Annotated in this window: 62 protein-coding genes, 2 tRNA genes and 1 other RNA gene (1 of these 65 running past the window's edge); 40 read left to right on the top strand and 25 right to left on the bottom strand. The window is 47.2% G+C overall.

The genetic code is table 11. The features are described 5' to 3' along the window. The 3 genes from ABNS04_RS04260 to ffs form a co-directional block, all read left to right on the top strand. Positions 1 to 1,031: the 3' portion of a ketoacyl-ACP synthase III gene (locus tag ABNS04_RS04260; RefSeq protein WP_040488151.1), read on the top strand. It extends 58 nt beyond the left edge of the window; 1,031 of the gene's 1,089 nt are visible here — the last part of the coding sequence; its start codon lies beyond the left edge, outside the window; its stop codon occupies positions 1,029 to 1,031. Positions 1,032 to 1,121: 90 nt separating this feature from the next. Further along, positions 1,122 to 1,871, top strand: coding sequence for an enoyl-CoA hydratase-related protein (locus ABNS04_RS04255; protein WP_272978383.1), 750 nt, complete (start codon positions 1,122 to 1,124; stop codon positions 1,869 to 1,871). Between the two features lie 73 nt (positions 1,872 to 1,944). After that, an RNA gene (gene ffs / locus ABNS04_RS04250) (signal recognition particle sRNA small type) lies at positions 1,945 to 2,041 on the top strand. A gap of 22 nt (positions 2,042 to 2,063) precedes the next feature. On the opposite strand, the gene ABNS04_RS04245 is transcribed toward ffs, so the two are convergent. Further along, on the bottom strand, positions 2,064 to 2,972 hold the full coding sequence (locus ABNS04_RS04245) for a histone deacetylase (RefSeq protein WP_348671199.1): 909 nt from the start codon (positions 2,970 to 2,972) through the stop codon (positions 2,064 to 2,066). After that, the gene (priC, locus tag ABNS04_RS04240) at positions 2,972 to 3,484 is read right to left on the bottom strand and encodes a primosomal replication protein PriC (protein ID WP_272978198.1); all 513 of its coding nucleotides are present in this window, start codon (positions 3,482 to 3,484) and stop codon (positions 2,972 to 2,974) included. Before priC ends, ABNS04_RS04245 begins: the two co-directional genes overlap by 1 nt. Positions 3,485 to 3,954: 470 nt before the next feature. On the opposite strand from priC, the gene ABNS04_RS04235 reads away from it, so the two are divergent. The 16 genes from ABNS04_RS04235 (at position 3,955) to ABNS04_RS04160 (ending at position 18,496) form a co-directional block, all read left to right on the top strand. Further along, positions 3,955 to 4,743: a DUF3450 domain-containing protein gene (locus tag ABNS04_RS04235; protein ID WP_006956491.1), complete on the top strand. Its 789-nt coding sequence runs from the start codon at positions 3,955 to 3,957 to the stop codon at positions 4,741 to 4,743. After that, entirely contained in the window at positions 4,740 to 6,110 is a 1,371-nt protein-coding gene (locus ABNS04_RS04230; RefSeq protein WP_006956492.1) for a MotA/TolQ/ExbB proton channel family protein, read from the top strand. The genes ABNS04_RS04235 and ABNS04_RS04230 overlap by 4 nt, the downstream gene beginning before the upstream one ends. A gap of 4 nt (positions 6,111 to 6,114) precedes the next feature. Then, positions 6,115 to 6,639, top strand: coding sequence for a MotA/TolQ/ExbB proton channel family protein (locus tag ABNS04_RS04225; protein ID WP_006956493.1), 525 nt, complete (start codon positions 6,115 to 6,117; stop codon positions 6,637 to 6,639). Between the two features lie 12 nt (positions 6,640 to 6,651). Further along, positions 6,652 to 7,053 carry a biopolymer transporter ExbD gene (locus tag ABNS04_RS04220; protein WP_006956494.1) on the top strand — a complete coding sequence of 134 codons (402 nt, stop codon included), beginning with the start codon at positions 6,652 to 6,654 and terminating at the stop codon, positions 7,051 to 7,053. Between the two features lies 1 nt (position 7,054). Next, on the top strand, positions 7,055 to 7,669 hold the full coding sequence (locus ABNS04_RS04215) for an energy transducer TonB (RefSeq protein WP_006956495.1): 615 nt from the start codon (positions 7,055 to 7,057) through the stop codon (positions 7,667 to 7,669). A gap of 15 nt (positions 7,670 to 7,684) precedes the next feature. Then, positions 7,685 to 8,965, top strand: coding sequence for a hypothetical protein (locus ABNS04_RS04210; protein WP_006956496.1), 1,281 nt, complete (start codon positions 7,685 to 7,687; stop codon positions 8,963 to 8,965). A gap of 284 nt (positions 8,966 to 9,249) precedes the next feature. Beyond that, positions 9,250 to 9,627: a response regulator gene (locus tag ABNS04_RS04205; RefSeq protein ID WP_272978197.1), complete on the top strand. Its 378-nt coding sequence runs from the start codon at positions 9,250 to 9,252 to the stop codon at positions 9,625 to 9,627. Between the two features lie 8 nt (positions 9,628 to 9,635). Beyond that, positions 9,636 to 10,166, top strand: a complete 531-nt coding sequence (locus ABNS04_RS04200; protein WP_006956499.1) for an adenine phosphoribosyltransferase — start codon at positions 9,636 to 9,638, stop codon at positions 10,164 to 10,166. Positions 10,167 to 10,184: 18 nt separating this feature from the next. Continuing rightward, complete coding sequence (gene dnaX, locus ABNS04_RS04195; protein ID WP_272978196.1) at positions 10,185 to 12,107, top strand: DNA polymerase III subunit gamma/tau; 1,923 nt, start codon at positions 10,185 to 10,187, stop codon at positions 12,105 to 12,107. Positions 12,108 to 12,131: 24 nt separating this feature from the next. Then, positions 12,132 to 12,458, top strand: a complete 327-nt coding sequence (locus ABNS04_RS04190) for a YbaB/EbfC family nucleoid-associated protein (RefSeq protein ID WP_006956501.1) — start codon at positions 12,132 to 12,134, stop codon at positions 12,456 to 12,458. 9 nt (positions 12,459 to 12,467) lie between these two features. After that, entirely contained in the window at positions 12,468 to 13,076 is a 609-nt protein-coding gene (gene recR / locus ABNS04_RS04185; RefSeq protein WP_006956502.1) for a recombination mediator RecR, read from the top strand. Positions 13,077 to 13,144: 68 nt separating this feature from the next. Continuing rightward, positions 13,145 to 15,061 (top strand): molecular chaperone HtpG, encoded by a 1,917-nt coding sequence (gene htpG, locus ABNS04_RS04180; protein ID WP_348671198.1) that lies wholly within the window; start codon positions 13,145 to 13,147, stop codon positions 15,059 to 15,061. A 117-nt stretch (positions 15,062 to 15,178) separates the two neighbouring features. Further along, positions 15,179 to 15,823 carry an adenylate kinase gene (gene adk, locus ABNS04_RS04175; protein ID WP_006956504.1) on the top strand — a complete coding sequence of 215 codons (645 nt, stop codon included), beginning with the start codon at positions 15,179 to 15,181 and terminating at the stop codon, positions 15,821 to 15,823. Positions 15,824 to 15,910: 87 nt separating this feature from the next. Next, the gene (locus ABNS04_RS04170; protein ID WP_006956505.1) at positions 15,911 to 16,309 is read left to right on the top strand and encodes an MAPEG family protein; all 399 of its coding nucleotides are present in this window, start codon (positions 15,911 to 15,913) and stop codon (positions 16,307 to 16,309) included. Positions 16,310 to 16,320: 11 nt separating this feature from the next. Next, positions 16,321 to 17,103 carry an alpha/beta hydrolase gene (locus ABNS04_RS04165; RefSeq protein WP_272977459.1) on the top strand — a complete coding sequence of 261 codons (783 nt, stop codon included), beginning with the start codon at positions 16,321 to 16,323 and terminating at the stop codon, positions 17,101 to 17,103. Between the two features lie 13 nt (positions 17,104 to 17,116). Then, complete coding sequence (locus tag ABNS04_RS04160; RefSeq protein ID WP_272977458.1) at positions 17,117 to 18,496, top strand: MATE family efflux transporter; 1,380 nt, start codon at positions 17,117 to 17,119, stop codon at positions 18,494 to 18,496. Here ABNS04_RS04160 and hisIE read toward each other — a convergent pair. From hisIE to hisG, 8 genes are read right to left on the bottom strand one after another with little or no spacing between them, the layout of a single operon-like run. Further along, complete coding sequence (gene hisIE / locus ABNS04_RS04155; protein WP_272977457.1) at positions 18,493 to 19,101, bottom strand: bifunctional phosphoribosyl-AMP cyclohydrolase/phosphoribosyl-ATP diphosphatase HisIE; 609 nt, start codon at positions 19,099 to 19,101, stop codon at positions 18,493 to 18,495. The genes ABNS04_RS04160 and hisIE overlap by 4 nt on opposite strands. A 1-nt stretch (position 19,102) precedes the next feature. After that, on the bottom strand, positions 19,103 to 19,894 hold the full coding sequence (hisF, locus tag ABNS04_RS04150) for an imidazole glycerol phosphate synthase subunit HisF (protein ID WP_006956509.1): 792 nt from the start codon (positions 19,892 to 19,894) through the stop codon (positions 19,103 to 19,105). After that, positions 19,864 to 20,613: a 1-(5-phosphoribosyl)-5-[(5-phosphoribosylamino)methylideneamino]imidazole-4-carboxamide isomerase gene (hisA, locus tag ABNS04_RS04145; protein WP_272977456.1), complete on the bottom strand. Its 750-nt coding sequence runs from the start codon at positions 20,611 to 20,613 to the stop codon at positions 19,864 to 19,866. The genes hisF and hisA overlap by 31 nt, the downstream gene beginning before the upstream one ends. Continuing rightward, positions 20,610 to 21,200, bottom strand: a complete 591-nt coding sequence (hisH, locus tag ABNS04_RS04140) for an imidazole glycerol phosphate synthase subunit HisH (protein WP_006956511.1) — start codon at positions 21,198 to 21,200, stop codon at positions 20,610 to 20,612. The genes hisA and hisH overlap by 4 nt, the downstream gene beginning before the upstream one ends. Continuing rightward, a complete protein-coding gene (gene hisB, locus ABNS04_RS04135; RefSeq protein WP_272977455.1) occupies positions 21,197 to 22,273 on the bottom strand; it encodes a bifunctional histidinol-phosphatase/imidazoleglycerol-phosphate dehydratase HisB in 1,077 nt (358 codons plus the stop codon). The genes hisH and hisB overlap by 4 nt, the downstream gene beginning before the upstream one ends. Next, entirely contained in the window at positions 22,270 to 23,337 is a 1,068-nt protein-coding gene (gene hisC, locus ABNS04_RS04130; RefSeq protein WP_006956513.1) for a histidinol-phosphate transaminase, read from the bottom strand. The genes hisB and hisC overlap by 4 nt, the downstream gene beginning before the upstream one ends. Beyond that, positions 23,334 to 24,659 (bottom strand): histidinol dehydrogenase, encoded by a 1,326-nt coding sequence (gene hisD, locus ABNS04_RS04125; protein WP_272977315.1) that lies wholly within the window; start codon positions 24,657 to 24,659, stop codon positions 23,334 to 23,336. Before hisD ends, hisC begins: the two co-directional genes overlap by 4 nt. 5 nt (positions 24,660 to 24,664) lie before the next feature. Continuing rightward, complete coding sequence (gene hisG, locus ABNS04_RS04120) at positions 24,665 to 25,558, bottom strand: ATP phosphoribosyltransferase (RefSeq protein WP_006956515.1); 894 nt, start codon at positions 25,556 to 25,558, stop codon at positions 24,665 to 24,667. Positions 25,559 to 25,865: 307 nt separating this feature from the next. Here hisG and ABNS04_RS04115 point away from each other — a divergent pair, with 307 nt between their 5' ends. The 11 genes from ABNS04_RS04115 to ABNS04_RS04065 all read left to right on the top strand — a co-directional run bounded on the left by ABNS04_RS04115 (position 25,866) and on the right by ABNS04_RS04065 (position 35,364). Then, entirely contained in the window at positions 25,866 to 26,135 is a 270-nt protein-coding gene (locus ABNS04_RS04115) for a hypothetical protein (protein ID WP_006956516.1), read from the top strand. Between the two features lie 133 nt (positions 26,136 to 26,268). Further along, positions 26,269 to 28,206, top strand: a complete 1,938-nt coding sequence (locus ABNS04_RS04110; RefSeq protein WP_272977316.1) for an ATP-dependent DNA helicase — start codon at positions 26,269 to 26,271, stop codon at positions 28,204 to 28,206. Further along, positions 28,181 to 28,891, top strand: a complete 711-nt coding sequence (gene tsaB / locus ABNS04_RS04105; protein WP_272977317.1) for a tRNA (adenosine(37)-N6)-threonylcarbamoyltransferase complex dimerization subunit type 1 TsaB — start codon at positions 28,181 to 28,183, stop codon at positions 28,889 to 28,891. The genes ABNS04_RS04110 and tsaB overlap by 26 nt, the downstream gene beginning before the upstream one ends. A gap of 62 nt (positions 28,892 to 28,953) precedes the next feature. Beyond that, entirely contained in the window at positions 28,954 to 29,259 is a 306-nt protein-coding gene (locus ABNS04_RS04100; protein ID WP_006956519.1) for a hypothetical protein, read from the top strand. 9 nt (positions 29,260 to 29,268) lie between these two features. Then, positions 29,269 to 29,853 (top strand): Slp family lipoprotein, encoded by a 585-nt coding sequence (locus ABNS04_RS04095; protein ID WP_272977318.1) that lies wholly within the window; start codon positions 29,269 to 29,271, stop codon positions 29,851 to 29,853. A 1-nt stretch (position 29,854) separates the two neighbouring features. Further along, the gene (locus ABNS04_RS04090; protein ID WP_272977319.1) at positions 29,855 to 30,730 is read left to right on the top strand and encodes an alpha/beta hydrolase; all 876 of its coding nucleotides are present in this window, start codon (positions 29,855 to 29,857) and stop codon (positions 30,728 to 30,730) included. Between the two features lie 98 nt (positions 30,731 to 30,828). After that, positions 30,829 to 32,496: a long-chain-fatty-acid--CoA ligase FadD gene (fadD, locus tag ABNS04_RS04085; protein WP_006956522.1), complete on the top strand. Its 1,668-nt coding sequence runs from the start codon at positions 30,829 to 30,831 to the stop codon at positions 32,494 to 32,496. Next, positions 32,493 to 33,650 (top strand): ribonuclease D, encoded by a 1,158-nt coding sequence (gene rnd, locus ABNS04_RS04080; RefSeq protein WP_272977320.1) that lies wholly within the window; start codon positions 32,493 to 32,495, stop codon positions 33,648 to 33,650. The genes fadD and rnd overlap by 4 nt, the downstream gene beginning before the upstream one ends. Positions 33,651 to 33,665: 15 nt before the next feature. Further along, a complete protein-coding gene (locus ABNS04_RS04075; RefSeq protein ID WP_006956524.1) occupies positions 33,666 to 33,911 on the top strand; it encodes a YcgL domain-containing protein in 246 nt (81 codons plus the stop codon). Further along, on the top strand, positions 33,908 to 34,939 hold the full coding sequence (locus ABNS04_RS04070; protein ID WP_006956525.1) for a lytic murein transglycosylase: 1,032 nt from the start codon (positions 33,908 to 33,910) through the stop codon (positions 34,937 to 34,939). The genes ABNS04_RS04075 and ABNS04_RS04070 overlap by 4 nt, the downstream gene beginning before the upstream one ends. Next, positions 34,936 to 35,364 carry a YcgN family cysteine cluster protein gene (locus ABNS04_RS04065; protein ID WP_272977321.1) on the top strand — a complete coding sequence of 143 codons (429 nt, stop codon included), beginning with the start codon at positions 34,936 to 34,938 and terminating at the stop codon, positions 35,362 to 35,364. Before ABNS04_RS04070 ends, ABNS04_RS04065 begins: the two co-directional genes overlap by 4 nt. On the opposite strand, the gene dsbB is transcribed toward ABNS04_RS04065, so the two are convergent. Next, positions 35,361 to 35,876 (bottom strand): disulfide bond formation protein DsbB, encoded by a 516-nt coding sequence (gene dsbB / locus ABNS04_RS04060; RefSeq protein ID WP_272977335.1) that lies wholly within the window; start codon positions 35,874 to 35,876, stop codon positions 35,361 to 35,363. The two genes, ABNS04_RS04065 and dsbB, sit on opposite strands and share 4 nt — an antisense overlap. A gap of 137 nt (positions 35,877 to 36,013) precedes the next feature. Here dsbB and fadR point away from each other — a divergent pair, with 137 nt between their 5' ends. Next, positions 36,014 to 36,724 (top strand): fatty acid metabolism transcriptional regulator FadR, encoded by a 711-nt coding sequence (fadR, locus tag ABNS04_RS04055; RefSeq protein WP_272977322.1) that lies wholly within the window; start codon positions 36,014 to 36,016, stop codon positions 36,722 to 36,724. An 84-nt stretch (positions 36,725 to 36,808) separates the two neighbouring features. Here the strand turns inward: fadR and ABNS04_RS04050 are convergent, their stop codons facing one another. Then, positions 36,809 to 37,390 (bottom strand): Fe-Mn family superoxide dismutase, encoded by a 582-nt coding sequence (locus ABNS04_RS04050; RefSeq protein ID WP_272977323.1) that lies wholly within the window; start codon positions 37,388 to 37,390, stop codon positions 36,809 to 36,811. Between the two features lie 235 nt (positions 37,391 to 37,625). On the opposite strand from ABNS04_RS04050, the gene ABNS04_RS04045 reads away from it, so the two are divergent. Together ABNS04_RS04045 and ABNS04_RS04040 are read left to right on the top strand one after the other, a co-directional pair. After that, on the top strand, positions 37,626 to 37,970 hold the full coding sequence (locus ABNS04_RS04045) for a Grx4 family monothiol glutaredoxin (RefSeq protein ID WP_272977324.1): 345 nt from the start codon (positions 37,626 to 37,628) through the stop codon (positions 37,968 to 37,970). 106 nt (positions 37,971 to 38,076) lie between these two features. After that, positions 38,077 to 38,682 carry a peroxiredoxin C gene (locus ABNS04_RS04040; RefSeq protein WP_272977325.1) on the top strand — a complete coding sequence of 202 codons (606 nt, stop codon included), beginning with the start codon at positions 38,077 to 38,079 and terminating at the stop codon, positions 38,680 to 38,682. A 54-nt stretch (positions 38,683 to 38,736) separates the two neighbouring features. On the opposite strand, the gene rnt is transcribed toward ABNS04_RS04040, so the two are convergent. Beyond that, positions 38,737 to 39,369, bottom strand: a complete 633-nt coding sequence (gene rnt, locus ABNS04_RS04035) for a ribonuclease T (protein WP_040488155.1) — start codon at positions 39,367 to 39,369, stop codon at positions 38,737 to 38,739. A gap of 128 nt (positions 39,370 to 39,497) precedes the next feature. On the opposite strand from rnt, the gene ABNS04_RS04030 reads away from it, so the two are divergent. Beyond that, entirely contained in the window at positions 39,498 to 40,409 is a 912-nt protein-coding gene (locus tag ABNS04_RS04030) for an OmpA family protein (protein WP_272977326.1), read from the top strand. A 5-nt stretch (positions 40,410 to 40,414) separates the two neighbouring features. Here the strand turns inward: ABNS04_RS04030 and nth are convergent, their stop codons facing one another. From nth to rsxA, 7 genes are read right to left on the bottom strand one after another with little or no spacing between them, the layout of a single operon-like run. Further along, on the bottom strand, positions 40,415 to 41,050 hold the full coding sequence (gene nth / locus ABNS04_RS04025) for an endonuclease III (RefSeq protein WP_006956537.1): 636 nt from the start codon (positions 41,048 to 41,050) through the stop codon (positions 40,415 to 40,417). 5 nt (positions 41,051 to 41,055) lie between these two features. Continuing rightward, positions 41,056 to 41,745 carry an electron transport complex subunit E gene (locus tag ABNS04_RS04020; RefSeq protein WP_272977327.1) on the bottom strand — a complete coding sequence of 230 codons (690 nt, stop codon included), beginning with the start codon at positions 41,743 to 41,745 and terminating at the stop codon, positions 41,056 to 41,058. Beyond that, on the bottom strand, positions 41,738 to 42,391 hold the full coding sequence (rsxG, locus tag ABNS04_RS04015; protein WP_272977328.1) for an electron transport complex subunit RsxG: 654 nt from the start codon (positions 42,389 to 42,391) through the stop codon (positions 41,738 to 41,740). Before rsxG ends, ABNS04_RS04020 begins: the two co-directional genes overlap by 8 nt. Continuing rightward, positions 42,378 to 43,451: an electron transport complex subunit RsxD gene (gene rsxD / locus ABNS04_RS04010; RefSeq protein WP_272977329.1), complete on the bottom strand. Its 1,074-nt coding sequence runs from the start codon at positions 43,449 to 43,451 to the stop codon at positions 42,378 to 42,380. Before rsxD ends, rsxG begins: the two co-directional genes overlap by 14 nt. Then, a complete protein-coding gene (rsxC, locus tag ABNS04_RS04005) occupies positions 43,451 to 45,325 on the bottom strand; it encodes an electron transport complex subunit RsxC (protein WP_272977330.1) in 1,875 nt (624 codons plus the stop codon). The genes rsxD and rsxC overlap by 1 nt, the downstream gene beginning before the upstream one ends. A gap of 4 nt (positions 45,326 to 45,329) precedes the next feature. Then, positions 45,330 to 45,914 carry an electron transport complex subunit RsxB gene (rsxB, locus tag ABNS04_RS04000; RefSeq protein WP_006956532.1) on the bottom strand — a complete coding sequence of 195 codons (585 nt, stop codon included), beginning with the start codon at positions 45,912 to 45,914 and terminating at the stop codon, positions 45,330 to 45,332. Beyond that, positions 45,914 to 46,495, bottom strand: coding sequence for an electron transport complex subunit RsxA (rsxA, locus tag ABNS04_RS03995; protein WP_006956531.1), 582 nt, complete (start codon positions 46,493 to 46,495; stop codon positions 45,914 to 45,916). The genes rsxB and rsxA overlap by 1 nt, the downstream gene beginning before the upstream one ends. Before the next feature lie 189 nt (positions 46,496 to 46,684). Here rsxA and ABNS04_RS03990 point away from each other — a divergent pair, with 189 nt between their 5' ends. Further along, positions 46,685 to 47,221 carry a phosphatase PAP2 family protein gene (locus tag ABNS04_RS03990; protein ID WP_272977331.1) on the top strand — a complete coding sequence of 179 codons (537 nt, stop codon included), beginning with the start codon at positions 46,685 to 46,687 and terminating at the stop codon, positions 47,219 to 47,221. An 8-nt stretch (positions 47,222 to 47,229) separates the two neighbouring features. Next, positions 47,230 to 48,255, top strand: a complete 1,026-nt coding sequence (locus ABNS04_RS03985) for a glycosyltransferase family protein (protein WP_272977332.1) — start codon at positions 47,230 to 47,232, stop codon at positions 48,253 to 48,255. 20 nt (positions 48,256 to 48,275) lie between these two features. Here the strand turns inward: ABNS04_RS03985 and ABNS04_RS03980 are convergent. The 3 genes from ABNS04_RS03980 to ABNS04_RS03970 all read right to left on the bottom strand — a co-directional run bounded on the left by ABNS04_RS03980 (position 48,276) and on the right by ABNS04_RS03970 (position 50,371). Then, positions 48,276 to 48,352 (bottom strand) — tRNA-Asn (locus ABNS04_RS03980). Positions 48,353 to 48,376: 24 nt separating this feature from the next. Beyond that, positions 48,377 to 48,453: transfer RNA gene (locus tag ABNS04_RS03975), tRNA-Asn, on the bottom strand. A 727-nt stretch (positions 48,454 to 49,180) separates the two neighbouring features. After that, positions 49,181 to 50,371, bottom strand: a complete 1,191-nt coding sequence (locus ABNS04_RS03970) for a pyridoxal phosphate-dependent aminotransferase (protein ID WP_272977333.1) — start codon at positions 50,369 to 50,371, stop codon at positions 49,181 to 49,183. Positions 50,372 to 50,506: 135 nt separating this feature from the next. Between ABNS04_RS03970 and ABNS04_RS03965 the strand changes: the two genes are divergently transcribed. From ABNS04_RS03965 to ABNS04_RS03950, 4 genes are all read left to right on the top strand, one after another. Then, complete coding sequence (locus ABNS04_RS03965; RefSeq protein ID WP_006956543.1) at positions 50,507 to 51,865, top strand: MATE family efflux transporter; 1,359 nt, start codon at positions 50,507 to 50,509, stop codon at positions 51,863 to 51,865. Next, positions 51,858 to 53,888: an excinuclease ABC subunit UvrB gene (uvrB, locus tag ABNS04_RS03960; RefSeq protein ID WP_006956544.1), complete on the top strand. Its 2,031-nt coding sequence runs from the start codon at positions 51,858 to 51,860 to the stop codon at positions 53,886 to 53,888. The genes ABNS04_RS03965 and uvrB overlap by 8 nt, the downstream gene beginning before the upstream one ends. A 68-nt stretch (positions 53,889 to 53,956) precedes the next feature. Next, positions 53,957 to 54,151 carry a DUF2061 domain-containing protein gene (locus tag ABNS04_RS03955; protein WP_083404989.1) on the top strand — a complete coding sequence of 65 codons (195 nt, stop codon included), beginning with the start codon at positions 53,957 to 53,959 and terminating at the stop codon, positions 54,149 to 54,151. Beyond that, positions 54,096 to 54,626 (top strand): DUF2919 family protein, encoded by a 531-nt coding sequence (locus ABNS04_RS03950; protein ID WP_006956546.1) that lies wholly within the window; start codon positions 54,096 to 54,098, stop codon positions 54,624 to 54,626. Before ABNS04_RS03955 ends, ABNS04_RS03950 begins: the two co-directional genes overlap by 56 nt. Positions 54,627 to 54,637: 11 nt before the next feature. Here the strand turns inward: ABNS04_RS03950 and fghA are convergent, their stop codons facing one another. Continuing rightward, complete coding sequence (gene fghA / locus ABNS04_RS03945) at positions 54,638 to 55,465, bottom strand: S-formylglutathione hydrolase (RefSeq protein WP_272977334.1); 828 nt, start codon at positions 55,463 to 55,465, stop codon at positions 54,638 to 54,640. Positions 55,466 to 55,483: 18 nt separating this feature from the next. Then, positions 55,484 to 56,189: zinc-binding dehydrogenase (locus tag ABNS04_RS03940; protein ID WP_348671197.1), on the bottom strand; the 706-nt coding region annotated here is incomplete at its 5' end.

The following is a 56,189-nucleotide window of genomic DNA, read 5'->3' as shown; positions in this document are numbered from 1 at the left end:
CCAATGATGATTTGGCAACATTTCTAGATACCTCGGATGAATGGATTGTATCGCGAACCGGAATTTCAGAGCGACGAGTCAGTCATGTAGGGACGTCTAAACTTGCGACGGTTGCCGCACAGAATGCGCTCGCGGCCGCTGGATTGAACCCAGATGATATCGACCTGATTATTGTCGGTACCTGTACTGCCGATGAGATCATTCCTAATGTCGCTTCAGCAGTGCAACAAAACATTGGCGCACCGAATGCAGCAGCGTTTGACCTCAATGCGGCGTGTAGTAGCTTTCTTTACGCCATGCATGTTGCAACCCAAGCTATTCAAACAGGCGCTCATAAAAAAGTGTTGTTGATTGGTGCCGAGCGCCTGACGCGTATTCTCGACTGGACCAAACGTGAGAGTGCAGTGCTATTTGGCGATGGCGCAGGAGCAATGGTTTTGGAAGCGAGTGATGAAGAGGTAGGTCTACTTGCCAGTCATATTAGCTGTGATGCTGATGCGCGTGACGTGTTGAGTCTTGATTTTGGTTTGAGCTTCGACCGCTTTGGCTTTGATGGTATTATGCAGTTCGATTTCGTTGGACAAGAAATTTTTAAGCGTGCGGTCAAAGGCATGAACGCAGCGGTTGAGAAAGTATTTCAGCAAACCGGCTTAAGTACCGAAGATGTTGATGCGCTTATTCCGCATCAAGCGAATAAACGTTTAATCGATTATCTCGCGAAGTTATGTAAGGTGCCTTCTGAGAAAACCGTGATAAATATTCAGAATTACGGTAATACATCTTCTGCAACCTTACCGATCGCTTTTTGTGAAGCGGTAGAAAACGGCACTGTTAAGCCAGGAGATACCATTGTCTCGGCAGTGTTTGGCGGCGGACTAACCTGCGGCGCCGGCTTGATCCGTTGGGGTCAGCGCGTCACACCGGTTAACCCTCCGATCTATGAATTGGAACCCACCGACTTAACCGCTTTAGATATGATTGTGCCGATGCACGAGAAGACGGCCGCGGCTTGGGCAAAGCGAGATAAATAATTCGTCTTTAAAGTACAAATAGCACTGATATTGTGGTGAAAAGCTGATAATCTCGTGAGAGTGGTACAACCAGTTTCACGAGATTTTTTTATGACAGAACAACAGCACATTATTATTGATAAGAACGCCAGTGTAGTCACTATCCGACTTAATCGGCCTGCTAAGAAGAATGCTTTTACGCAACAAATGTATTCGGAAGCAACTGCCGCGCTGAAAGCCGCTGACGAGGACGAGACGATTAAAGTGGTCGTTTTCGAAGGGAGCGGTGATAGTTTTTCTGCGGGTAATGATCTTAACGACTTCCTATCCATCGAGTCACTGGATGAAACGGCTCCTCCTTTTAAGTTTCTTCATTTACTCAATAAAGTGAAAGTGACGTTGGTCGCGAAGGTCAATGGCTTAGCTATCGGCATTGGTACAACCTTGCTGTTGCATTGCGATCTTGTCTATGCGGCTGATAATGCAGTATTCGCTTTACCTTTTGTGCAGTTAGGGTTACTTCCAGAGGCGGGCTCAAGTTTATTGCTACCGCGCATCATGGGACACCAACGTGCATCCGAATTATTGCTACTAGGTGATTCGTTCTCTGCGAACAAGGCACAGCAGTATGGTTTGGTAAATGACGTGGTGGAGGCCGACAAACTTAATACCCGTGTTGATGAGGTAGTCGAACATCTGGTTAAACAGTCGCGCGGTGCTTTAAGAACCTCGAAGAAATTAATCAAAACAGAGTCGGATACTGTATCTGAACGTATTAGTCTAGAGGCTGGCTACTTTGCCAAAGCGCTCAGCTCTGATACTGCTAAGCAAGCAATAGCGGCCAAACTGAAGAAAAACTAGGCAGTCAGCGCACTGGGGCTTGTTTACCTTAGCTGAGTGCGCGATAATGCGCTTTCACGAGTTATGGTGACCCTGCGGGTCCCCTCGCGACACTAACTGGCAAACCCGGTCAGGCCCGGAAGGGAGCAGCCGTAGTCGGGGATGTGGGCGCCGAGGTGTGGCTGGTAGGGTCGCCACCCGTCTCTTTATATCCTAATCACTCCACACTTGATGACTTGCACGCAGTAATTGAGCGTGAGCAAGAATTAGGCGCGATAGGTTGCGTTGATAACCACCCCCGATTACCGCAGCTAAACTAATATTATTTTGCTTCGCGTAGTCCAGCACAAAATAGTCACGTGAAAAAATGCCCTCGATAGATACATCAAGATGTCCGAGATCGTCGCGACGATATATGTCCACCCCTGCGTCATATAAAATCAAGTCGGGTTTAAAGTTTTTGGTTACCTTCTGCAATGTATGTTTCACGGCATCGAGGTACGCGCCATCGGTGGTACCCTTGGGTAAGGCGACATCGAGGTCAGAGTCCACTTTAGTAAAAGGGAAGTTTCGTTCACCATGAATAGAGCAGGTGAAGATATTCTCGTGGTCTCTTAAAAGCGTCGCTGTACCGTCACCCTGGTGAACGTCGGTGTCGAATATCAGAATTTTTAAATTGGGTTGTGCTTTTGTGGCTAAAACCGCACTCATCGCGAGGTCATTGATCAAGCAGAAGCCGCTGCCCCAATCATGGTGTGCATGGTGGTAGCCACCCGAGAAATGAATAGCAATGCGCTTATCGAGTGCTGTCTTCACCGTCTCGAACGTACCTCCAGCTGATGTCAGGGTGCGGGTCAGTAGTTGCGTTGACCATGGAAAGCCCACTTTGCGCCATTCCTTTTTGTCAAACTGATTCGTGATGAGCTTATTGATGTAGTTTGAACTGTGAGCTAACGCTACTTGGGACCAGTTCATTGGTGTCGGTTGAATAAACTGATCGGGCTGCGCGCCGTGCGCTAATGCCCATTGATATAGCATCTTATATTTATGTATTGGATAACGGTGCCGCTCTGGTAGCTGTAGCTCGCTATAGATTGGATGGTAAATAAATGGAACCTTCATCAGCCTTCGTCCATTATTTGAATTTGCCGCTCAACCTGACTGATTGCCTGTTGGCATCGGTTGAGACGCTTTTGATAAGCCTGCGCCTGAACAAGATCTCCTGACTGCTGAAACAGTTCCGCCTTATTTCTGAGTCTTATTTCATATTGGCGATACTTGGCTAGCGTTCGATGAAGCTGCCCATGCTGCGCTTGGAGCTGGGCGCGCAGATCGAAATCAGCGTCGGGCGGACGACTGTTTTGCAGTAACGCGCTTAGAGAAAGAACTTGCTCGCTGATTTTTTCGGCAAGATATTGCTTTCTCTCGTTATCATCGCTTGTTATTAATTTATTAATAAGCTGCTCAGTTTCATTTACGTAAGCAACCGCAAATTGGGACCGCGTAATAAACAGATTTTCCGCAAACCATTGCTCGGCAAAGCGTTTATTGGCTTTTTGTTGGTCGAAAACCTGCGCTTTCTCACGTAACACTGCCAATGCTCGAGTAAATTGTTGTAAATATGTTGGGGTCATGGCTTGCCGTAAATTTGCGGATTTAGAGTATTCTACCTAAATTAAAAGCAGCTTGCCTTTTAACAATCGATAATAGTTAAGTTATCAGTTGTTTAAATAACGTTGAAATTTGTAACGGAGTGTTGTTCGTCGATCAAAAAGTGATACTATGCGAAATAGGGTTCAGCTATGCAAAACTGCTTGGCAGTTGAGTTAGAACTGGACACTTGATTGACAGGAAGTTACCGCGAATAGCGGTTGGAAATGAATTCCGTTGGTAACATGGATTGATGTCGCACGGCTATCATAACGCAGTTAACGCTGTTTCAGCAGGTTGACAGCGTATGGTCATCGTGGGACTATTCCTGTGAATGTGCGCACTTTTTAAGGCGCGTACGCGGATAGAATTTAATCTTTTCGTCACTCAATAAAACTGGTGTTTCACGTTGTAAAACGTTGGAGCGGAAGTTAATTCAAATTGGTTGGGAACTATGACCAAAGTAATCAAGAGAACCAAACTCGCCGCAGCCTTAATGGGCGCAATGGCGGTTGCTGGCACCAGCGTTGCTGCTGCACAGCAAGTTGATGTAGCTAAGCTACAGAAAGAAGAGCAGCAAATCTTGAATGCGCAAGAGCAATCTCAAAAGAAGATTGATTCTTTGTATGAGCAAAGCCAAGATTTGTTGATTGAGTATCGCTCTGTTGTTGCTGAATACGAGAACCTCAAGGTCTACAACGACCACGTGGCTCGTTTGGTTGCTGACCAGCAGTCCAACATCGATTCACTTCAGCGTCAGATCGACACCATCGAAGAAACCAAGCAAGGCGTGGTTCCATTGATGTATGAAATGATCGACGCGTTGGAAGAGTTCGTTAAACTCGACATTCCAATCCACAAAGAGAAGCGTTTAGAGCGTGTTGAACGTCTTCGCGATATCATGGGTAACGCGAACGTATCTACCTCTGAGCAATTCCGTCAAATCATTGAAGCGTACCAAGCGGAGATGGATTACGGTCAAATGCTTAACGCTTATCAGGGTAACCTGAACGTCGACGGCGAAGAAGTTGCTGTAGACTTTTTCCACATGGGTCGCGTTGTATTCGCTGCACAGTCATTAGACTTGAAAAATGCGTGGTTATACAACAAAGACACCAATGAGTGGACTAAGTTGGAAGACGAGTTCTTGAATCCTCTTACCACAGCGATTCGTATGTCACGTAAGCAAACTGCTTACGATCTGGTGAAACTTCCAGTATTCGCAGCGGAGAGTGCAGAATGAAAAAATTAGTTAGTTCGTTAATGATTGCAGCAGCAGTCAGCCTTTCTGCAGGTACGACGCTCGCTGCGCAAGCACAAGACAATCAGCCAGAAGCAAAGAGCTTAGACGAATTGCTTCAATTGGTTGAAAAAAATCGTATTTCTTCTCGTCAAATCAGCGAAGAGCGTGAGCAAGAGTTCATGTCAGCGCGTGCCGATAAGCAGGCGTTGTTGAACAAAGCTAAGCAGCAGCTGAAAGACGAACAGGCACGCGGTAAACGTTTACAAAACCAATTCTCAGAAAACGAAATCACTTTGGCGAACAAAGAGCAAGAGCTCGAAAATGCTAAAGGTACGTTGGGTGAGATGTTCGGTGTTGTACGTGGTGCGGCAACTGAAACTATCGGTCGTATCGCGACTTCAATCGTAAGCGCTCAATACCCAGGTCGTGAAGATGTTCTTCAAAGCCTTTCTGAAGCTAAAGAGCTTCCTACTTTGTCTGAACTTGAAGACCTTTGGACTGCATTGTTAACCGAAATGGTTCAATCAGGTAAAGTTGTTCAGTTTGACGCGGAAGTATTCAGCTTAGCGGGTGGTTCTGAGCAGCGCACGGTAACTCGTGTGGGTGTTTTCAACCTGATTTCTGATGACCAATACCTGACGTATAACGACACGACTGAACAAATTCAGCCGTTGGGTCGTCAGCCAGATGGTTATGTAACAAGCCAAGCTGATACCTTCACTAGCACTGACAGTGGCTATGCAGGTGTTTACTTGGATCCATCAAAAGGCCAAATCTTGGGTCTATTGACTCAGAAAGCGACGTTGATGGAACGCTATCACCAAGGTGGCACAGTAGGTTATGTAATCACCGTGGTATTAATCATCGGTTTGATTATCTCTTTGTTCAAGCTTGTGACGCTTACAGTCGTAGGTGGCAAGATGCGTTCGCAGCTTAAAAACATCGAGAATCCTTCAGACAAAAACCCATTGGGTCGCGTATTGAAGGTTTACCATGAGAACAAAAATGCTGATGCTGAGAACCTTGAGTTAAAACTTGACGAAGCAATCATGCGTGAAACGCCGAAGATCGAAAGCGGCATCAACGTAGTGAAAATCTTCGCAGCTATCGCACCATTACTTGGTCTCTTGGGTACCGTTGTGGGTATGATTGGTACGTTCCAATCAATCACATTGTTCGGTACAGGTGACCCGAAAATCATGGCGGGTGATATCTCTATGGCGTTGGTAACAACAGCTATGGGTCTTATCGCAGCGATTCCATTGATTTTGGCTCACAGTATTGTGGCATCACGTAGTAAATCAATTATTCACTTGTTGGATGAGCAAGCTGCGGGCATCGTAGCCGCTCACTCGGAGAAGGAGTAAGTTCATGCTTTACCTGATGGAACTATGGGAATCTATCAGGGATTTTATTGCGACCGGTGGCGACGTATTGTACGTCGTCATGGGGGTACTCTTTCTAATGTGGGTACTGATGATTGAGCGTTATTGGTACTTAACGAGTGCTTTCCCTAAATTGCGAAAAGATATCATCGCACGTTGGGATGCTCGTAAAGATACCACCTCATGGTACGCACATAGAATCCGCGAAGCATGGATTTCCGAAGCGAACGATAAATTGAATGCACGTATTCTGTTGATTAAAACTTGTGTTGCACTTTGTCCTTTAGTGGGGCTGCTCGGTACAGTAACCGGTATGATTACCGTATTCGAGATCATGGCAGTGCAAGGTACCGGTAACCCTCGTCTAATGGCGTCGGGTATCTCGATGGCAACTATCCCTACTATGGCGGGTATGGTTGCAGCGTTATCCGGTATGTTCTTTGCGACCCGACTCGAGAGTCGTGTTCGTCGCGCTAAGCAGAACTTGGTCGACAGTCTGCCACATCACTAAGAGAGTATTACTATGGCAAGAAATCGTATTCGTGAAGAGGAAGATGCAGCGATTGACATGACGCCGATGCTGGACATCGTATTCATCATGTTGATCTTCTTCATCGTAACAACCTCTTTCGTTAAAGAGGCTGGTATTCAGGTGAATAAACCTGAAGCAAACCAGGCCAACAAGGAGCCTTCAGCTAACATCTTTATCGCGATTCGCGACACAGGTGAAGTCTGGATGGATAAGCGTCAAGTTGACGTAGAACGCGTGGCAGCAAACCTTGAGCGTATGCTTGCTGAGCAACCTACTGACTTAGTGGTTATTCAGGCAGACAAGAAAGCTGAGCATGGTCGTGTTGTAGAAGTCATGGACCAGGTTAAGGAAGCGGGTATCGATAAGATATCCATAGCAGCGGAGACTAACTAATATGGTGCGCTTTTTAGTATCTTTAATACTAGGTGCGGCCGTTACGTTTGCTCTGTTTGCTTTTATGGCTTACTTAATCGGTGGGGGGGCTAAGAGTAATGAAGCTCCGCCTCCCACTCCGGTCATTGACATCGTAACGTCGCCGCCAGAGTCCGACGTTCAAGAGCGCCGGAGAACACCTCCGCCGCCACCACCGCCGCCTCAGGCTCCGCCTGAGACACCGCAGTCTGAACCAGATACTTCAGATTCGGGTGGTATGAACATGAGTATGGGCTTCGACGTCGATGTGGGTGGCGCTGACACTGGTTTGTCAGGCCCCGGCAACTTGTTGAACCAAGATGGTGATGCTACGCCAATCGTTCGAATTGAACCTCGTTATCCACCTTCTGCGGCGCGTAATGGCACCGAAGGTTGGGTACAGTTGAGATTCACTATCGACGAACAAGGTGGTGTTACCGACGTTGAAGTAATTGACTCAGAACCTCGTCGAGTGTTCGACCGAGAGGCACGCCGCGCGTTATTGCGTTGGAAGTACAAGCCTAAGGTCGTAGACGGTAAGCCTGTTCGTCAAGAAGGTATGACTGTTCAGCTCGACTTCAACATGGATGGGCAATAAGAAATGAAAACTGTAATGAAGACATTTGTTACTGCCCTTGCTTTTGGCTTGGTTGTGGCTACCGCTCCGGTAGCCGCTCAAGACCTCGGTCTTGATTTGCCAAGTAAAGAAACCGTTGAAGCGCAGAAGAAAGCTCGTAAAAACCAAGTCGCCTCACAGCGCGTTGGTCGGGCGATCATGGATGCGTTCGAGTTGTACGAGCAAGAGCAGTTACAAGCAGCTATCACTATGCTTGAGGAAGAATTGCCAGATACAGAGGGTTACGATCGAGCTTATCTAAGTCGTTTCTTAGGTACTCTCTATGCGCAAGCAGAGCGTACCGATGAAGCATTGCCAATGTTGAAAAACGCGGCTGACGAAGATGTACTCGGATGGAGTGACCAAGCGGCTGTTTTGAAGTTAGTGGGACAACTGAGTCTGCAAGAGGAAAAATTCGAGCAGTCAGTGACTTACTTACAGAAATGGTTCGAATTCACTGGTGAGATGGATCCTCAGTCCTTGTTCTATGTTGCTAATGCTTATTATCAACAAAAGGAATTCGCTAAGATCGTACCTTATGCAGAAGCGGCACTGAAGTATGCGGATGAGCCGAAGAAAGACTATTATACGCTACTGATGGCCTCTTACTTTGAACGTAAGATGTACGACAAAGCTATTTCGACGGTCGAGGAAGGCTTAAATGTGTTGCCTGAGACGATCTCGTGGTGGCCGCAACTTGCACAAATGTATATGCTCAAGGAAAACCTTGCAAAAGCATTGCAGACAATGGAAATTGCGTATTTAGCGGGTTATCTGAAAGAGGAAAACCAATTTAAGTTATTGGTTCAACTCTATGATAACGAGGGCGTCCCTTATAAAGCTGCGACGACGATGATAAAACACATCCAGTCAGGCGATATTGAGGGTACAGCTAAGAACTACTCTACCGCAGCGAATAGCTTTCACCGCGCTAAAGAGCTTGCACAAGCAGCAAAATGGTACGGTAAAGCCGCTGAGTTGGCAGATGACGGTGATAACAAAGGCGAGTATTTGCGTAAGCAGGGTAACCTGCTAGTGCAAAACGAGCAGTATGTAGCTGCGACGACTCCGCTCAAAAATGCATTAGATTATGCACAGGGTGATGATAAAGGTCGTATCTACATGTCACTAGCAGAAGCATTCTTCTATGGTGGCGATTATCGTCAGGCACTGACTTATGTGAACGAAGCGGCTAAGTTTAGCAATCAGCGTCGTAGTGCGCGCAGTTGGAAAGGTTATATCCAATCCACAGCGAAACGCAAAGGCGTCGATTTATAAAGCTTAAGTTGATAGAAACCCCGCATTCGCGGGGTTTTTTTTTGCCTATATTCACCTATGTCAGCCACTTTTATAACGATTAGATTTAGAGTATGATCAGCGCCGACTTTATTCGGAGGAATTTTCATGGGTAGTAACAATTATAAAGATCCTTCAAGCGGTAAATTTTTGTTGATTGCCGTCTTACTTTTCGTTTTCGCAGGATGTCTCCCACTAGTTTTGCGCTTTTTTCAATTGATCGGTGCGTAAAGACTACGTGCGTTCCTGAAAAGGACCTTAATGTTATGACGATTTCTACGCTCGTGGTCGACGATAACGCCAATACACGAGCTGATATTGGAAGCAGTTTGTCTAGCTTGGATATCAACCTGGTGTTTGCGAACGATGGTTTAGACGGATTAAAACAAGCCAAAGAGGGCTGTTTTGACCTCTTGATCATTGATCATAAAATGCCATTAATGGACGGCCTCACGTTACTTAAAAACTTACGTCAGCTTGGCCAATACCACCATACGCCGATTTTGTTTGTTACCACGCAAGACGTGACAGAGGCAGAGCCTTTAGCGCTTAAACATGGTGCTACGCGCTGTTTGAGTAAACCGTTACAGGCACAGTTTTTGTGTGATGTGGTGAGCTATTACACAAAACGTTCGGTTGCTTAAGGATAACTATGGATTTGATCAAGTCTATCCGGGATAGTATTCGAGCAATCCCAGATTACCCTAAGCCAGGAATTACCTTTAGGGACATTTCACCGTTGTTGCAGTCTAAAGATGCGTTCAAATCGACCATCGAGGCTTTTGCACAACGCTATCAAGAGCTAGGTATTGACCAAATTGCGGCGGTAGAAGCGCGAGGCTTTATTTTTGGTGCAGCACTTGCGCAACGGCTCGGTTGTGGGCTGACTTTGTTGCGTAAGCCAGGAAAGTTACCTGGGCCTGTGGTCAAAGAGACCTATGCGTTGGAGTATGGCGAGGATGCACTCGAGATACAAGAATGTGCATTTAAAGAGCCCCAACGAGTTCTTTTGATGGATGACTTACTCGCTACTGGCGGGACAGTCGCGGCCGCGGCAAAGCTTTTATCTCGGACTCAAGCGGAATTGTTAGAGGCTGCATTCGTCATAACATTAGATGATCTTCCAGGCGAACAAAAATTGCAGGATCTTGGCATATCGTGCTATACCTTGTGTCGATTCTAATTAATTAAGAGGCGGTTAATGGCTTATCAAGTGCTTGCTCGTAAATGGCGCCCGATGCAGTTTGATCAAGTAGTGGGTCAACAGCACGTGCTCGAGCCCTTATTCCATGCACTTGAACAGCAACGACTGCATCACGCCTATCTGTTCACCGGCACACGTGGTGTGGGTAAAACCACCATCGCGCGTATTTTAGCGAAGGCCCTGAATTGTGAACGTGGGGTGAGTGCTCGACCGTGTGGAGAATGCCCAAGTTGTGAAGAGATAGAGCAAGGTCGGTTTGTTGATCTTATCGAGGTCGATGCAGCTTCGCGTACTAAAGTTGAAGATACGCGAGAGTTGCTTGATAACGTACAATACCGTCCAACGCGTGGAAGGTATAAGGTCTATTTAATAGACGAAGTACATATGCTTTCTCGCCATAGTTTTAATGCACTCCTAAAAACCTTAGAAGAGCCTCCTGAGCACGTTAAGTTCCTTTTAGCTACGACGGACCCGCAAAAACTACCAGTGACGGTGGTGTCACGCTGTTTGCAATTTAATTTACGTGCGCTCGATCGTGAGCAAATTGTAGGGCAACTTGAATATGTTCTAGAAAATGAAAACGTACCTCATGATGCCCAAGCCTTAACCTTATTGGCGCAATCAGCCAAAGGTAGTATGCGTGATGCATTAAGCCTCACTGATCAAGCGATAGCGCAAGGGCAGGGTAAAGTTCAAGTTGAATCTGTGCAGCGTATGCTTGGACACCTCGCTGATGCGCATGTACATCCCCTTTTGGATGCGCTCGCGAGCGGTGATAGTGGTTCAGTGTTCGAAAAATTTGATGAATTAAAAAGTTTGGTACCTGATCCGTTAATGATTCTTAACGAATTACAGCGTGTTATACACCGGATCGCGTTAATACAACAAATTCCTGCCATGATGGGCGCTGAGGACAAAACCAACACGACTGAAGCATTACTGCGAAAGTTACCCGCAGAAGTACTGCAGTTATATTATCGGATCGTAATAGAGGGCAAAAAAGAGGCGCCTTATGCGGTGGACCCGCAGAGCGCTGTCGAAATGACATTGTTGCGACTGCTATCTTTTACGTTCGAGAATCCCGAATCAGGCGAGGAGGCTTTAACACGTCCGCCTGAATCGAATTTAGACACAATAACGCCGTTTGAGCAGACTGAAGAAGCAGCTCACGCAGGTCAGCACAGTGGCGATACTTCGATACAGAGCGAAGCTGATGATATGTCCGCACTGGAGGCTCAGCAGCGCGATATTGAAGCGCAAGCCGCTCAACATAGAATGTCGAGACCAGCAGAGGGTGTTGCTGAAGATAACTCGGTTGCGCCTGATGAAGGACTAGCATCACTGTTGAACATGCGACAGGACTTGTCTGGTCATCAAGAGCCGGAAAAAAAAAATTCTGAAATAGATATTGAAACGTCGCCCGAACAGCCTCATTTACCAAGTAGACAGCCCGACAAACAGCATGCTGAGCCTGTGCAAACGACTCCAGTTAGTCTGAGTCACATACAACAGCGGTTTGATTCGTCGACACGACGCGCAGCCGATGTAGACAGCTGGGCTGCACTGGTCGATGCGACAGCGGTACAAGGCTTGACTCGACAACTCTTGCTAAATTCGGTGTTGGAAAAAGTAGGTCATCAGCAGTGGTGTATTTGGGTGACTGAAGAACAGCAAAGTTTATTAAGTGAAAAAACGGTAGCCCTTGCCAGAGAGGCCTTATGCGAAGTGTTGTCGGCACAAGGGGAGTATCGCTTTTTGGTTGGCTCTCAACAAATGAGCACGCCGTTGCTGATTCAGCAGGCGATTGATCATTACCGGTTGGAGCAGGCGAAGTTATGGTTGCAGAATGACTCGGGATTTAATGAGTTATTGAATTCATTTGACGCGGTGACTGACGAAACGTCTATCAGCGCACGATAAAATTTAGCAATAGAGGATTTGACCATGTTTAAAGGTGGTATGGGAAATATGATGAAGCAGGCGCAGCAAATGCAAGAGCGCATGCAGCAAGCCCAGCAAGAGATCGCTGAAATGGAAGTGACCGGCGAGTCCGGTGCAGGTCTTGTTAAAGTAACCATGTTAGGCAACCACAACATCAAGCGCGTTGAAATTGATGAAAGCCTGATGGACGATGATAAAGAGATGCTTGAGGATCTGATTGCAGCGGCAACTAATGATGCAGTCCGTCGCGTAGAGGAGACGAGCAAAGAACGCATGTCGGAAATCACTGGTGGTATGGGTCTACCGCCTGGTTTTAAGATGCCGTTCTAGGTTCATTCTATGAGTGAAGGAATCAGTCCCGCGATTGATCGCTTGGTTGACGATTTAAAGCGTCTACCAGGTGTGGGTAAAAAAACGGCGCAACGTATGGCGTTCCATTTATTGGAACGTGACCGAGAGGGGGCGCAACGTTTGGCTGATTCCTTGCACAACGCAGTTGAGCGCGTAGGTCACTGCCAACAGTGCCGCACACTGACCGAAGAGCCTTTATGTCGTATTTGCGCGAACCCCGCGCGCAGTGAGCAAGGTACGTTATGTGTAGTAGAGACACCTGCTGACGTATTGGCTATTGAACAAACATCGCAATTTAAAGGTCGTTATTTTGTTTTGATGGGTCACCTATCTCCTCTTGATGGTATAGGCCCAGAGGATATTGGTCTTGATGAGCTCGAAGCACAGCTTAAGAGCGCTGTGATTGAAGAGATTATATTGGCGACTAATCCTACCGTAGAAGGCGATGCAACAGCTCACTATATCGCCGATATTGCCGAATCCTTGAATGTAAACACGTCTCGAATAGCTCATGGTGTGCCCGTTGGCGGCGAATTAGGCTATGTTGATCAGGCTACCCTTGGACATGCATTCACTGGACGTAAAAAATTTGGTTGACGCTTGAAATTGCCTATATCGCCCCCATTTCTGACATGAAAAGGTGGTTGAAGTAGGAGAACACAATTATGGCGGAAGCCGCTCAAACCGAAAAGCATGGATTTCAGACAGAAGTTAAGCAATTGCTTAACCTGATGATCCATTCTCTATATTCAAATAAAGAAATCTTCTTACGTGAACTGGTATCGAATGCGTCTGACGCGGCCGATAAGTTGCGTTTCAAAGCACTTAGCGATAACTCGCTGTATGGTGAAGATGGCGAGCTTCGTGTGCGAATCGCGATCGACAAAGACAACCGTACGCTAACAATAAGCGACAACGGTATTGGCATGACGCGTGACGAAGTGATGACTAACTTAGGCACCATTGCTAAGTCGGGTACGGCCGAGTTCTTCGGTCAGCTATCGGGTGATGAGGCGAAAGATAGTAAGTTAATCGGTCAGTTCGGTGTTGGTTTTTACTCAGCATTTATCGTCGCCGACGAAGTCACTGTGCGTACGCGTTCTGCCTATGAGTCACCGGAACATGGTGTCGAGTGGCACTCTAAGGGTGAAGGAGAATTTGAAGTCGCAGACACCCAAAAGTCGCAGCGCGGAACAGATATTATTTTGCATTTGAAAGAAGATGCAGATGAGTTTTTAGATGACTTCCGTATTCGTGGGGTGATTAACAAATACTCAGAACACTTGAGTATCCCCGTCCAAATGTGGAAAGAAGCGGTTGAAGAACAAAAAAATGATGACGGCGAAGTTATTACGCCTGCCCAAGAGGCTCAATGGGAAACTGTGAACTCGGGTCAAGCCTTATGGACGCGCGATAAAGCCGACATCAGCGACGAAGAATATAAAGAGTTTTATAAGACTGTAGCGCATGACTTTGACGATCCGCTGTTATGGAGCCATAACAAGGTTGAGGGTACACACGAATACACCAGCCTTCTTTATATTCCTAAACGAGCTCCTTGGGACCTTTGGAATCGTGAGCAACAGCAGGGGGTAAAACTCTATGTGAAGCGTGTCTTTATTATGGATGACGCTGAGCAATTAATGCCGACCTACTTACGCTTTGTTAAAGGTCTTATTGATACTAATGACCTCCCATTGAACGTATCCCGTGAAATCTTGCAAGATAACAAGATTACTCGCTCAATGCGTAATGGTAGTACTAAGAAAGTGTTGCAGATGCTCAAGAAATTGGCAAAAGACGACGCCGAGCAATACCAAGGCTTCTGGGATACTTTTGGTAATGTGTTAAAAGAGGGTCCTGCGGAAGACAGTGGTAATCGGGAACGCATCGCTGAGCTGTTGCGTTTTGCGTCGACACATACTGATGAGCAAACTCAAAATGTCAGTTTAGATGATTACGTTGAACGCATGAAAGAAGGCCAAGACAAGATTTTCTATATCGTCGCCGACAGTTTTGAGGCTGCGAAGAATAATCCTGCCCTTGAGATCTTCCGTAAGAAAGGCATCGAAGTACTATTGCTCTCTGAACGCATTGACGAGTGGTTGATGAGCCATTTAACTGAGTTTAAAGAGAAGTCGTTGCAGTCGGTAACGCGCGGCGATTTAGACTTAGGCGACTTAGATGATGAAAATGACAAGGCCGAGCAAGAAAAGTCAGAAGAAGCGTTTAAAGAACAGTTAGAACGCTTTGAGAAAGCACTCGGTGAGCGCGTTAAAAAAGTGCGTGTAACGCACCGTTTGACTAATTCGCCTGCGTGTATCATTACCGATGACAATGATATGAGCACGCAGATGGCTAAGCTGATGGAAGCTGCGGGTCAGAAAGTACCTGAAACAAAATACATTTTTGAGGTTAACCCGGATCATCCTTTAGTCGTAAAAATGCAAGGCAAGAACGATGAGGAATTTGCCGAGTGGGCTCAAGTACTGCTTGATCAAGCTACGCTCGCAGAGCGCGGAAACCTTAAGGATCCAGCGTCTTTCGTGGCTCGTCTTAATAAGTTAATGCTTAACGCATAATCACGCTATAGCGCACAGCAACAAACGCTTGCTGTGCGCCTCTTTTCTTGTAAAAACGCCCTCATCGGGGTAAAGTTCCCCTCAGACACTTGAATACAAATATAAACGAGGCTGTTTATGCGCATTATTTTGCTCGGCGCTCCGGGTGCGGGAAAGGGCACTCAAGCTCAATTTTTGATGAATACCTTTGGTATCCCACAGATTTCAACGGGTGATATGCTACGAGCCGCAATCAAGTCCGGCTCAGAGCTTGGTAAGAAAGCAAAGCAAGTGATGGATGCAGGACAACTGGTTTCTGATGAAATCATCATCGAACTAGTCAAAGAACGTATCGCCGAACCGGACTGCCAAAACGGTTTCTTGCTCGACGGCTTCCCGCGCACGATTCCACAAGCTGACGCCATGCGTGAAAACGGTATCGAAGTTGACTACGTACTTGAGTTTGCGGTACCTGACGACGTGATTGTTGAGCGTATGAGTGGACGTCGTGTACACCCAGGTTCAGGTCGTGTTTATCATATTAAACACAACCCACCTAAAGAAGAGGGCAAAGACGATGAGACCGGTGAAGAGCTGGTTATTCGTCCAGACGACCAAGAGCAGACCGTACGCAAACGCTTAGCGGTCTACCATGAACAAACAGAGCCTTTGGTTGAATATTATCAATCACTCGCAAAAGAAACGGACACCGAGTATCATCGTATTGATGGAACTCAGCCAGTCGAAGCTGTAAGTAAGGAACTCGGTGCACTGCTTAAGTAAAGAGTTGCACTGAAAGGTTTTGATAGAGGCTCACCCCACTGGTGAGCCTTTTTAATTTTATGTGTTACCACTTTATCGGAGAACATCATGGCCACCCTCACCATAACGAGTTTATTTGCAGGCATTCTGGCATTGATCTACGTTGTACTTTCGGTTCGCATTATTCAGCTCCGTTGGCGTCATCGTGTAGGTATTGGGACCAATAAAGTTGAAGAATTACAACGCGCTGTGCGCGCGCACGGTAACTTTATAGAATACGTTCCGTTGATGTTGTTGATGCTTGCTCTTATCGAGTTTAGTGGGGTTGGCAGTGCATGGATCTATAGCTTAGGTGGTGCGTTGACCATCGCCCGTATTGCTCACGCTGCGGGTCTATCCTCTAACGCAGGTGTGTCCTGGCCTCGTACGGTCGGTGTCCTCGGCACATTCAGCGTGTTGTTACTGCAAGCGGGCATTTTAATCGGCATCTTTGTTGGCCAGCTATAGGAGACATTGACGTGCAGGAGTTAGCACCCGGAATTTCTTATCTGCCCTCGCAGGGCGAAGTCAAAGGCACCTGTGTATTGCTTCACAGTTCGCAAAGTTCTAACGCGCAATGGAAAATACTGCAACAAACGTTAAGCAATGACTATAACGTTGTAGGGATCGATTTATTGGGCTACGGACGTGCGCCTGACGTAGAGTCTGCGCCGCATTTTCGCTTGCAGCAAGAAATTACGCGCATCGAAAGAGCACTCAAGCCAACCTTGGGTAATCAGTCGCTAATTTTGATTGGTCATTCTTACGGTGGGGCGGTTGCGCTAAAAATGGCGCAACAAAAACATTTTAATATTGAGCGTGTGGTTGTGTATGAGCCAGTCAGTTTTCATGTGTTGGAGGAAGATTCTCCTGGCATGCAAGAAATTCGGCAGGTGAGTGATGCGATGCACGGGAAAGATGAGGTAGAATGCACGCGCACCTTTATTGATTACTGGAACCAACCCGGTTATTTCGATGCTCTGCCAGAGCGTGTTCAACAAGGTATGGTTGCGCAAGCGGCAAAAGTTGCGCTGGATTTCGACGCACTATTAAATGATGAACTAACGCTTAAAGATTATCAGCAGGTTGAAGCGCCTGTATTGATTTTACAAGGTGAATACACACGTCGCAGTGCGCGAGCGGTGGTTAAAGCATTATCCACGGCGCTGACATCAGTGACTGTAAAACCCGTCCTAGCTGGACACATGGGACCTCTTACGCATCCGGCTGAGGTTAACCCACTTATTCTTGACTTTATTTAGGATGTTGTAAGTCATGGCCAAACACACGCACGAAATTAGAAAGCTCGCTAAACTGACCGGCCCTATATTAGTCGCGCAACTGACGCAGATGCTCATGAGCGTAGTCGATACAGTGATGGCAGGGCGTAAAGATGCGGTGGATTTGGCAGCCGTTTCGGTGGGTGGCAGTATTTTTGTACCGGTCACTTTGTTGATGTTTGGTATTGCACTCGCGTTGGCGCCTATCGTTTCGCACTTTGACGGCTCAAAGAAGTATCGCCGCATGGCGAACATGCTACAGCAAGGGTTGTATGCGTGTGCTATTTTTGGCGTGTTAGCTTTGGTGGTCTTGCAGTTTTCGCCCTACATTCTTGACTGGATGGAGGTGGAGGATCGCTTCCGGCAAGTGACGCTAGATTACGTTAATTACATTGCGTGGGGTGTACCCGGTTTTGTTATTTATGTGATTTTAAGAAACTTCTGTGAGGGATTATCCAATACCATGCCATCCTTAGTGATTGGCTTTATTGGGTTACTCATTAATATTCCGGCAAACTATATCTTTATTTACGGTCACTTTGGCGCGCCCGAACTCGGTGGTGCAGGGTGTGGTTTAGCATCGGCTTTGGTGTTTTGGGGCATGGCTATTTCGATGGCGATCTATGTATTCACCAGTCGTCGTTATAAGAAGCTTCACCTACTCAGACGCTGGTATCCACCTAAGTTCGATGACGTGGCGTATATTATAAAAATAGGCTTTCCTATAGCGATGTCACTGTTTTTTGAGGTCAGCCTATTTGCCGCAGTGGCGTTACTGATTGCACCATTAGGTCCAACAGTGGTATCTGCTCACCAAATTGCATTGAACATCAGCTCGTTGGTATATATGGTGCCATTGAGCATTTCGATGGCCGTGACACTTCGAGTGGGTTTTGCTTTAGGCGCTGGTGAGCCCAAAAATGCCATGCTGAGTTTTAAAATTGCGATGGTATTCGGCATGGTATTCGCCGCGGTTAACGGTATCATCATGTATTTAGGTGGTGCTTGGCTGGCAAGCTTGTATACGCCTGATACCGCGATTATTAATCTTGCCGCAACGCTGATGGGATTGGCGGCGATTTTTACGATGTCGGATACGTTTCAAGCCGTTGCTATGGGAACCTTACGGGGATACAAAGACACCAAATGGCCGATGATCATGGCGTTTATCTCGTATTGGCCATTCGGCTTAACAGTCGGCTACATTCTTGGACGCACTGACTGGTGGGTGCCTCGCATGGGGGCCGCGGGCTTTTGGATTGGCTTTATTAGTGGCTTAACAGTCGCCGCGGTGATGCTCACCATCCGCTTGCGCTACGTATCTAAGCATTACGAGCGCAAGCAGTTCGAGCAAACAGTCAACAACGCCACTTAACGGTGGCGTTGGTGTAGTACCTCAAGCACTTGTTCGAGGCTCAAATCACTCGCTTCTAAAGTCACCAGTAGGTGATAAAGTAAATCGGCACTTTCATTAAGTAATTCATCTTCATCCTGCACAGTGGCGGCAAGCGCAACCTCAACACCTTCCTCACCCACCTTCTGAGCGATACGCTTAATGGGTTGGCTTAATAGTTTTGCGGTGTAGCTTTCGTCAGGTGAGGCGCTGCGACGCGCTTTAATGATGTTGTTTAACTGCACTAAAAAGGGTGCAGGCGCTTCGGCAAAACATGAACGCGTACCTAAGTGGCAAGTCGGTCCTTGCGGTATTGCTTGGACAAGAATCGAATCATTGTCACAGTCGCGGTAAGCGCCAGTGAACTGTAAAACATGACCCGACTGCTCACCTTTTTGCCAAAGTCGCTGCTTGCTACGACTGTAAAAGGTCACCGCTTTGGTCTGCAAGGTTTGTAGCAATGCATCGCGGTTCATGTAACCTTGCATAAGTACTTCGCCGGTTAGGACATGCTGTACAATACAGGGAACAAGCTGATTCATTTTCTCCCAAGCAAGTTGGTCTACCGTGCTTTCAGTAATTAGCATGTTACAAAACTCCTTGTTCGATTGGACGAATAGCGATGCCTTCGTCAATCAGTTGTTGCTTCAGCTCCGCCATGGCGATGATATTCTTATGAAACACCGAAGCGGCTAAGGCACCATCAACATCGGCTTGTTTAAATACATTGGTAAAATGGTTAATGGCACCTGCACCACCAGACGCGATCAGCGGCACTGAACAGTGACGGCGTATTGATGCCAGTTGTTCGACATCATAGCCTTTTCTTACACCATCTTGATTCATACAGTTGAGAACGATCTCACCGGCACCTCGCGCGATGACCTCGTTGACCCAATCTTTGGTCTGCCACTGCGAGCGACGTGATTTGCTCTCGTCACCGGTAAACTGATGCACCTCGTATTCACCGCTGTCTGCATTAAAATAGCTATCAATACCGATGACGACACATTGCTGACCGAACTCATCCACCATCTCATTGATCAGCTCAGGATTCATCAGCGCAGGCGAGTTAATTGATAACTTATCGGCGCCCATGGAAAGGAGCTCACGACCATGAGCCAGGGTACGAATACCACCTGCGACGGTAAACGGAATATCGATTTCGCGCGCGACGCGTTCAACCCAACTCTTGTCTACCGTGCGGCCATCAGAGGATGCCGTAATATCGTAGAAAACCAATTCATCAGCGCCTATTTCCGCATAGCGTTTTGCTAGGGGCAAGATGTCGCCGATCAGTTCGTGATTACGAAATTGAACGCCCTTGACGACTTGACCGTCACGAACATCTAAGCAGGGGATGATGCGTTTTGCCAGCATTGGATCGCCTCCTCTAAACTAAATGCACCGGTCAGTAATGACTTACCTAAGATAACGTGGTCACAGTTCGCTGCTTTCAAGCGTTGTATATCTTCAAGACTATTAACACCGCCCGACGCCTGCCATTGAATGGCTGGGAAACGCTTTTTATACGCTTCGTACAATGCCACATTACTACCTTGCATAGTGCCGTCACGGCTGATGTCGGTACACAATACATGGGCGCAACCCAATGCGGAGAAACGTTTGAGTATGTCGTCTAACGTCACGTCACTGGATGACTGCCAACCATGAGTCGCAACACGCGCAATGCCATCCGCGTCAATGTTGACATCAAGTGCGAGCACGATTTTTTCAGCGCCAAATTGTTTAAACCAAGTCTCGACCTGTTCCGGATCGGTAACGGCTTTTGAGCCAATGACGACTCGTTTAATACCACAGGCAAGAATTTCTTCGATATCCTCAGTGCTACGAATACCACCGCCGGCCTGACAGTTTAAATTGGTCGCCGCGCAAATTGTGCGCAGTGTTTCGAGTTGGCGATTTTGCGGATTCTTCGCACCATCTAAATCGACCAAGTGCAGCCATTGTGCCCCCGCGGCTTGGTAGCTTTGCGCTTGCTCAACAGCATCAATGTCGAACGTTGTTTGTTGACTAAAGTCACCTTGATAGAGGCGCACAACCCGGCCTTCAATCAAGTCTAATGCAGGAATCATCATAACGCGTTCTCCAAGAAACGTTTAAGCATGGCACGGCCGACCGCACCCGAGCGCTCAGGATGAAATTGAGCACCGATAAAATTATCTTTGCGGATCATGGCCGCGAACGTATCACCGTAATCACAGGTGGCGATGGTGTAGTCATCTTTTGCAACGGCATAACTGTGCACAAAATAACAGTAAGGATCGGTGTCATTATCGAGCAATGGATTGGCGTTGGTCGCACGGACGTTGTTCCAGCCCATATGTGGCAAAGGTCTGTCACCGACCTGCATACGTTTGGTTTGCGCAGGGATTAAGCCTAAGCATTCCACGTCACCTTCCTCAGAGTGCGCTGTCATCAGTTGCATACCAAGACAAATCCCCAATGTGGGTTGGGTGAGCGCTTTAATAGGTTCAATTAACTGTTTACGGTGCAGATTGCGCATCGCTGCAGCTGCTGTTCCCACACCCGGCAAGATGACGCGATCAGCGGCGCCGATGATCGCCTCATCGTCAGTAATTACAGGCTGATAGCCTAAGCGCTCAATGGCAAACTTTACCGAGGTGAGATTCGCACACTCGGTATCGACAATTACAATTTTCACGCGAGCATTCCTTTACTTGAAGGTAACTGTTGGTCGCCCGTTTTTGCCACGGCTTGACGCAGCGCGCGACCAAAGACTTTAAACAAGCTTTCAACCTGGTGGTGCGTGTTGCCCTCAGTCGTTGACAAGTGCAAGCTAATCGCCATTGCATCGGTGAGCGAGCGGAAGAAGTGCTCAACCATTTCGGTTGATAATTCGCCCACTTTGTCGCGCGTGAAATCCGCCTGCCACTTGAGGTAAGGTCGACCTGAGAGATCGATAAGACACTCAGCACGACACTCATCCATCGGCAATGCAAAACCAAAACGGCCAATACCGCGTTTGTCACCTAAGGCTTGGCGTAGTGCCTGACCTAGTGCCAGCGCCGTATCTTCAATGGTGTGGTGGTCGTCAATGTGTAAATCACCTGTCACATTGGCGGTTAAGCTGATGCCAGCGTGTGTGGCAATTTGCTCTAGCATGTGATCAAAGAAGCCAATACCCGTCGAAAATGAGCGCGGTGTTGCATTATCGAGGTCAACTGCAATACGAATATCGGTCTCATGGGTGGTACGGATCACCTTAGCAGAACGTGAGCGTTGGGTCAGGTCGCGCACGATAGCGTTCCAATCTAGGTTGGCACGGTCATATCGAATACCGCGTATACCCATACTCTCTGCAAGTTTAATGTCCGTTTCGCGATCGCCAATCACATAACTATCGGTGAAGTCGATAAGGCCTTTTTGTAGGTAATCCTGCACCAAGCCGAGTTTTGGCTTCCGGCAACTACAGTTGTCTTCCTCAGAATGTGGGCAAATCAGTACGTCGTCAAAGCGCACGCCTTGACTTGCAAAGACAGCCATCATTAACTCATGGGGCGCGTGGAAGTCGGCTTGTGGAAAACTGTCTGTTCCCAGTCCGTCTTGGTTGGACACCATGACGAGGCGATAACCCGCCTGCTGTAACTTAAGCAGGGCAGGGATCACATTCGGCTCAAATTCGAGCTTACTGACGCTGTCTAATTGTTTGTCGACAGGCGGCTCGAGCACCAGTGTGCCGTCACGATCGATAAATAGCCAACGTTGCTGATTCATTGAGTATCTCCAAAAAAGCATTTCAGTGCATCAATAACAAGTGTGTTTTCTCGTTCATTACCGACGCTGATGCGTACTGTGTTGTCGAGTCCAACCTGTGCTGATTGATTACGTATTAATATACCGTTCTGCTGCATGGTCTGCATGAGGCTATCGGCATCGGCAACACGATACAGTAAAAAGTTCGTTTCACTCTCGGCAACCAACGCCATTGGCAGTTCCGCTAATTCATCGCGGATGCGCTGGCGCTGTTTGACGGTGCGTGTTACGTCGGCTTGAACGCGTTCGATGCCCACAGGCGATAACGCCTGGCTAGCAATTTGAATGGTCAAGTCTGGCAGCGGATAAGGCGCCAGTACTTTCTGCAATACGGTAATGACGTCCTCGTTGGCGAGCGCAAAACCACAGCGTGCGCCGGCGAGCGCAAACGCTTTTGATAAAGTACGCAACACCACCAAGTTAGGATATTTCGCTAACCAATCGACGACACTCGCCTCGGCACAAAACTCGATGTAAGCCTCGTCAACGACCACGAGACTGGTCGTCGCGAACTTAAGCACTGCCTCGATATCTTCTTGTGCAAGCCGATTACCGACAGGGTTGGAAGGAGAACACAAGAAAATGAGACGAGCGTCTGCGCTACGCGCCTTGATAGCGTCTAAATCGAGTTGATAAGACGAAGTTAAGGGTACCGAGACCACGTCAGCTCCATGCGTCTGCGCAGAAATTGCATACATACCGTAGGTCGGTGGGCAGATAAGCACACGGTCTTGTTTAGGTTCGCAAAACGCTTTGATAAGCAGTTCGATTGCTTCGTCAGACCCGCGGCAACTTAATACCTGTTCAAGGCGAACATTAGCGTAGTCCGCGTAAGCTTGATTGAGGCGCTGCGACTGAAACGCTGGGTACCGGTTCAACTGTGAGCAATCCAGCGCGTAATCGTATGCGTAGGGTGACTCGTTGGCGTTTAGCCATACTGAACCGCCACTCATCGAACGTCGCGCTGATGCGTAGGGCACCAAAGTTTTCAAGTGTGGGCGCTGTAACTGTTCGGCTAAGCTCATACGTTGTCCTCCTGCGCCTCTAAGCGAATGGTCACGGCGCGTTTATGCGCATCTAAGCCTTCGATTTCGGCGAGCGTGGTAATGCTGTCAGCGAGATCAGCTAAACCATCGCGAGTCACTTCTTGCAACGTGTAGCGGCGATAAAAGTCTAATAGCCCTAAACTGCTGTAGTTTTTAGCGTAGCCATAGGTCGGTAAGACGTGGTTTGTACCAGTTGCATAGTCGCCACCCGATTCAGGGGTATAGTGACCCACAAAAATCGATCCTGCTGTAGTTAGTTGCTCACTCAATGCTGCTGCCGCATCGGTTTGTATAGCAAGGTGCTCGGGTGCGTAACTTTGTGTAACGGCAACCGCCTCGGCTAAGTTTTTAGTGACAATTAACCGGCTTGAAGCAAGTGCTTGCCGCGCGATGTCGACGCGAGGTAATGCATTACATTGCGCAACAAGCTCAGCCTGCACCGCTTGGGCAAGCGCAGCTGATGGTGTGACTAGAATAACCTGTGAGTCTGGACCGTGCTCTGCTTGAGATAATAAATCAGCGGCGACAAAACGCGCATTGGCGGTGTCATCAGCGAGCACTAACAGCTCTGAAGGACCGGCCGGCATATCAATGCTAATGCCGCTATCGTTTTGACTTAATTGTTGCTTTGCTTCTGTCACAAACGCATTGCCCGGGCCAAATACTTTATCAACTTTAGGTATGGACTCGGTTCCGTACGCCAACGCTGCGATGGCCTGCGCACCGCCACACATAACTAAGGTATCGATACCACATTTTTCTGCAGCGTAGACGACTTCCGGTGACATCTGACCTTGTTTATTAGGAGGCGTCACGAGTACACGAGTTTTGCAGCCTGCAATCTGTGCGGGTACGCCTAACATGAGTGCGGTAGAAGGTAAGGTCGCCGACCCCCCAGGGATATAAAGACCGACCGATTCAAGGGCCGTGTATTTTAGTGTGCAGCGCACACCTGGTGAGGTGTTCAGCGTAATATCTTCAGGTGTTTGCGCGAGGTGAAAGGCACGAATATTGTCATAAGCTTTATCAATCGCCGCTTTAGCTCGCTCGGAAACATGTGCCAGTAACGCTTGCTTCTGTTCACCGTTTAACACCAATTGCGAGATGTCTGCACAATCAAATTGACGGGTGTAGTCAAGTAACGCTGCGTCACCTTCAGTTTTCATGCGCTCAATGATTGAGCGCACGGTTTCTTTCAGCTCACGTGAGCGGCTCTGTTCAGGGCGAGCAAGCGTGGCTTGTCGCTCTGAATTGCTAAGCTGTGACCATTGTGTGATGGCAATGCTTTGTCGCGTTAACATACCGATTATCCCATCATTTTTTCAATTGGTAATACGAGTATTGAGCTGCAGCCAAGGTCTTTTAAATCTTCCATTGTTTCCCAGAACAGCTTTTCTGTACTCACGACGTGCACAGCCACTTGCTCATCAGTGTGACTCAGTGGCAGTACGGTAGGCGTTTCGGCGCCAGGAAGTAATGCGTTGACTTCATCTAGGCGGTTTTTGGGTGCGTGCAGCATAATGTATTTGCTTTCTTTCGCCATTTGCACACCGTCAATTCGCGGTAGTAGCTGGTCCATCATAGCCTGCTTTTCAGCGGATAATGGATTGGCGTTTTGAATCAACTGCGCCTGTGAACGAAAGATGACTTCTTTCTCAACGAGACCGTTAGCTTCTAATGTGGCGCCGGTCGAGACTAAATCACAAATGGCATCGGCAAGCCCAGCGCGTGGCGCGACTTCGACTGACCCGGTTAGAACGACATTCTTTGCGCTAATGCCGTTATTTTTTAGGTAGCGTTGCAGTAGGTACGGGTAAGTACTTGCGATACGCTTACCTTGCAGATCGTCGATAGAGTTGTAGTCGCTTTCGCGTGGCACCGCAATGGACAGGCGGCAACCGCCAAAGTCAAGGCTACGTAGAGCCTTATACTCTGCATTTTCATTGACCGCGGAGCGCTCAAGCGCGACCTCTTCTAATACGTTTTCACCCACTAAACCGAGGTCGACGACGCCATCCATAACTAGGCCTGGAATGTCATCGTCGCGTACTCTGAGTAAATCAATAGGGTGGCTGGTACTGTGGGCGATAAGGCGTGCTTCATTAATGCTGAATTTGACACCGCATGCATTAAGCAAAGATAAAGACTCCTTGCTTAAACGGCCTGACTTTTGAATCGCAATAGTAAGTCGTTCACTCATTGATTTACTCCTGATAATAAAAAAACCCTTCGAAAGCTGCCTTTCGAAGGGTTGTATAGTCATGCGAAAGGCTAGTCAAAATATGGACTAGCCTGAATAATAAACGTAGCTAGCCCAGTAATTTCCAATGGTGATGATGGTGGTGCTGGCTAAGGTTCATTTGTTCGCTTCCTTAAAAAAATGGATGTAACTGCTAAGTTGTATAGTACTATAAATAAAAAAAGCACTGAACGCAACTCTATTGACGTATAAAAATTGGTCGACAATAGTCTAAACTCATGATGAACAACCACTGGAGACCGCCACAATGGTCAATTTCGACGCAATGATCCCTTTAATACCAAAAGATTCGCGTATCCCTGTAACTCACAATGAAGAACAATTGAAAGTTGAACAGGTAGAAAAAGCACAGAAACTGGCTGAGGTCGAGGAGGAACAGGAAAATAGTGTCGGCGATCGCGACGCCGAGCATGGACAGCAACAGGCGGCACAGCATCATGAGGGTGAACAGAGTAGCGCGCAAGACAATGACGATGATGAGCAAAGTAGCGATGGTCATATCGACACGTACGCTTAGCGCATGATCGGGACGCAATAATTGAGCGGGAACCTACGCTACTACAGAGGATTTATGATTAACAGCGAGCTGGCAACTATGTCATACTATAGCGCTTTAATCGGTCGATATTAGAATTAGGTGTGGGCATTTAATGAGCAAAGTGGCAGCTGTTTTTACGCCCGAGGGTCAACTGGCAAAGGCGATAGAAGGCTTTCAGCCGCGCGATGCTCAGCTTACCATGGCCCAGGCTATTGAAAAATCCATTCGTAAAAAAGGTACTTTGGTTGTCGAAGCCGAGACCGGTACCGGTAAAACCTTTGCATACTTAGCGCCTGTGCTTCAAGCCAAAGGTAAGGCGATCATCTCCACGGGTACCAAAGCACTACAGGAACAGCTTTATCATCGAGATTTGCCCACTTTACGGGCCGCGCTGGCGCCAGAAAAGGTCATCGCTTTATTAAAAGGGCGTTCAAATTATCTGTGCACCCATCGTCTTGAGCAGGCACAATTGCAAGCTGGTCAGTTTAACAGTGAAACACAAACCAAGCTGGTTAAAGTGAAACGTTGGTCAACTCAGACCCGGGATGGCGATATTGGTGAGTTGGTGGTACTGCAGGATGATCCTCAGTTGACTGCCTTAGTGACTAGCACCAAAGACAATTGTTTAGGTCGCGAGTGCCCGAATTACGATGACTGCTACTTAGTGAAAGCGCGTGATGAAGCCAAACAAGCTGATGTCGTGGTGGTCAATCATCATTTATTTTTTGCGGACCTGGCGATCAAAGATACGGGGTTCGGCGAAATCATACCCGAGTCAGACACGGTGGTGTTTGACGAAGCACACCAAGTACCAGATATCGCAAGTCAATATTTTGGTGACTCATTGTCTTCACGACAACTGATAGAAATTGCTGACGAGGTTCAGCGGTTGTGTTTAACAGAGCTAAAAGACCTCTCTCAAGCGGCACAAATGGCCCGTATTCTGACACAGGTAGTGCGGGATTGGCGGTTACAGTTTCCATCCGATCCGAGCCGAGGCAATTGGCGTGATAAACGCGATGACTCTGCCATGATTGAGGTGTGTAGCCGTGTCGCAGAGAAGCTCACTTTATTTATCGATGTCATCAAAACAGCGCGTGGGCGTCATAAAGAAATGGATAGCCTCATTGAGCGTACAGAGGAAGCCTATGATTTGTGGCAACAGTTGATGCAAACGGATCAGACAGGTTATAGCTTCTGGTATGAAACAACGGTGCGTCATATTGTTCTGCACCAAACGCCACTGAGCGTCGCCAAGCGTTTTGGCAATTTGGTCAAGCACAGTGATCGGGGTTGGGTGTTTACTTCGGCAACGCTCTCAGTCAACGAGAAGTTTGACTACTTTGTTAATCGGCTCGGGCTGTGGGATGCCAAAACGCTCGTATTAGCGAGTCCGTTTGACTTCGAGAACCAAGCGATGCTGTGTCTGCCGCGCTATCTGCCACCTGCGAACCAATTTAATCGCGATCAGCGACTCGCGCAGCTGGCGCAACAGTGTATTGAGGCCAACCAAGGCGGCACGTTCTTATTATTTACCAGTCACAGCATGTTAAAGCGCGTCGCCAGTTTATTGGACGAAAAACTAGATAGGCCCGTACTGGTTCAAGGTGAGGGTAGTAAACGCAGTATTTTGCAGAAATTTACTGATGCAGGTAATGCCGTTTTACTAGGCACTTCGTCGTTCTGGGAGGGCGTCGATGTGCGTGGCGCTGCGTTGCGTTGTGTCATTATTGATAAGTTACCGTTTGCTTCGCCCGACGACCCGTTGCTAAATGCACGGGTAGAGGACGCTAAGTTACGGGGCGTGGATGCCTTCCATACTATTCAGCTACCCGAAGCCATTATCGCGCTGAAGCAAGGAGCAGGGCGTTTGATACGCGATCAGCGCGACTCAGGGGTATTGATTGTCTGTGATGACCGACTTGTCACGCGCCAGTATGGTGCACGCTTTATCAAAAGTTTACCGCCTATGGCTCGCACACGTGATCTGAGCCGGGCAATGCTGTTTTTAAAGGATACATATAATGAAACCAACCTTGCTAGCCATTGATACATCGACGGAGAACTGCTCGGTCGCACTTCAGGTTGATAATACGGTCATTAGCCGCGAAATGGAGAGTCCACGCGAGCACTCACAGCGTTTGTTACCTTTTGTTCAAGCTGTGTTAGAAGAAGCCGATACTAAGTTGTCTGATGTTGATGGGCTGATCGTTGGCATCGGTCCAGGTAGTTTTACAGGCGTTAGAATCGGTGTTTCGATTGCACAAGGTTTGGCATTTGGTGCAAGCTTAAAAGTAAATGGTGTCAGTAGTCTTGATGCTATGGCTCTTGAGGGCTCGCAAAATAGAGTAACAGACTGGATTATTAGTGCTATTGATGCGCGAATGGGCGAAGTCTATTGGCGTGTGTATCAGCACCGTGATGGGCATCTTCAGGCGTGTGCTACCGCAAAAGTGGACAAGCCGGAGCAGTTGAATTTGGCAGCTGAGTTAGAGCGCCATGGATATCAAGCGTCGGAGTCAATTGGTTATGTGGGGACGGGATGGGAGACCTATCGTGAGCAATTAGCTGCGACAGTCTCGGTAACCCCGCAGTCGCTTAATTGTGTGCTTCCGACCGCCGAAGCGATGTTACGTTGGGCACAGCTCTATAATGAGCCGGCTGTTGCTGCAGATGAACTGGAGCCACTTTACGTCCGTAATGAGGTAACTTGGAAAAAGTTGCCAGGTCGTTAACTTGTAGATTATTTTGGAACTCGCCATAATAACTCAGGTCAAACTAATGAAAGGAGCAAGCGTTGAATCCTGTTTCGTCAAGTCATGTTAATGGTGTGCAAGGTAATTTGTCACCGGCACGTCGGGTCGTGCCTGATCCGAGAGATCGCGTGGCTGGAGAGAGTGAACCGCAATCGGCTCGCGCTTCGATTGAAATTCCGAGTCGACAGCAAAGCTCTGATCAGGCGCAACGTTGGAAGGATTTGAACATTGTGTATGACCAACCATCGCAGTCTGCACAAAAAGCACTATCGGCCTATCAAACTGTCGCGCTTAACGAGAAACGAGAGCAAGTTGAGTCAATGTTCAGTTTGGATCTGTATGCCTGAGGAGGCGCTATGTTACGTATCGCGAGTTTAGCACTTGGTGCGCTATTGTTAGCGGGCTGTAGTACATTCCCAGATGCTATCGCAACGCAAGATGAAGATGCCTTAGTATCCTATTCACAAGTGAAAAACAATACCGAAGCAACCGTTGGACAAGCGGCGCGCTGGGGTGGAATTATTGCCGATGTTCGCAATGATGAAGGCTACACGATTATCGAGATGGTTCATTTCCCATTGAAAAGTTGGGGGCGTCCGTTGGTGAGTGATGACACAGAAGGGCGTTTTCTCGCTGTTATTAATGGCTTCGTCGACCCTCAAGTCTATCAACAAGGCCGTAGTCTGACTGTGTTAGGGAAGGTCGGTGAAGCACAAGAAGGTAAGATAGGCGACTATAACTACATATACCCCGTTATTGAGACATCGGGCTATTATTTGTGGCCGAAAGAAGTCGACCGTGCTGACTCGGGGATTGACTATTCACCGTTGTGGTTTAGACACAATTTTTATGCCCCTTACCCTTATCGCCCTTACTATTATCGGTACCCGACGCGCGTAAGGGTTCAGGAAGAAAAACCTAACGCGACTAGCAATCAGTAGCGTGTTGTATCAATCACTAATTGAGCGTGCTCAGCCTCTTGAGTACGCTCTTGACTGGGGCTGCCTCAGAGGTCTCGGTTGGGGCAATGTCGATAAACCTCGCTATATCCTGTTGCATGGTTGGCTGGATAATTGTCACTCATTTCTTCCGCTGATTGAGCAACTACATGAACCTGATGACGGAATCATTGCGCTTGATTGGGCCGGTCATGGCTACTCGGATCACCGCCCCACGGGTAACTACTATCATTTTACTGATTATGCTTATGATATTTGGCAATTGATTAAGATACAGGAGTGGTCTGGCGTTACCATTATTGGACATTCGATGGGCGGCTTCGTCGGCAATATGGTTACGACGCTGTTACCAAAGCATGTATCCCACTTGGTGTTGATTGAGGCCTTTGGTTTGCTCACCAGTGACGAGGAGAACGCTCACCAGCAGCTGTTAGCAGGCTTTCAGTCGCGAAAGAAGTCGCAGATGGCACAGTGGCGTCCATACACCGATAAGTCACAAGCAGTCGCGGCACGTGCCAAGACAGCCGATTTTAGTGACGCGTTAGTCGAAATTATCGTTGAGCGTGGCATTAAGTTAATGGCTGATGGACACTGGTATTGGCGCGCCGATCCCAAAGTTCGGTCTACATCGCCCTATCGGTTGTCCTCACAAGCCGTTGAACAAATTTTGAACCAGTTACGCGTGCCCGTGGTATTAGTAAAAGGGCGTGATGGTTACGCTCAACTGGATAACGCCTTGGCACGATGGCAAGACTGTGTTCCGCAATTACGCGTGCTTGAGTTGGGTGGTGGGCATCATGTTCATATGCAAAGTCCGAGTGATATTGCGGGCATTGTCCGTGAAGTGTCATCATCTTAGATTGTGCCGAAGGGCGAGATTGAGATAAACTGGTCGGATAAGCTCACGTTGACGTGAACGATACATAATAATTAAAGCAATAAATTTTGGAGCCTAGTATGGAAAAGATTTGGCTTAAACATTACCCAGCGGGAGTGCCAGATACGATTGATCCCGACCACTATACGTCTTTGCTCGAGATTCTCGAAGAGAGTATTGAGAGGTATGGTGATAAAACCGCATTCGTTAATATGGATTGCGAAATGTCGTTTGCCGAGCTGGGTGAAAAGGCAAAGCAATTTGCTGCCTATTTGCAGAGTATTGGGCTACAAAAAGGGGATGCAGTTGCGATTATGATGCCAAATCTTTTGCAGTATCCGGTTGCGCTGTTCGGGGTATTAGCGGCGGGTATGACCGTCGTTAACGTCAACCCCTTGTACACACCGCGAGAATTAAAACACCAACTGACCGATTCGCAATCGAAAGCGCTCGTGATTCTGGAAAACTTTGCCAATACTTATGAGAAGATTGCAAAAGATGTACAACTAGAAAAAGTCATTACGACACAAATTGGTGATTTACTGCCCGCTCCTAAACGTTGGTTGGTAAATTTCGTGGTTAAGTACGTGAAACGTATGGTACCAAGCCATTCAATCAGTCAACGTATCGATTTTAATGTGGCGCTCAATAAAGGTAAGCAAAAAGCATATCAGCGACCTGGTTTAACGGGCGACGACATCGCATTCTTGCAATATACAGGCGGCACAACGGGCGTTGCGAAAGGTGCCATGTTATCTCATCGCAACATGGTCGCCAATTTAGAGCAGGTTTCATCGGTCATTACACCCATCATGTCTGATGGTGAAGAAATCATTATTACCGCCTTACCGCTGTATCATATTTTCGCTCTAACAGCGAACTGCTTGACGTTCATTAAGCACGGTGGGCGCAATATTTTAATCACCAATCCGCGTGATATGCCTGGATTTGTAAAAGAGCTTGGTAAAGTTAAGTTTTCAATGATCTCGGGTGTTAATACGTTGTTTAATGGACTATTGAATACCAAGGGCTTCAAAGATCTCGATTTCTCTAACCTAAAGGTGTCTCTTGGTGGCGGGATGGCGGTGCAAAAATCAGTCGCGGAACATTGGGAACGTGTCACGAAATCTCGCTTGCTAGAAGGCTACGGTTTAACCGAGTGTGCACCTGTGGTTACAGTCAACCCTTACGATATCGAGCATTATACGGGCAGTATCGGCTTACCTGTACCAAGTACCGACGTTAAAATTTGTGACCCGGAAAGTGGCGAGGAAGTTGCCCTAGGGGATGCGGGTGAACTTTACGTGAAAGGCCCACAAGTGATGGTTGGTTATCTAAATCGTCCTGACGCCACGGCTGAATCGATTAAAGAGGGCTGGTTTGCGACTGGCGACATGGCAACCTGTGATGAACGCGGGTACTTTAAGATTGTTGATCGTAAGAAAGACATGATCCTGGTGTCTGGTTTTAATGTCTACCCTAATGAGATTGAAGATGTCCTAGCCGATCATCCAAAAGTGCTTGAAGTGGCCGCAGTTGGAGTGCCACATGAGTCTTCCGGTGAGGTTGTTAAGGTCTTTATTGTCAAAAAAGATAAATCCTTAACGGAACGTGAGATTATTGATTTCTCTAGAGAAAATCTAACGGGGTATAAAGTACCTAAGTTAGTCGAGTTTCGTGATGAACTCCCCAAATCAAACGTAGGTAAAATCTTGCGTAAAGAGCTAAGAGACGAGAAAAAAGATTGACTAAGTTAATGCAGCCACAGAGTGGATATCGTTATATCAGTAGCCTTGAGATGCTGACTGAATTTTGTCAAAGAGCCCGCTTAGCGGGCTCATTTGCTATTGATACTGAATTTGTTAGAAGAAAGACTTACTTTGCCAATTTGGGGCTCGTGCAGCTGAATGTCGATGGTGAGACATTTATTATCGATCCACTCATTGATATTGATTTAACAGCACTTTGGCAATTGATAGCCGATCCCGACGTCGTTACGGTTTTGCATGCTGGTGGCGAAGACATTGAGTTGTTTTACCATCAGTCAAATGGACAGAAACCGCGTGCCGTATTTGATACGCAAATTGCGGCGGGATTTATTGGCATGGGGTCGTCGCTTGGCTACGCCAGCCTAGTTGAGCAATTATTTGATGGTGTAACCCTAGATAAAAGCCAGTCACGTACGGATTGGTTAAAGCGTCCGCTCAGCGAAGAGCAACTGACTTACGCAGCTGCCGATGTGAGCTATCTAAATAGCATGTATCCTTGGTTAGTTGAACAGGTCGCACAAGCTCATGTGGCAGATATTGTCGTTGAGGAAAGTCAACTGCAGGTCAGTAAACGCACGCAAGTTATTCCAAGACATTTACTTTATTTGTTCGTTGGGAACGCTTGGCAACTTAACCAAAAGCAATTACAAGTGATGAAAGCACTCGCTGCTTGGCGTCTGGATAAGGCTATGAGTGAAAATATGCCTCTGGGCTTTATTTTTAAGGACGGCGTGTTATTGGAGTTAGCGAGAAAAATGCCGCAGTCTAAGTCTGACCTGTACAAGATTAAAGATTTAGCTCCGATGACGCGCAAATATTCGGGCGAAGCAATAATTGAGCAGATTGGTTTAGCACTTGCTGTGGATCCATCGCAATGGCCGCAAACTTTGCAAAGACTCGACGACATGCCAAACTATAAGATGGCGTTTAGTGGTATTAAGAAAGCAGCACAGGGCTTGGCTTCGTTGCTCGGTATTGATACGGCATTGGTAACTTCGCGCAAACAAATTAATGACTTTTTGATGTATCACTGGCAGTTTAGTGATGACCACCGTGCTGAATTGCCCAGACCTGATTTGCAACAGGGCTGGCGCTGGAGAGCGCTAGAATCTGAATTAAAAGAATATATTTAACGCGAGTTTAAGACCATGCTGTGCGACGTATTTAAAAGCTCGAAAAAAAGCGATACCTATCTATACCTCCCGTTGGGAAGTGAATTTGATGAGTTGCCAGAAGCGCTAGTAAGCCACTTTGGCACTCCGCAAAAAATAATGACAATAAATTTAGACAAACGCGACCAACTTGCTCGGATTAGCGTAGAAGAATTAAAACAGCACTTGGTGGAACCTGGCTATTATTTGCAACTTCCGCCACAAAAGGAGTCAATGCTATGAAAAAGTTAACCCTGAGCACTTTGGCGCTTATCGTAAGTGCGTCGACAGTGGGATTTACCGGCCCTGTAAACGCCTCTCAGTCTGAGCAGAGTTCGATGAGCGAGCAAAGCGAAAGTACCGAGCAGAAGTTTCAAACTTATGTTGATAAGTTGCGCTCTGAGGCGCTTGAGCAAGGATACACGAAAGATACGCTGGATCGCGCGTTTGCCAAGGTAAAATATTACCAACGTGCAGTTGAGCTCGATAATAATCAGCCAGAGTTCAAACTTACTTTAGATACTTACCTTCCCAGAGCAGTACCTGATTGGAAAGCTCAAAAAGCGCTTGAAAAGTATCAGGAGCATAAAGCGCTACTCGATGAGATAGGAAAGAAATATGGTGTACAACCACGATTTATAGTTGCATTGTGGGGTATAGAGACCAACTTTGGTTCTTACACCGGCGGATTTGATGTTGTTTCAGCATTAACAACTTTAGCGTTTGATGGTCGACGTGAAGCCTTCTTTAAGAAACAACTCTGGCAAGCGCTGACTATTATTCAAGACGGTCATATCGACCCTGAGCAAATGAAAGGTTCATGGGCGGGCGCCATGGGTCAGACGCAATTTATGCCAAGCTCGTTTATGAGTTATGCGGTCGATTACGACGGTGATGGTAAAAAGGATATATGGAACAGCTACGGTGATGTATTTGCGTCAGCCGCAAACTACTTGAGTTCTGTGGGTTGGCGAGATGATGTGACGTGGGGACGCCAAGTGCAGTTACCTGAACAGTTTGATACATCGTTAGCGGGGCTAGATACCAAAAAGGGACTCGCCGAATGGCAAAAGCTTGGTATTACGCGCATGGACGGAAGCCCGTTACCGCAACGAGATGATATTGAAGCTTCGGTTGTAATTCCTGATGATAAGGAAGGTCGAGTGTATCTTGCCTATGCAAACTACGATGCGCTGATGCGTTGGAATCGCTCACATTACTTCGTTGCTGCAGTCGGCTACCTTTCTGATCGTATCCGTTTTCCTCGATGAATTGGTATGATAAACCGCTTCATGCGCTCAATCATCGCGAATGGGAAGCCCTTTGCGATGGTTGTGGGCAATGTTGTCTAAACCAACTATTAGATGAAGAGGATAACCTGTATCAAACCGATGTCGCGTGTCGATTATTGGATACTGACAATGCAGTGTGCAGTGACTATGAAAACCGTACTCAGCGGGTCCCCAGTTGTGTTCAACTGACACTCGAAAATCTCGATGCAGTTTATTTCATGCCTAAAACTTGTGCGTATCGGCTCAGAGCACAAGGGCAACCGATTCCTGACTGGCATCCATTACGACACCATGGCAGTCAGCAAGCGATGAAAAAAGCCGGCTACCATGTAGCCGGTCATTGTATCACTGAAACGGAATTTAGAGGTGAGTTAGAAGATCGTATTGTGACCTGGCCGCTTTAGCGTAGTTTATAAATAATATGGCTTAGGCTGGCGACCGCAACAATAATCGTTACTCCTGCAAAGATAAAGGTCATCCATGCCGGCATGGTGACACCTAAAAACGACCAGTCAATGTCACCACAGAGTCCTGGAGCTGCAAAATAGCTAGGTAGCCATTCATGCAGTGGAGCCCAAGATGGAAAATTCGGGTTACTTTCACAGACTGCAAAGAAAGCATTTTTCGACGTTTGTAGGTCCCAGTGGTCATAAGCGATGAATAAGCCCTCGAGCGCGGAATAAAGTACTCCAGCGAGTGCTACTAAGCGTATGAATGGACGTGTCGCACCTAAATAGCCAAGCAAAGCAAATAACGCAATGCCTATCACTGCCATACGTTGATATACACACTTTACGCAGGGTTCAAGTCCGAGACCGTACTGAAAGTAAGCGGCAGCAGCCAATAGCGATAAACAGATGATAAATAGCGCTAACCAAGCGCTGCGTTGACTTGGCCAAAGGTATATTTGCATGATTTGATATATCCGTGTCTGAATCTAAGCGCTATAACATAGCCGAAAAGTAAATGGCTTGTCGATAACAATCAGTTTGCTTGTCCGACCTCATATAACACTGGTAGAATCACACGATTGATAATGAAACAGGCGTAACAATGATCATTAAAGCAAAGAGTCCGGCAGGTTTTGCCGAGGAATATATCGTTAAATCAATCTGGAACGGTCATTTTGCTCCAGGTACGATCCTTCCTGCAGAGCGTGAACTGTCCGAGCTCATTGGTGTGACTCGTACGACGCTACGGGAAGTATTACAGCGCTTAGCGCGAGATGGTTGGCTGACAATCCAGCATGGCAAGCCAACCAAAGTGAATAACTTCTGGGAGACGTCTGGGCTTAATATTTTAGAGACGCTAGCTCGTTTAGACGAAGATGGTATGCCAGAACTGGTCGACCAATTGTTGTCGGCTCGCACTAATATTAGCGCGATTTATATTCGAGCTGCGATCCGTCACAATCCAGAAAAGGTAGTTGAGCTATTGTCTAAGAATGATGAGCTTGCTGACGATGCCGAGCGTTTCGCAGACTTTGATTATCAGTTGAATCATGATCTTGCGATGGCGTCGGGTAACCCCATCTATGTGCTAGTGCTTAACGGCTTTAAAGGTTTATATTCGCGTATTGGCCAATTTTATTTCTCTTCGCCAGAGGCTCGCCAGTTGGCTCGTGATTACTATTACAACCTTAATAGCGTGGCGAAGCAGGGCGACTACAATGAATCAGTAAACTTGGTTCGTCGCTATGGTTATGAGTCAGCAGAAATTTGGCATAGCTTGCGTGGGGATATCCCGTCCAACTTAGTCGATTGAGGCAATCGTTTTTTTCGAAACGGGTTAAATAGACATAAAAAAAGCCAGCATATGCTGGCTTTTTTGATAAGCAACTTAGCTATATTACGCAAAGTTTTTGTTCACGAAATCCCAGTTGAGGAGCTTCCAGAAAGCTTCTAAATAATTAGGACGTGAATTGCGATAGTCGATGTAATAAGCGTGTTCCCACACATCAACAGTTAGTAGTGGCGTTACGCCGTCGTGTGCAACTGGGGTGTCTGCGTCATCCGTATTCATGATATCGACAGAGCCATCAGACTTCTTAACCAGCCATGTCCAACCTGAGCCGAAGTTGCCCGCCGCGCTCGCGTTAAACTCTTCTTGGAACTTCTCGAAAGAACCCCATTTATCGTTGATCGCGTCTGCGATAGCACCGCTAGGAGCGCCGCCACCATTGGGGCTCAAGCAATTCCAGTAGAACGTGTGGTTCCATACTTGAGCGGCGTTGTTAAACAAACCACCTTTCTCAGACTTGATGATGTCTTCAAGCGATTTGCTTTCTAAATCGGTGCCTTTAACTGCATCATTTAGCTTGCTTACGTAAGTCGCATGGTGCTTGCCATAATGGTATTCGAGTGTCTCTTCTGAAATGTGCGGCTCGAGTGCGTTCTTCTCATAAGGAAGAGCGGGAAGTTCAAATGCCATAATCTCTCTCCATAGTTTTTAGTGCAAATAGCGTCTTACACAAAATGAATGTGCAAGCTGTTGTTGTTATTCATACGATATATAGGGGTGACTGGTTCTCTTTTCAAGTATAAGTTTTTATTATTTCCACAGCTGGCTGTAAACCACCCAAAGAGAGCAATCGGGGGTTGCATGTGTTAAAATACTTGAGTATTTTTATCAACCATTCCATTCGTAAACAGTGATTTGAGGTGACATGGAAACCATCGACAAGATTAAACAGCAGATTGAAGAAAACCCCATCCTTCTTTATATGAAGGGCTCACCTAAGTTGCCGAGCTGTGGCTTTTCTTCACAGGCCTCACAAGCACTCATGGGTTGTGGTCAAGCGTTCGCTTATGTCGATATATTACAAAACCCTGATATTCGTGCTGAATTGCCTAAATACGCAGACTGGCCGACATTCCCACAACTCTGGGTTGAGGGCGAGCTCATCGGTGGTTGTGACATCATCGTTGAGATGTTCCAAAAAGGCGAGTTACAGGAATTGATTACCGAGGTGGCAGCGCGTCATCCTCAACCTGAAAGCGACGCGCAATAATCGGCGTTTGGGGTTGATCTTTTACGGTTGAACCCCATATTTATAAAAGCTTTTAATTTAGGTTGCTAAGTGGCAGCCCAACATTCACTAAAGACGGAGAGTATCAATGGCAGTTTTAGTAGGACGTAAAGCACCTGACTTTACCGCAGCAGCGGTAATGGGCTCTGGCGAAATCGTTGAAGATTTTAAATTTTCTGATGCGACCAAAGGCAAGAAAGCCGTCTTGTTCTTCTACCCGCTGGACTTTACATTCGTATGTCCTTCTGAGCTTATCGCATTTGATAAGCGTCTGGACGAGTTCAAAAAGCGCGGCGTTGAAGTAATTGGTGTCTCAATCGATTCACAATTCACTCACAGCGCATGGCGCAACACTGCAACTGAAGATGGCGGTATTGGTCAAGTTAAATACCCACTCGTTGCAGACGTTCGTCACAGCATTTGTAAAGCATACGATGTTGAACACCCAGAAGCGGGCGTTGCATTCCGTGGTTCGTTCTTAATCGATGAAGATGGCGTTGTGCGTCACCAAGTCGTTAACGACCTACCATTGGGCCGTAACATTGACGAGATGTTGCGTATGGTCGATGCTTTGAACTTTAACCAGAAACACGGTGAAGTTTGCCCTGCAGGTTGGGAAGAAGGTAAAGAAGGTATGAAGGAAAACGCTGAAGGCGTAGCAGCATACCTTTCTAAGAACGCTGACAAGCTGTAATACTAGTTTTCAGTGACTCTTAAAAAACGCGCCAAATGGCGCGTTTTTTTGTTTTTAGTCAGCGAGTGGCCAACCGCCTAGTGCCTTCCATTTGTTGACCATCCAACAAAACAGTTCGGCTGTCTTTTCGGTGTCATACAGCGCTGAGTGCGCTTGCTTTTGATCAAACTCGATACCTGCGGCTTTGCACGCTTTGATAAGTACAGTTTGTCCTAACGTCAACGCCGCTAAAGATGTCGTGTCAAAGCTAACAAAGGGGTGAAACGGATTGCGCTTAATGTTAGCTCGTTCGGCTGCTCGCATCAGGAAGCTATGATCAAAATTCGAGTTATGTCCAACCAACACAGAGCGCTGACAGCCAGCCGCTTTTTGTGCCTTTCGAATCGGTTTGAATAAGGCTTTAAGTACCTCGTCTTCGGGCAGTGCGCCGCGTAATTCCGAATGCGGATCGATACCATTGAATTCAATTGCTGCTTGTTCAATATTGGCGCCTTCAAATGGCTCGACATGAAACTGATGGCTTTCGACCGGCTTAAGCTGTCCATGTTCATCAAAATTCAGTATGACGGCAGCGATCTCTAATAAGGCATCGGTCGAGGCATTAAAGCCCGCCGTTTCGACGTCGATGACTACGGGTAAGTAGCCTCGAAAACGTTGCTTCATAAGAGAGTCTTCGGAACCTGACATGAAATTACCTGTATCTGCTAAATTGCTAATGCCCATTATGCCAAAGAGCGGGCTTTTTTGCTTGTGATTTGGTTAAAGGTTATTGCAACACGACCGATATAAAAGACAAGTCATTAAAGGAGGTGCGTGTGCAGGTGAATAATACGACTCGGCTATCAGCGTTAATCGTGCTGGGTAGCGCGTTGGTCAGTATCAGTTCGTTCGCAGAAGCAAACGCGGTCAGATACTACAGCGCAAACTTGGATAATTCACTTTGGTATATGGCCAACAACACGCAGCTTAACTGTGAGTTGGAGCACGTCATTCCTCGCTTCGGCAAAGTACAGTTTCATAGCGAAGCGAGTAAGCAACTCAATTTAACCATGACCTTCGATATGAACCAGCTTCCTGACAACTACAGTGTGGCACGTATCGAATCGGTTCCTCCGCAGTGGCAGCCGGGACAAAACAGCTACTCTATTGGTAGCATGGACCTATATAAGCAATTTAATGGCGAGCTTAAAAAGCAAGCAGCATGGACGTTGCTGTCTGAACTCGATAAGGGTCGTTACCCAACATTTTTGTACCAAGACTGGTATAACCCAAAAGATCAAGTTGCTGTGGCAATTTCAGCAGTGAACTTTCGCAGTGCATACGACGCATTTAAAGGTTGTATTAATGCGTTATTGCCTTTCTCATTCGAGGATATTGCATATACCGTACTGAACCATAAAGCGGATAGTGATGAGCTAACCGCGCCTTCGCGGCGGAAGCTAAAACAAATCAGCGACTACTTGAAAGTAGATGCCGACTTGAAGTTAGTATTAATAGATTCCTACACGGATGCGCTAGGCGCTCGTGAGCCGAATCAGACGCTAACAGAGCAACGCGCCAATGCTATTAAATCTTTTTTTGTCGAACGGGGTATAAAAGCGGACCGCATTCAAACGGTCGCTCACGGCGAGGATCGTCCGATCGACCATAATGATAATGAAATAGGCCGCCAGAAGAACCGCCGAGTTATCGTGCAGTTAAATAAATCCTCAGACGTTGAGCTATAGTTGCATCAATCGCTGGTTTTTTCTTTAAACTCGCAAAGGTCTTCAATAACACAGCTGCCGCAGCGCGGTTTGCGCGCAACGCAGGTGTAGCGCCCGTGCAGAATAAGCCAGTGATGGACATCCACTTTAAACTCTTTGGGCACGACTTTAATTAGCTTCTGTTCAACCTCATTGACGTTCTTGCCGGGAGCCAGTTTAGTACGATTAGAGACTCTAAAGATATGCGTATCTACAGCAATAGTCGGCCAGCCAAATGCTGTATTAAGCACTACGTTAGCCGTTTTACGTCCAACACCGGGTAGAGCTTCCAAAGCTTCTCGGCTTTCTGGGACTTCGCCATCGTACTGTTCAACTAGTATCTTACAGGTTTTATAGGCGTTTTCTGCTTTTGAATTAAATAGGCCGATGGTTTTGATATATTCTTTTATACCATCTACGCCAAGCGCTAACATGGTCTCTGCCGTAGGCGCCGCCGGGAAAAGCTTACGTGTGGCTTTATTGACACCCACATCGGTTGCTTGAGCTGATAACAATACGGCAATTAGCAGTTGGAAAGGCGACTCATACTCTAACTCAGTGGTTGGGTTAGGATTGTTGTCACGCAAACGACTTAAAATTTGATAACGTTTATCTTTATTCATATCAATTAGCTTTCGGCTGTCACACGTGCGCGTGTAACTGTTTTCTCAGTTGATTGGATTTGTGCGCGTTTTGCGTCAATACGGTTTTTTATCGCAATAATGAAACCCATACCAATGAAGGCACCTGGAGGTAAAATCGCCAACAGCAATGGATAATCAAGACTAAACAGTTCGATACGCAATTGCTTGGCCCACTCGCCTAGCAATAGTTCAGCGCCATCAAATAGCGTGCCATTGCCGAGCACTTCGCGTATTCCGCCTAAGACGACTAACACGGCAGCAAAACCCAGCCCCATCATCAGGCCATCGATAGCCGCATGGTGCCATTTATTTTTGGATGCATAAGCCTCTGCGCGGCCGATGATAGCGCAGTTGGTTACGATTAATGGAATGAAAATGCCAAGCGTTTGGTAAAGCTGATAGACGTAGGCATTCATCAATAACTGGATAATGGTAACAAAGGTGGCTATTACCATAACGAAAACAGGAATACGTATTTCCTGAGGCACCCATTGGCGAACCAGTGAAACTGTAATGTTTGAGCCCATTAAAACAAATAGCGTAGCTAAGCCGAGTCCTAAGGCGTTGGTCACAGAGGCGGTGACGGCAAGTAGCGGGCATAAACCTAAAAGTTGAACTAAAGCCGGGTTATTTTCCCACAAACCCTGTTTAGTCAGTGTTTTAAACTCACTCATGGGATTCACCTTGTGAAGCTGAATTGCATTGCGGTAACGAGTCTTGGAACAGTTGGGTACTGTTTTGCTGTAAATACCAAGTGGCGGATTTTACTGCACCCACTACTGCGCGTGGCGTTATCGTTGCGCCCGTAAATTGATCGAACATACCACCATCTCGTTGCACCGCCCATCGTTCGTCATCCTCATCTGTCAAGCGTTTGCCCGCAAATGATCGTATCCAGTCACTCTTTTGTTTTTCGATCTTATCACCCAAGCCCGGCGTCTCTTGGTGTTGTAGTGTTCGTACACCCAACACTTCACCATCAGGTTTGATGGCAACCAGTAAGCGGATTTTTCCTGAGTATCCGTTAGGAGCTACGGCCTCAGCAGCTAAAGCGCTGGGTTTACCATTCAGGTAACCGCGGTAAATTGGAACAGGCTGCTCACTCAGTGCGTTATCTGACAACAGGCCGCAGGAGTGATAGAGGTCATTGTCGTGAAGCTCAGGAGGGATGATTTCATTCAGCGAAGCGAGTGTTTGCGTGCGCTGTTGCTCCGCAATGGCATCTTCTGTGACGGCTTCCACACTAAGCACCAACGCAGTCGATACTAAAGCAAACAACCCCAGTAACAAGCCGTTTTTCTGCATGCTATTCAGCGTCATGTTTCGCTCCTGAGTGATGTCCGTAAACAGTTGGGCGAGTATAACGGTCAATAATGGGAACACACAGGTTCGCAAGTAGCACTGCGAAAGCCACTGCATCGGGATAACCGCCCCAGGTTCTAATCACCCATACCAATAAACCGATGAGTAAGCCAAATAATAACCGCCCGCGATCCGATGTTGCTGCCGAGACTGGATCCGTAGCGATAAAAAACGCACCCAGCATCGTCGCGCCGCTCAGCGCATGAAAGATAGGTCCTGGTATAATGCTGGGAGCGAACATGTGTGCCAAAAAGCTTGGTACAAGTAGACCCGCTAGAAAGCCAACAGGGATATGCCAACGGATGATGTGTTGTTGCAGTAAGATAATGCCGCCTAGCAGAAAACCCAAATTAAGCCATTGCCAGCCAATACCCGCTAAACTTCCTAGCATGGGTTGCTGATATGCCTCGGTTAAGATCTTGCCTTGATCGAGCGCGGTTTTAACACCGTCAAGTGGGGTCGCCATCGACATACCGTCAACGGTAGTGCGTAGTTGTTCAACATCGTACCCGGTGGGTGTGTACTCAAAAATAATAGTGTGTAGTGTTTGCCACAGTCCTAAATCGTAGGGGGCAATAGGAGCTGCGGGTAGCCAGTGTGTCATTTGGACAGGAAAAGAAATGAGTAACAACACGTAGCCTGCCATTGCAGGGTTAAATATGTTTTGTCCCATGCCTCCATAAACTTGCTTTACGACGACGATCGAAAATAGCGTCCCGATTACAATAATCCACCAAGGCGCCAAGGGAGGGATGCTAATGGCTAATAAAACCGCTGTCACCAATGCGGTGTTATCTCGCAATGCCTGACGCGCGCTACGTTCACGCGCCCAAACACAAATAGATTCAGATAGGTACGCGACAGTGACGGCGATCAAAATCTGAAACCAAACGCCCCAACCAAAAAAGTATGATTGGATAATCACGCCAGGAATAAGCGCGAACACCACCCAGGCCATTACTTGGTTCGTCTTTTTTTGGCTATGCCCATGCGGAGCGGCGGCCACTTTAAAGCTCATTATTGTTTATCCTCCTGATCAGGGCTTTGGCTGGCTCGATCGTCTGATGTTTGCTGTTCGCGTGCTTGCTTTTTCTTTTTAGCGCGAGCAATAGCCGCCGCGACCGCTGCTGATTTATCCTGTGCTGGGCGTTGCTGTTCAGTGGCTGGGCTTTCGGCTTCAACATCGCTTTCACGAGCCGTTTGCTGGGCCGCTTTCTTTGCCTTAGCACGTTCGATAGCTGCGGCTACTGCTGCTGATTTCTTCGACTTTTGCTTGGATTCAGCGTCTGTAGGTTGAGCCGGGGTCGAGCTACCGTCCTCTTGCGCTGCTTTTTTGGCTTTCGCACGAGCAATGGCGGCAGCAACCGCTGATGACTTACCGTCGTTGTCCGACGGCTGTTCAGATGCTTCTTGGGCCTGTTGTTGCTGCATTTGCTTACGCGCTTCGGCGGCCTTTCGGTGACGCTCTAAACGTTCTTCTTTTTCACGCTCTAAACGCGCTTGACGCGCTTCGAAACGTTTTTTCGCGAGTTCAGCTTTTGCTTGTTCGCGCGCTTGGTTACGCATCTGAGATTTTGCCTGACGGTAGTAATGCACAAGTGGTATTTCACTTGGACAAACAAATGCACATGCACCGCACTCAATACAATCAAACAGATTATTTTCTTCGAGTGCTGGATAATCTTTGGCTTTTGCCAACCATTGCAATTGCTGCGGTTGAAGAGTGGCAGGGCATACCTCTGCGCAGGCTCCACAACGGATACACGCCATTTCATCGCCCGGTGGTGGCAGTTCTCGGGTACTCGGCACGAGAATACAGTTAGTGGTTTTGATGACGGGCACTGCGGTAATTGGCAACGTGAAGCCCATCATGGGACCGCCCATAATAACTCGCTGTTGCTGCTCTGGCTTAAAACCAGCGTATTCAAGCAGGGCATCAACAGGCGTTCCTAATGGTGACCAGACGTTGCCTGGTTGCTCAATACATTCACCCGTCAGGGTTACCACACGCTCGATTAACGGCTTATCGTCAATTACCGCCTCTTTTACAGCAAATGCAGTCCCCACGTTTTGCATGATAATACCCATCTCAATAGGGAGTTGTTTGCTCGGCACTTCGTGGCCAGTGAGCAGTTGGATAAGTTGCTTCTCTCCTCCTGATGGATACTTCGTCGGCACGATGCGAAGCTCAATATCATCATATTCCGCTATAGCGGCGCGCATACTGTCGATAGCTTCTGGTTTGTTATCCTCAATCGCGAGCAACGTTTTATCGGTACCCGTGATGTAAGCTAGAATTCGCATACCGAGCACAATATCTCTAGCATGTTCGCGCATTAAGCGATCGTCGGCGCAAATATAGGGTTCGCACTCAACGCCATTAATGATTAGATAACTGACCGGTTTTTGCTGGGCGAGCTTTTGTGAAGTAGGGAAGCCCGCTCCTCCTAACCCTGCAACTCCGGCTGCCTGAATAATATCTAACAACTCGGCTTTATCACGTTGCTGATAATCAGGCAAAGGCTGACGTTCTCGCCACTTATCTTCGCCATCCGGTGTAATCACAATAGCTTGTTCTGGGAGACCTGAAGCATGCGACATAGGTCGTTGTTCAATCGCTTTTACCGTGCCTGAAGTGGGTGCGTGCAGTGGCAGGCCTTGATGCAATGCCGCATCAGTTAATGCTTGACCTTTTAGTACACGTTCTCCTACGCGCACTGTGCACTGACCCGATAAGCCGATATGTTGACGTAACGGAAGAATAAGCTCATCAGCATAAGGAACTCGGCGCAACGCCTGCTCACTCGCGGGTTGTTTGCGCTCTGGTGGATGTATACCGCCGGGAAAGCGTGCAATTTGACCTGACTCAACGAACTGCTTGATGTCTTGCATCGTCTTACTCCACCAGTTTGACGGGAATGGTATCGGCTTTGTGGATATTCTGTTTCACGCTATCGAGGTTCCACTGCCAGGTTTCGGGTTTAGCTTTGATTTCTACCATATCAATGCAATCGACAGGGCAGGGCTCGACACATAAATCACAGCCGGTACATTCATGCTCAATAACGGTATGCATTTGTTTTGCGGCACCTAAAATGGCGTCTACAGGGCAGGCTTGGATGCACTTCGTGCAACCAATACACTCATCCTCGCGAATGATGGCGACTTTTTTGACACTCTCTTCACCATGCGCTGCGTCGAGAGGCTTGGCCTCGACACCCATCAGGTCCGCGAGTTTTTTTATTGTAGCTTCACCGCCAGGCGGGCACTTGTTGATCTCGTCGCCATTAGCAATCGCCTCTGCATAAGGACGACAACCCGGATAGCCACATTGTCCACACTGAGTTTGCGGCAGGATCTCATCGATTTGATCAACGATAGGGTCGCTTTCTACCTTAAACTTGATAGCTGCGAAACCGAGGATTAAGCCAAATATCAGCGCAAGCGCACCGATAGCGATTAAACCAACTACAAAACTCATTATTGGGTCACCAATCCGCTAAAGCCCATAAACGCGAGTGACATTAAGCCCGCTGTTATCATCGCAATCGCTGAGCCTTTAAAAGCTTTCGGTACATCGGCCGCAGCCAAGCGCTCGCGAATGCCAGAAAATAGAATTAAAACGAGTGAAAAACCGACTGCTGCACCAAACCCGTAAACGATTGACTGTACGAAATTATGTTGTTCGTTGATATTCAGAAGTGCTACACCCAGAACCGCACAGTTGGTGGTAATAAGCGGAAGAAAAATACCCAGTAGACGATAGAGTGTCGGACTCGTTTTATGCACCACCATTTCAGTAAATTGTACGACCACCGCGATGACCAAAATAAAACTCAAGGTTTGCAGTGCCATTAACCCCAACGGTTCGAGTAAGTACTGATTCACTAAGTAGCTGCATACCGATGCTAAGGTTAGTACAAATGTGGTTGCCGCCGACATGCCAATCGCCGTATCTAGCTTGTTAGATACGCCCATGAATGGGCAAAGTCCCAAAAACTTTACCAATACAAAATTGTTGACCAGTACGGTGCCTATAAGCAGCAGCAAGTAATCCGTCATTCAATTCTTCCACACGTGATTTAAACCGGCGCCTATTATCGGTGTTTTGACATTGATAAACAACAGACAGAGGTCAATAGAACGGACAAGATTCGTCGAATTTTGTCACTGTTATTTAACGTAACTGACGCGTGACTGTCATTTTGTTAGCGCAATGTAACGGGCAAGCCAATAAACGGGGGCATTGTCATGGTCTGGTTAACAGCATTGCAAGAAACCGCGTTACGAGTCGATTTAAGCTGGTTCACTCGTATTCATCGTTTAAATCAACATCGTTGGATTGCCGCTGTTGCGCAATGTTTTTCGCGTTCGGGGGACGGTTACTGGTACTTTATCGCTGGATTAGTATTTGTTTTACACAGTGCCGATGGACAAGCCTTCTTTATCGCATGTGCGGCTATTTTTTTATTCGAGCGTCCGCTTTATTGGTGGCTAAAAAACAAGCTCAAACGGGCACGACCAACGACTTTAATGGCTTCTAAAAAACTGTTTGTCGCTCAGGATGAGTTTAGCTTTCCTTCGGGTCATACTTGCGCCGCCTTTATCTTCGTGACCTGTCTCTCTTACTACTACCCCGTTTTCGCACTGTATCTTTTGCCGTGGGCATGTGCTGTCGGAGTTTCCCGCGTCGTAGTGGGAGCACATTATGTATCGGATGTCTGTGTCGGCGCGCTACTTGGCATCACCTTTGTCGAAACCTTCTTTCTTATTCACTCTGCATTCTAGGGTTAACTATGCGAATTTTGTTCGGTGTTCAAGGGACGGGTAATGGTCATTTAAGTCGTTGCCACACGTTATCGAAATGGCTGAATCACTATGCGGTTGATGTGGACTACTTAATCTCGGGACGTGAACCGAGCCGTTTATTTGATATGGGTGCGTTCGGCGACTATCAATGGCGTCAGGGACTGAGCTTTGCCACGCAAAATGGCCGCGTGGATTACTTGAATTCCTATCGAAATAATTCTTTTAAGCAGTTTTGGTCAGACGTAAAGACACTCGACCTGTCCGCTTATGACCTCGTTTTGACAGATTATGAGCCTGTTACAGCATGGGCTGCAAAACGGGCTAAAAAGCAATGCATCGGAATTGGCCGACAGTACGCATTTAAAGAGCCATCGCTTTACTCTAAGCTTACGCTACTACAGCGCGGTCTCATTGACTATTTTGCACCGGCTTCACGTTGGCTCGGTATGCATTGGCAACCGCTTGATAATTGTATTGCACCGATTGTAAGAGAACATCAATTCGAGGCTGAGGTCAGTCAGCGTCACGTGTTGGTTTATTTGTCATTTGAAAATTTAGAGCAAGTGGTTGATGCACTCATTCCATTAAAGTCCTACCAATTTTCAGTTTTTCACCCAAGCATAAAGCAAACGGACAACCTAGATGCGCCTCATATTTTGGGTTTCCCTCCGTCGCGTGAGGGCTTTAAATGTCAGTTCGAAACTGCGGAGTATGTATTAGCTAATGCCGGATTTGAAACCACGTGTGAGGCACTTCAGAGCGATAAACAGTTTGCTGTTAAACCTTTGCGAGGTCAGTTCGAGCAACACTGGAATAGCAAGCTTTTAGCTGACAGTCAGCTTGCTTACGTAATGCATGAAATTTCAGAGGATAATGTGCGTGCATGGTTAGCGGGCCATCAACGCGCTGCCCTCAATTGTGAATGGCCAAATATGGCAGACAATATCGCGCAATGGATAAAATCGGGTGCACAGGAAAACGAAAAAACTAGATTGACGGCGCTTTGGAGATAACAACTTTGGAAGCTTGAGATTGGCTCCCCAGGTTGGATTCGAACCAACGACACATGGATTAACAGTCCACCGCTCTAACCAACTGAGCTACTGGGGAACAAATTGTAGTATTAAAACGTGTTGGCTCCCCAGGTTGGATTCGAACCAACGACACATGGATTAACAGTCCACCGCTCTAACCAACTGAGCTACTGGGGAACACGTCTTAACGGCGTCGAATATTAAAGACCTATGCGGCGCCTGTCAACTAATGATGCGGTATTTTTATTGTTTTTTCATTTAACTGCTTAAATCTTGTGCGAGTGTATATTTTGTAGCCTTATACCAAAAACTGTGTGCTAAAGGCTGTCCATGTAAATGTCAAGTACCTGTCATAAAGCCAGTTATGCCTTATGTTATAAGTTGTTGCTCGCTGAGGATATCCACATACCGCTGAAATCCGCATCAGTTAAAGCCTACAGGATCTTATCCACGGATTCTGTGGATAACCCTGTGTTTAAGTATGTGAAATAGTACGTTTAGTGCGGTTTTCAGCTAAGGTTAGCGATTGTTCAGAAAATGCATCAATCATTAAAAACCTAATAAAAACAATGTCTTATAAAAACAAAACAAAAACATGGCTGAATTGACTGAGTGAGCACCCAAGATTGCCCGAAGAATCAGCAACTTGTGTATTTCTTATTTAATTTGGGTGATTTTTAGGCACGCTTTAAGCGTCTGTTGAAGGCTTTCAGGTCCCATTTGTCAAGCCATCAAATTGATTTTTTTGTAATAAATAAGCATATAAAAGTGGGGTTGTTGTAATAAAAATGTCTTGTGTGTTTCTCGATTTTGATAGCGGGATCGCGCCTTATTTCTAAGGTGAAAATATAAAAAAAGCCCTATTAGTACGCTAATAGGGCTCTAATGCTGATAAATAGATGTTTTATTTTAATGCTTTGACAAATTGATTGATGCGAGCGACTGCTTTTTTTAGTGTATCGAGGCTTGTTGCAAATGAGAGTCGACAGTAGCCTTCAGTGCCAAAGGCTGAACCGGGCACTAATGCGACATTAGCTTCGGTCAGCAGTTTTTCACACAACTCAACATCGTTTGCAACACCTGCTTTTTCAATTAGGTTTTGGATACGCGCGAAAGTGTAGAAGGTGCCATCACCTTTTACGCACTCAATACCCTCTATCTCGTTAAGTGCACTCACCAAGTAATCGTGGCGCTCCTTAAACGCACTGACCATTGTATCGATGCAGCTTTGGTCGCCATTTAAAGCGGCTACTGCCGCATGTTGGCTAATGCTGGCTGGATTTGACGTGCTCTGAGACTGAATCTTTTTCATCGCCGCAATGATAGGTGCTGGACCTGCTGCATAACCAATACGCCAGCCGGTCATTGCGTAGGCTTTCGAAACACCGGATAAGATAACTGTGCGGTCGCGTAATTCAGGCGCAACCATCACAATATTAGCGAATTGGCTACGATCCCATAAAATATGCTCATACATATCATCTGTCGCGATCAGCACATTTGGGAAATCAACCAGTACATCAGCAAGTGCACGTAGTTCCTCTGCTGAGTAGGCTGTACCACTCGGGTTAGATGGACTGTTGATAAACATTAAACGGGTTTTTTCGGTTAATGAGTCGCGCAATTGCTCAGGAGTGATTTTAAACCGCTGCTCTAAATCGGTATGGACGATCACGGGCTCTGCTTCAACCAGCTTTACCATATCTGGATAAGAAACCCAGTAAGGCGCCGGTATCACCACTTCATCACCCGGGTTGAGCCAAGCACTCAGTAAATTAAAAATGCTGTGTTTACCGCCTGCCGAGACGATGATTTCATCAAGACCGTATTCCAACTGGTTATCACGTTTAAACTTATCGGAAACTGCTTGTTTAAGTTCGACAATACCATCAACCGCAGTGTACTTGGTTTTGCCGTCTTCGATGGCTTTAATAGCAGCTTGTTTGACAAAATCGGGTGTATCAAAGTCGGGTTCACCCACACCTAAACCAATCACATCTTTACCCGCGCTTCTTAATTCGTTGGCTTTTTGCGTTACTGCCAGCGTAGGAGAAGGTTGGATAGAATTAACGCGCTTTGAGAGCTGATAGTCCACTACGTATTCCTTCCGATTTTGCTTATGTAAACAGCTCTCTACTATACGGATCGGTCGCGTTAAAGTCTATCAACATAGCCAAACAATAGATGTTTGCTGTACACTAATGAGGTTAATTCAACAGGAGGTATTTTCATGGCTACAACCGACGCATCTCGAAGTCTTATCAACGCGCCGGTTGGAAAAACGCTATGGGAAATGACGTGGCCCGTTATCTTTGGTGTCGCTACGCTGATAAGTTTTAATGTCGTAGATACTTTCTTTATTAGTCTGTTAGGTACTGACCCACTTGCTGCCGTCAGCTTTACCTTTCCAATCACCTTTACGGTTGTTAGCCTCACCATCGGCTTGGGTATTGGTACATCCGCTGTTATCGCGCGTAAGTACGGTCGGGATAAACCCGAAGAAGCTCATTTCGATGGTTTTGCTGCACTCTCGGTTTCCGCTTTACTTGTTCTGATACTGTCAGCCGTTGGCTATATTTTCATGGACAGTATTTTTACCCTCCTGCAAGCACAACAACGTTTACTGCCGCTGATCCGTGAATATATGACGCTATGGTTTGCGGGCAGCGTCATGTTGGTCACGCCAATGGTCGGCAATGCGGTATTGCGCGCATCGGGCGACACACGAACACCATCATTGATTATGGCCTCGGGCGGTTTGGCGAATGCCATTTTTGATCCGATCCTTATTTTTGGTTGGGGACCGATCCCTGCGATGGGTATTGAGGGAGCCGCTTTAGCGAGCGTGATTTCGTGGTTGAGTGGTGTGGTTCTCGTGTTTTGGTTACTTAATCGTAAGCAGCTTATTCGGGTACGTATCGAAACGACACGCGGGTTGTTTCGCGAATGGGTCGATGCTGCTCGCGCTATTCTGAAAATTGGTCTGCCAGCGGCAGGCGCCAATATTCTGACTCCGCTCGCGATGTCGGTCATGACGGCTATTATTGCATCTTATGGTGCGGCGGCAGTGGCGGCATTTGGCGTTGGCACTCGACTCGAGTCGCTCGCGAGTATCATTATTCTGGCGCTATCCATGTCGTTGCCGCCGTTGATTAGCCAAAACTTTGGTGCCAACCGAGTTGATCGGGTACGAGAGGCCTATGGCAAAGCCTTAAAAGCGGTATTTGCCATTCAACTGGTTATCTATGCGGCGATGGCAATAACGGCACCGTGGATTGCGATGGCATTTGCGAAAGAGCAAGAAGTGGCGCGTATCGTTGAATTGTTTATCTACATAATGCCCATCGGTTATGGCTTCCAGGGTTGGATCATTCTCTCGAACTCGAGTTTTAATGCCATTCATAAACCCATGCGTGCGCTCGGCTTAAGTGTCATCCGCTTATTTGTTTTTTTCGTACCCTTGTCCTACTTAGGTAGTCTACTAGCGGACCTACACGGCTTATTTATTGGCGGTGTGGTGGCTAATATCATCACAGCGGCTATCGCTTATATATGGTTTACGCGAGCGTTGAGGAGGGTTGGTGAGTAAAGCATTTGAATTAATATCGAGTTACCAGCCTGCGGGTGATCAGCCTGCGGCGATTGAAAAAATTCTAGAGAATTTAGACGCGGGTCTTGCCCATCAAACTTTACTCGGCGTCACAGGCTCGGGTAAGACGTTTACCATGGCTAACGTGATTGCCCAGTCGCAACGCCCGACGCTTATCCTAGCCCACAACAAAACGTTGGCAGCACAGCTCTATGGTGAGATGAAAGAATTCTTTCCTAATAATGCTGTCGAATATTTCGTGTCCTATTACGATTATTATCAGCCCGAAGCCTATGTGCCCACCACTGATACCTTTATTGAAAAAGATGCATCGATAAACGACCACATTGAACAAATGCGTCTGTCAGCGACAAAAGCGTTGATGGAGCGCCGTGATGTTGTGTTGGTGGCTTCGGTTTCGGCGATTTATGGTTTGGGTGATCCCGAATCATATATGAAGATGATGCTGCATTTGCGTCGTGGCGACATTATTGACCAGCGCGATATTTTGCGGCGCTTGGCGCAGCTACAGTATAAGCGAAACGATGCGGCCTTCGAGCGGGGCACCTATCGTGTGCGCGGTGAGGTCATTGACATTTTCCCCGCTGAATCGGAAGAGCTTGCAGTGCGCGTTGAACTATTTGATAACGAAGTCGACCGTATCAGCTTTTTTGAGCCGCTCACGGGGCAAGTGACCGAAGCGGATGTTGCGCGTGCGACTATTTATCCAAAGACACACTATGTCACGCCACGTGAAGTTTTAGTCGAAGCAATTGAGAAAATCAAAGACGAGTTAAAAGATCGTCGAGATGTATTGCTGAAACAAAATAAATTGCTTGAAGAGCAACGTATTAATCAGCGCACTCAGTTTGATATTGAAATGATGTTGGAGCTTGGCTATTGCTCCGGTATCGAAAACTATTCACGTTATCTGTCTGGACGTGCTCCGGGCGAGCCACCACCCACCTTGATGGATTACTTACCTGATGACGCGCTGCTTATCATTGATGAGTCTCATGTGACGGTATCGCAGGTCGGCGCTATGTATAAGGGGGACCGCTCACGAAAGGAAAATCTGGTGGAGTATGGCTTTCGACTGCCGAGTGCGTTGGATAACCGACCGTTAAAGTTTGATGAATTCGAGGCTATCGCACCACAAACAGTTTATGTCTCTGCAACACCTGGGAAATATGAGCTTGAACGCAGTAGTGGCGAGGTGGTTGAGCAGGTCGTGCGACCCACAGGTTTAGTGGATCCCATTATTGAAGTGCGGGCAGTAGCGACGCAGGTCGATGATTTAATGTCTGAAGTCCGTTTGCGCGTGGAAAAAGAAGAACGTGTACTTGCGACAACATTGACCAAAAAGATGGCCGAAGACTTAAGTGACTACCTCGATGAGCACGGCATCCGTGTACGCTATCTTCACTCAGACATTGATACGGTCGAACGAATGGAGATTATTCGCGACTTGCGACTCGGTGAGTTTGATGTGTTAGTCGGCATTAACTTGCTGCGAGAAGGTCTTGATATGCCGGAAGTTTCCCTAGTCGCCATTCTTGATGCTGATAAAGAGGGCTTCTTACGCTCTGATCGTTCTTTGATTCAGACCATTGGTCGTGCAGCACGTAACGTGAATGGTAAGGCGATTCTTTATGGCGATCGGATTACCGGTTCGATGCAACGCGCGATTGAGGAGACGGATCGTCGTCGTGAAAAGCAAATTGCATTTAACGAAGAGCATGGTATCACGCCACAAAAATTGAATAAGAAAGTCACCGACGTGATGGACTTAGGGCAAGGCGGTGCAAACCGTAAAAACCGTGCGGCGAAAGCCGTTGCCGAGGTGGCGTCAGGTTATGATCCACGCACCGTGATGATCAAAGATACGAATGCGGTGATTAAAGAAATCGAAGCAAAAGAAAAAGAAATGTATGAAGCGGCTCAAAACCTTGAGTTTGAGAAGGCGGCACAGTTACGTGACGATATCAAAACACTACGTGAACAACTTAAACGAGCAGTTTAATCGGTTTTTATAATTAGAAATGTAAATCGTAATTGCTATCATTTCGTTAGACAGGAATGGAGGGCATTATGATAAAGACAGCTAGTTTTGCCGTGATGCATTTCTCAATCGCTTTTACAGTGGTTTGGGTGATGACAGGCGATATCGTTATGGGTGGTGCCGTGGCATTAATTGAGCCATTGGTAAACACGGTAGGTTATTATTTTCATGAAAAGATCTGGCAACGGAGCGGCGTTCGTCGAACGAGCGCGCTATCTGGATAAAGAGGGGCGCGCGAGCACCCCTCTATTTTTCATTTGGGTCACATTCTTTTTATGCCGTGGCTATCTCGCAGGTATTGTCTCGCTTACCTTCAATGAAGATCGCACGCGTTTACTCTCGTTATTTTATAAAAGCTCAGAACAATTTGGTCTCATGCTGGTGGTCGGCTTGCCTGCGTTACTCGTTCTGTTGGCAACAAGTTTCGCCAAAGAGGATGGTTACAACTGGGCTAATCATGTGATGCGAGCTGCTCAGCCCCTGATGTTGGTCTCCCTCGTGTTAGATGCGATATTAATTAGTAGTTTGTTAATGCATCAGCATGGCAGTTTTTCTTGGGGGAAAGCGAGTATTATCTTGGCATGGTTTATTAGTCTTTGGTACGTCAGTAAGTCGCGGCAATGGCGCTTTTATCGGCGTCATCTTGCTGAAAAGCCTGAATCATCGGTGTCCGAAGACACCGATAAATCCGCGCAATAAGGGCGAGCGTGTTAGAGCAGATAATGCGCGTGGAAGCGTAACTGCTCTTCAATGAAACTGCTGATAAAGTAGTAACTATGATCGTAGCCTTCGTGCAGATAGATAGCGCCCGGTCCATCTGTTTCGTCGAATACAGCTTGCAAAGCCTCAGGCTTGAGTTGCTCTTCTAGAAAGTTGTCTGCTAAACCTTGGTCGACGCGAATCGGTCTGACTTGCCCATAAGCTTTGATAAGTTCAACCGCATCATAGTCTTTCCAAGCATCACGGTTGCCTCCCAAATATTGCGTAAACGCATATTCACCCCAGGGGCATTGAGTCGGATGGGTGATCGGTGAGAATGCCGAAATACTTTGATAGCGCTCTGGGTTCCGCACACCAATGACAAGCGCGCCATGGCCACCCATGGAGTGACCGGCAATCGAGCGTTTATCCGTTAGCGGGAACTGTGCCTCTACGCATTTTGGGAGCTCATCAAGAATGTAGTCGTACATTTGATAGTGTTTAGCCCAAGGCGTTTCGGTCGCATTCAGATAAAAACCTGCACCTTTGCCAAAGTCATAACGATCTTCGTCAGGTACCTCATCACCGCGCGGGCTGGTGTCAGGAATAATTAGTGCGATACCGAGCTGCGCAGCGACGCGCTGTGCACCTGCTTTAGTAGAGAAATTCTCATCAGTACACGTTAGCCCTGATAAAAAGTACACGCTGGGGACTGCATGATGCTCTGCTTGGGGCGGTAGAAACACACTCAACTGCATATCGCAGTTGAGTGTCGAAGAGCGGTGCTTAAGGCGGACTTGACGGCCGCCAAACGTACGTACTTCGCTTACGATTTCCATAGTGGATACCTTTGTCGCTTAGTAGTGGATAACTGAACGAATCGACTTACCTTCGTGCATGAGCTCAAACGCTTCGTTGATCTCTTCAAGTGACATGTTGTGAGTAATGAAGGTATCTAAATCAAACTTCCCATCCATGTACTGTTGCACGTAGTCGGGCAATTGGCTGCGACCTTTGACGCCACCAAAAGCGCTTCCACGCCATACGCGACCGGTGACCAGTTGGAATGGGCGGGTTGAGATCTCTTCACCTGCGCCGGCGACACCAATAATTACCGATTCGCCCCAACCTTTGTGGCAGCATTCAAGCGCCGAACGCATGACTTCGACGTTACCGATACATTCGAACGAGAAGTCGACACCGCCGTCGGTCATATCGACAATCACTTCTTGGATAGGCTTGTCGTAATCTGTTGGATTAACAAAATCAGTCGCACCGAGCTGCTTGGCAATTTCGAACTTATCTTCGTTCACATCAATCGCAATAATGCGTGACGCTTTCGCTTGTACGGCACCGATAATGACGGCTAGACCGATACCACCAAGCCCAAATACCGCGACCGTATCACCTTCTTGTACATCAGCTGTGTTCTTAACTGCACCCATGCCGGTAGTGACACCACAACCGAGTAAGCAGACTTTTTCAAGCGGTGCTTCTTTTGGAATCTTAGCGACGGAAATCTCTGGCAATACGGTGTATTCAGAAAATGTCGAAGTACCCATG

The sequence above is a fragment of the uncultured Idiomarina sp. genome (assembly GCF_964010655.1).
In the GTDB taxonomy this organism is placed as follows: domain Bacteria; phylum Pseudomonadota; class Gammaproteobacteria; order Enterobacterales; family Alteromonadaceae; genus Idiomarina; species Idiomarina baltica.
This window is presented reverse-complemented; position numbering and strand designations above follow the sequence as displayed.

Coding starts and splice junctions, on each gene's coding strand:
- ABNS04_RS04235 (WP_006956491.1), top strand. CDS start 3,955: ATGACCAAAGTAATCAAGAGAACCAAACTCGCCGCAGCCTTAATGGGC.
- ABNS04_RS04200 (WP_006956499.1), top strand. CDS start 9,636: ATGGATTTGATCAAGTCTATCCGGGATAGTATTCGAGCAATCCCAGAT.
- ABNS04_RS04075 (WP_006956524.1), top strand. CDS start 33,666: ATGCTGTGCGACGTATTTAAAAGCTCGAAAAAAAGCGATACCTATCTA.
- ABNS04_RS04110 (WP_272977316.1), top strand. CDS start 26,269: ATGAGCAAAGTGGCAGCTGTTTTTACGCCCGAGGGTCAACTGGCAAAG.
- adk (WP_006956504.1), top strand. CDS start 15,179: ATGCGCATTATTTTGCTCGGCGCTCCGGGTGCGGGAAAGGGCACTCAA.
- ABNS04_RS03965 (WP_006956543.1), top strand. CDS start 50,507: ATGGCTACAACCGACGCATCTCGAAGTCTTATCAACGCGCCGGTTGGA.
- ABNS04_RS04255 (WP_272978383.1), top strand. CDS start 1,122: ATGACAGAACAACAGCACATTATTATTGATAAGAACGCCAGTGTAGTC.
- ABNS04_RS03950 (WP_006956546.1), top strand. CDS start 54,096: ATGAAAAGATCTGGCAACGGAGCGGCGTTCGTCGAACGAGCGCGCTAT.
- rsxB (WP_006956532.1), bottom strand. CDS start 45,914: ATGAGTTTTGTAGTTGGTTTAATCGCTATCGGTGCGCTTGCGCTGATA.
- rsxD (WP_272977329.1), bottom strand. CDS start 43,451: ATGAGCTTTAAAGTGGCCGCCGCTCCGCATGGGCATAGCCAAAAAAAG.
- ABNS04_RS04190 (WP_006956501.1), top strand. CDS start 12,132: ATGTTTAAAGGTGGTATGGGAAATATGATGAAGCAGGCGCAGCAAATG.
- ABNS04_RS04020 (WP_272977327.1), bottom strand. CDS start 41,745: ATGAGTGAGTTTAAAACACTGACTAAACAGGGTTTGTGGGAAAATAAC.
- nth (WP_006956537.1), bottom strand. CDS start 41,050: ATGAATAAAGATAAACGTTATCAAATTTTAAGTCGTTTGCGTGACAAC.
- priC (WP_272978198.1), bottom strand. CDS start 3,484: ATGACCCCAACATATTTACAACAATTTACTCGAGCATTGGCAGTGTTA.
- fghA (WP_272977334.1), bottom strand. CDS start 55,465: ATGGAAATCGTAAGCGAAGTACGTACGTTTGGCGGCCGTCAAGTCCGC.
- htpG (WP_348671198.1), top strand. CDS start 13,145: ATGGCGGAAGCCGCTCAAACCGAAAAGCATGGATTTCAGACAGAAGTT.
- dnaX (WP_272978196.1), top strand. CDS start 10,185: ATGGCTTATCAAGTGCTTGCTCGTAAATGGCGCCCGATGCAGTTTGAT.
- ABNS04_RS03955 (WP_083404989.1), top strand. CDS start 53,957: ATGATAAAGACAGCTAGTTTTGCCGTGATGCATTTCTCAATCGCTTTT.
- ABNS04_RS04160 (WP_272977458.1), top strand. CDS start 17,117: ATGGCCAAACACACGCACGAAATTAGAAAGCTCGCTAAACTGACCGGC.
- ABNS04_RS03990 (WP_272977331.1), top strand. CDS start 46,685: ATGGTCTGGTTAACAGCATTGCAAGAAACCGCGTTACGAGTCGATTTA.
- ABNS04_RS04215 (WP_006956495.1), top strand. CDS start 7,055: ATGGTGCGCTTTTTAGTATCTTTAATACTAGGTGCGGCCGTTACGTTT.
- ABNS04_RS03985 (WP_272977332.1), top strand. CDS start 47,230: ATGCGAATTTTGTTCGGTGTTCAAGGGACGGGTAATGGTCATTTAAGT.
- tsaB (WP_272977317.1), top strand. CDS start 28,181: ATGAAACCAACCTTGCTAGCCATTGATACATCGACGGAGAACTGCTCG.
- hisF (WP_006956509.1), bottom strand. CDS start 19,894: ATGCTGGCAAAACGCATCATCCCCTGCTTAGATGTTCGTGACGGTCAA.
- ABNS04_RS04070 (WP_006956525.1), top strand. CDS start 33,908: ATGAAAAAGTTAACCCTGAGCACTTTGGCGCTTATCGTAAGTGCGTCG.
- ABNS04_RS04065 (WP_272977321.1), top strand. CDS start 34,936: ATGAATTGGTATGATAAACCGCTTCATGCGCTCAATCATCGCGAATGG.
- ABNS04_RS04115 (WP_006956516.1), top strand. CDS start 25,866: ATGGTCAATTTCGACGCAATGATCCCTTTAATACCAAAAGATTCGCGT.
- rnt (WP_040488155.1), bottom strand. CDS start 39,369: ATGTCAGGTTCCGAAGACTCTCTTATGAAGCAACGTTTTCGAGGCTAC.
- hisD (WP_272977315.1), bottom strand. CDS start 24,659: ATGTTAACGCGACAAAGCATTGCCATCACACAATGGTCACAGCTTAGC.
- rsxA (WP_006956531.1), bottom strand. CDS start 46,495: ATGACGGATTACTTGCTGCTGCTTATAGGCACCGTACTGGTCAACAAT.
- ABNS04_RS04050 (WP_272977323.1), bottom strand. CDS start 37,390: ATGGCATTTGAACTTCCCGCTCTTCCTTATGAGAAGAACGCACTCGAG.
- ABNS04_RS04245 (WP_348671199.1), bottom strand. CDS start 2,972: ATGAAGGTTCCATTTATTTACCATCCAATCTATAGCGAGCTACAGCTA.
- ABNS04_RS04095 (WP_272977318.1), top strand. CDS start 29,269: ATGTTACGTATCGCGAGTTTAGCACTTGGTGCGCTATTGTTAGCGGGC.
- ABNS04_RS04210 (WP_006956496.1), top strand. CDS start 7,685: ATGAAGACATTTGTTACTGCCCTTGCTTTTGGCTTGGTTGTGGCTACC.
- ABNS04_RS04170 (WP_006956505.1), top strand. CDS start 15,911: ATGGCCACCCTCACCATAACGAGTTTATTTGCAGGCATTCTGGCATTG.
- hisIE (WP_272977457.1), bottom strand. CDS start 19,101: ATGCTAATTACTGAAAGCACGGTAGACCAACTTGCTTGGGAGAAAATG.
- hisG (WP_006956515.1), bottom strand. CDS start 25,558: ATGAGTGAACGACTTACTATTGCGATTCAAAAGTCAGGCCGTTTAAGC.
- hisC (WP_006956513.1), bottom strand. CDS start 23,337: ATGAGCTTAGCCGAACAGTTACAGCGCCCACACTTGAAAACTTTGGTG.
- fadD (WP_006956522.1), top strand. CDS start 30,829: ATGGAAAAGATTTGGCTTAAACATTACCCAGCGGGAGTGCCAGATACG.
- fadR (WP_272977322.1), top strand. CDS start 36,014: ATGATCATTAAAGCAAAGAGTCCGGCAGGTTTTGCCGAGGAATATATC.
- ABNS04_RS04040 (WP_272977325.1), top strand. CDS start 38,077: ATGGCAGTTTTAGTAGGACGTAAAGCACCTGACTTTACCGCAGCAGCG.
- ABNS04_RS04230 (WP_006956492.1), top strand. CDS start 4,740: ATGAAAAAATTAGTTAGTTCGTTAATGATTGCAGCAGCAGTCAGCCTT.
- ABNS04_RS04220 (WP_006956494.1), top strand. CDS start 6,652: ATGGCAAGAAATCGTATTCGTGAAGAGGAAGATGCAGCGATTGACATG.
- ABNS04_RS04045 (WP_272977324.1), top strand. CDS start 37,626: ATGGAAACCATCGACAAGATTAAACAGCAGATTGAAGAAAACCCCATC.
- ABNS04_RS04205 (WP_272978197.1), top strand. CDS start 9,250: ATGACGATTTCTACGCTCGTGGTCGACGATAACGCCAATACACGAGCT.
- ABNS04_RS04225 (WP_006956493.1), top strand. CDS start 6,115: ATGCTTTACCTGATGGAACTATGGGAATCTATCAGGGATTTTATTGCG.
- hisB (WP_272977455.1), bottom strand. CDS start 22,273: ATGAATCAGCAACGTTGGCTATTTATCGATCGTGACGGCACACTGGTG.
- hisA (WP_272977456.1), bottom strand. CDS start 20,613: ATGATGATTCCTGCATTAGACTTGATTGAAGGCCGGGTTGTGCGCCTC.
- recR (WP_006956502.1), top strand. CDS start 12,468: ATGAGTGAAGGAATCAGTCCCGCGATTGATCGCTTGGTTGACGATTTA.
- rsxG (WP_272977328.1), bottom strand. CDS start 42,391: ATGACGCTGAATAGCATGCAGAAAAACGGCTTGTTACTGGGGTTGTTT.
- rsxC (WP_272977330.1), bottom strand. CDS start 45,325: ATGCAAGACATCAAGCAGTTCGTTGAGTCAGGTCAAATTGCACGCTTT.